Here is a 57,671-nt window from a genome sequence, read left to right on the forward strand (position 1 = left end):
TCAATATCGACATTGACCCCGTGGACGACTTGCAGCCCCCCATAGGATTTCACCAGATCGCGGATCCTGACCTCGGCCATCTTGCCTCCCCAGCAGAAAAATCCCCTCCCGACACCCGGTCAAACCGGGGCGGCCCGTCAAATTCGTACCCCAGCCCAAAGGCGCTGTCCATCATCTAGCACGCTAACATGTTAGAAGCTTGACTTGAGGGCGATGCCAAGGGAAAGTCCCCCCAAGTCCGGCGCGATCCGGACCAAGGATGCGGGAAGCGCCGATCAGAATGCCCAAAAGGGTGCAGGCTTTCCGAGACCCAAACCCGCCCGTCGCGGCGGACCCAAAGCGGAGGAAAGAATGAAAGTCGATCTCTACAACTATGCCGTGCAGGCCGGGCTGACCCGGCGCGGCGTGCTGAAAGGCGCGGCCTCGCTCGGCGCGCTGTCGCTGATGGGCGGCCTGATGGGCGCGCGTCCGGCCCTGGCCGATGACGCCCTGCGCCAGCAGATCCTCGCCATCCCGGGCGTGGGCAAAGGCTCTCCCACCGATGCCGATTGGCAGAAGGTCGGCGAGCTGTGCCTCGGCGCCACCAAGGCCAGCGTCAAGGAAGGCGAATTCGCCGGCGTCGAGCTGACCTTCATGGGGCTGAACAACCAGAACCTGCACAACCTTCTGTTCCGCGGCTTCCTGACCTCGTGGGAGAAATACACCGGCGCCAAGATCAACTGGATCGACCTCGCCCAGGCCGACTACAGCCCGCGCCTGCAACAGGCGATCGCGACCGGCACCGTCGATTTCGACATCATCGAAATGGGCGCCCCGTTTGAAGGCGACACCGCCGGCAAGGGCCTGCTGGACGAGATGCCGGATTGGGTCAAGGCCCAGATCGACATGGACGATTATGTGAACTACCTCAAGGCGCCGGTCGGCACCTGGGATGGCAAGACCTACCGCGTCACGGTGGACGGCGACTGCCACACCTTTGCCTACCGCAAGGACTACTTCGGCGAGGGCTCGATTTCCGGCATGAAGGACGCCCCGACGACCTGGGCGCAGATCGCCGAATATTCCGGCAAGGTGCATGGCCAGAAAGACCCGCTGACCGGTCAGGACGCCGTGGGCTTCCTCGACCCGCTGAAAGGCTGGGGCGGCTTCGGCTTCTACTTCCTGGAAGACCGTGCCACGGCTTATGTGAAATACCCCGGCAACCCGGCCTGGCTGTTCGAGCCGGACACCATGAAGCCGATGGTCAACAACCCGGGCTGGGTGCAGGCGATCCAGGACGTGATGGACAACATCAAGAACCTGCCCGCCGACCAGATCAACGCCGACCCCGGCACCACCGCCTTCCAGCAATTCCTCGCCGGGACCGGCTCGGGCATCTGCTGGTGGGGCGACGTGGGGTCGAACTCCAAGACCTCGGACAGCTCGGTCGTGGGTGATGTCGTGGGCTTCTCGATCAACCCCGGTGCGGACAAGGTCTACAACCCGACCACCGCCGCCTGGGAGACCCCGGCCACGCCGAACTTTGCCCCCAACATGGCTTATCTCGGCTGGGGCATCTATGTGACCAACCGGGTGTCGAAGGACGAGAAGAAGCGCAAGGCCGCCTGGTCCGCCGCAGCCCATCTGGGCGGCAAGGACATCAGCCTGTGGACCGCCGCCTATCCCTCGGGCTTCCAGCCCTACCGCAACAGCCACTTCAACTATGACGAATGGGCTGCGGCCGGTTACGACAAGGCCTTTGTCGAGGATTACCTCGGCTCCAACGCCGACAGCTACAACCACCCGAATGCCGCGATCGAACCGCGGATCCCGGGCATCTTCCAGTACTACTCGGTCGCCGAGGACGAACTGGCCAAGGGCTATGCCGGTCAGTACAAATCGGCACAGGAAACCGCCGATGCGATTGCCGCCGCCTGGGAGAAAATCACCGACCAGATCGGGCGCGAGGGGCAGATCAAGCTCTACAAGGCCTCGCTCGGCATGTGACATTTCGGGAAGATGGGCATATTGCCCATCCTACCGGACACCGGCCACAAGAGGGGCATCCGTGCCCCTCAAACCGTCAGGCCGATCGTCGGAGGGGGCAGCCCCGTCCTGATGTGAGGCCGACCTCAAGCAGGGCAAGCGGCCCCGCGTGACGGAACCGATCGGGGTGCGCCGCAACCGGGGCGCACCCCATTTTCAGCAGGCAGCAGGGGCAAGAGCTTGAGCGAAGGCGATCTTCTTCACGTCGTGGAAACCGACAATATCACCCCGACCCGGCGCGGTCTGGGGCTGGCGCTGATCTGGGGCTCGGCGGGGGTGATGGCCTTGGTGGCCGCGGCCCAGGCGCTGCAGTCCTGGGGCGGGTATGACTTCGGCTTCGTCAACTGGCGGCCCACGCTTTACGCCTATATCCTTTATGCCATCTGCTTGTGCTGGGGCCAGGTGCTGATCAAGGGCGAACAGGGCAAGCGCATCCTTTTCGTGTTGCCGGCGGCGCTGTTCGTGATCTCGATGACGGTGTTTCCGCTCTTGTTCGGCCTGATCATCGCCTTTTCCTCCTGGAACCTCGCCTCGCCCGATGGCCGCCAGTTCAACGGCATGGCGAACCTCGTGCAGATGTGGCACGACCCCTTCTACTGGAACGCCCTGACCAACATGATCTGGTATGTGCTGGCGATCCTGCCCGAATATGTCGTGGCCTTCGGCCTCGCCCTGATGCTGAATGCCGAGATCCGCGGCCGCAAGTTCTTCCGCGTGGCTTTCCTTCTGCCGCTGATGCTGTCCCCCGTGGCGGTGTCCTGGATGATCGGCAAGTCGATGATGGAGACGCGCTTCGGCCCGCTCGCCACGCTGGCCCGCCATCTGGGCTGGGACAACCCGTCGTTCTTCTCCTCGCCCTGGATCGCCAAGGCGACGATCATGCTGATGGATGCCTGGACCTTCATCCCCTTCATGATGATCATGATCCTCGCCGGCCTGCAGGGTATCCCGAAAGAACTGCAGGAGGCCGCCCGCGTCGATGGCGCCACCGGCTGGCGCGCATTCTGGGAGGTGACCTTCCCGCTGATGCTGCCGGTCTCGATCACCTCGGTGCTGATCCGGCTGATCTTCAAGCTGAAGCTGGCCGATATCGTGATCAACGTGACCTCGGGCGGGCCCGGGGGGGCGACCGACACCGTCACCAGCTTCATCTTCCGCGAGTACCGCGACCGGTCCAACGTGGGCTATGGCACGATGCTGGCCATGGTCTACCTGGTGATCATCATCATCGTCATGACCCTTCTGATGAAGGCCGCTGACCGCTACATGAAGGCAAGCACCTGAGATGACGACACAAATTTTCCGCGACAGTGCCGCCGACTCGAGCTTCCGCGCCAAATGGTGGACGGGGCGAGTGGTGATCTACGGCCTGCTGATCTTTTGGGCGATCGTGGCGCTGTTCCCGATCTACTGGACCATCTCGACCTCGTTCAAGATGGCGCCGGATGTGATGAAGGGGGCCTTGCTGCCCTGGTGGGATTACCAGCCGAAATGGCTGGGCTGGAAATCGCTCGGCCTGTCGCCGGAAACCATCGGCCAGCCCTCGACCGTGCGGGGCGAGTTCCTGCGGCGGTTCTGGAATTCCTCGGTCATTTCGGTGTCGTCGTCGGTGCTGGCCGTGGCCTTGGGCAGCCTGGCCGCTTACGGATTATCGCGCTTCAGCTACAAGTTCCTGTGGATGAAGAACGCCGATATCTCGTTCTTCTTCCTGAGCCAGCTGATCCTGCCGCCGGTGGTCCTCGCCCTGCCCTTCCTGGTGCTCTACAAGGAGCTGGCGCTCTTGGACACCCAGATCGGGCTGATCGTCCTCTACACGTTGTCGGTGCTGCCCATCGTGATCTGGATCATGCGCGACCAGTTCGCCGGCATCCCGACCGAGTTGGAAGAGGCCGCAATGGTCGACGGCCAGACCATCTGGGGCGCCTATATCACGATCATCCTGCCCATCGCCTTGCCGGGCATGGTGGCGGCGCTGATCCTGTCACTGGTGCTGACCTGGAACGAGTATTTCTTCGCAGCGCTCCTGACCTCGACCTATGCCAATACGCTGCCGGTGATGGTGGCGAGCCAGACCGGCAGCCAGGGGATTTCCTGGTGGTCGATGGCGGCGCTGAGCTTTGCTGCGATTCTGCCGCTGATCATCATCGGCGTCGGGCTGGAGCGCTTCATCATCAAGGGCATGGCGGCGGGTGCGGTGAAATGAGGCCCGATTTTTCTGCGAAAAATCGCTCTATCCTGCCGCCGTCAGGCGCTGAATTTTCGCAGAAAATTCGTGGGGCAAGCAGATGCTGAAAGGCATCGACCAAAGGCTCAGCGCCGAGATCGTCCATGTCCTGATGCTGATGGGCCATGGCGATGACCTGGTGATCTGCGACGTGAACCACCCCGCCACCACGATTGCCAAAGAGACCACCTATGGCAAGCTTGTCGCCATGCCCGGCTGCGATCTTCTGACCGCGACCGAGGCGATCCTGAGCCTGATGCCGCTCGACACTTTCGTTCCCGCCCCGGTCTCGCGGATGCAGGTGGTGGGGGCGCCGGACACCGAATTGCCGCTCTTCACCCGGATGGCCGAGACCTGCTCCCGGATCGAGGGGCGCGAGATCCGGCTGATCCCGCTGGAGCGTTTCGCCTTCTATGCCGCGGCCAAATCCGCCTTCGCGATCATCCGCACCGCGGATTCCGGGCCCTATGGCTGCTTCATCCTGAAAAAGGGCGTGATCGACCTGCCGCCTTTGTAATCCGGCGTGCGCGCTTGGTGAGCCTCGGAGGGTTTCACACCCTCCCTTGCGCCCTCTCTTCGACCTTCAGGCACATGGCTCATCCGTGGGATATTTGCCTCTGGATGGAGGGGTCAGAGGCCCAGCAGCGTCTTGAGATGTGACAGGATGACGGCGACACCGGCCTCGCCCTGGGCTTGCGTCGCCTTGGGGGCACTCTGGGTGTACCAGGTGGCGTTTTCCTTCATCCGCTCCGGCGCCACCGTTTCGGGAGCGAGCGCCAGCATCAGGGCGGTTTCGCCCTCGCCGGCATGGTCGAAGGGGAAATGCCGGGACACCTCGGGCGGCATCAGGGGGTGGATGGAGATCCAGTTGAAGGGATTGTCGCCCTGGGCATGGCCTTCGTAGTAGCTGTCCATGCTGGCAGAGCCCCACCAGCCCTCGCCCCGCGTCACCTCCAGATGGGCGAAGACCGCCTGGCGCGCGGCGAGGCGGAAGGCGAGGTCGGTGGGCATGCCTTGGGCGAAATTCTCGGTCTGGTGGTGGATCACGCCATGGATGTTGCGAAAGCCCACCTTCAGGAGCGCGGCGAACAGGGCCTGCGCCATGGGCAGGAAAACCGAGGCGTCGATATGGAGCGTGCCGCTGGCGGGCCCGGCCACGGCATGGCTGGCCGCGCCATAGGCAAAGGGCGGCAAAAGGATCAGCCGCTCTGGCGCCTCGGCTTCCAGCCGGTCGAGGCACCGGGTCACGGCCAGAAGGTCAACGCCAAGCGGCAGGTGTTCGCCATGGTACTCCTGCACCCCGATCGCCAGAACCAGCGGCGTGTTGGCGGCGATGGCCGCGCGCAGGTGATGCGGGGTCAGAAGCTCGTATCTCATGTCAGGGCCGCCATGAGGTCCTTCGTCCGCTCGTAAAGTGCGCGGAAGATCGGGTATTGGCGGGTATAGGCGTCGTGGCTTTGCGCGGCCACCACCTCCTCCACCGGGTTCCATGTGGCGATGTCGCCGGGCTGCGCCAGACCCACGGCAAGGGCCGCCAGATAGGCGTCGCCATAGCTTGCCCCCGTGGTTACCCGGCACAGGCTCTGGTCCAGCCCGGTCATGTCCGAGGTCGTCTGCAGCCAGGGCCTATTCTTGGTGCCGCCGCCGACGGCCAGCACGCGCTGCGGCGGGCTGCCAGCCTCGGCATAAGTGTCGGTGATCTGGCGGGTGGCGGCGGCGATGCCTTCCAAAGCGGCGCGGTAGATCTCGCCCCTGCCATGGGTCAGGTTCAGACCGAAGAAAGTGCCCTTGGCCTGCGGGTCGTGCAGGGGGGTGCGCTCGCCCGAGAAATAGGGCAGGCAGATCAGGCCCCTGGCGCCGGGGGGGCAGGCCTCGGCCTCGGCCGTCAGGGTGGCAAAGGCGCTGTCCTTGGGCAGGTCGCGGGCAAAGACATCGCGGAGCCAATGGGTCAGCGTGCCGGAGGTCGCAAGCCCCGCCATGGCGGCATGGCTGCCGGGAGCGAGCCAGGGCGCATGCCAGAGACGGGCATCGGTCGGGCGCGGAATGCCGGTGATCTCGATGATGAAGATGGTCGAGCCATACATCATCATCATGTCGCCCGGGCTGGAGACGCCGACCGAAACCGCCTCTGCTGCCGCATCAATCGTCCCGCAGGTCACCGGGGTGCCCGGGGCCAGACCGGTCTCGCGCGCGGCTTCCGCCGTGACATGGCCCGCAATCTCGCCAGACCACATCATGCGCGGCAGCATCTCGGGCGGGCAGATATCGGCCAGATCAAAGCACCAGTCCTGCCGCTCCATATCGTAGAGCGGAGAGAAATTGGCGGCGGTGTAATGGTCGATCACCGTCTCGCCGGTCAGCTTCAGGGTGAGGTAGCTGGTGGAGGTGACGATGCGCGCCGTCTTTTCCCAAAGGTCGGGGCGCTGGCGGCGCAGCCAGAGGATCTTCGGTCCGACCGATTGCGAGGTCAGCGCATTGCCGCAGCGCGCTAGGATGACATCCGCGCCGATGGCGGTGTTCAATTCCGCGATCTCGGCGCTGGCGCGGGTGTCGACGCCGTAGAGAACCCCGTTCATCAGGGGATTGCCAGCGTGATCCAAGGGCAGCATGCAGGGCCCGATGGCCGAGGTCGCCACGGCCTTTATCTCTTCAGGTCTTACCTGAGATTGCGCCAGCAAGGCCTTGGTGATGAAGACGAAATCGCCCCACCAGTCTTCCTCCGCGCGGTGTTCGGCCCAGCCGGGCTGCGGGACGATCATCTGGTGAGGGCGGGCAGCCTGCGCCACGATGCGGCCGGTCTGGTCAACCAGCACGCCCTTGGATTCGAAGGTGCCGATGTCTACGCCAAGGGTCAGGTTGCGCAAGGGTTCCGCCATCAGTCACGCTCCAGTTTCATCGCCTTGGGGATGCGGGTCAGTGCCGCGTCCAACAGCTGCACCAGCCCGGCCAGATCGCCGAGGTCGCAGCATTCTACCGTCGAATGCGAATGGCGCATCGGGAAACCGACGTCGATCGATGCCACACCGTCGCCCAGGAGTTGGACGTAGCTCAGGTCGGTCAGAACCCCGACCTGGGCCGAGCGTTGCAGGGGCAAGGCCAGAGCCTCGGCACTGTCCTCCATCAGGCGGACCAGCGCAGGATGCGGGATCACCCCATTCAGGGTGCCGCGCCCGTGGAAGGAGTAAAGGCTGATCCCCGGCCCGCCGCCGAGGGTCATCTCGCCCCGGTCGGCCATGTCGGGGGTATCACATGCCAGCATCAGGTCGATCTGCACCGCAATATCGGGGCAGAGGTTTTGCGCCGCCACCACCGCGCCGCGCAGGTTGAACTCCTCCTGCACCGACCAGACCAGATGCAGGGTCGGCCCCGCCTGCCCTGCCCGCGCCCGTGCCAGTTCCAAGAGCGCCGCGCAGCCGGCCCGGTCATCGACCGAGGTGCCGGCAATCCGGTCGCCGGCCAATTCGATCACCCGGCCGGCATAGGTCACTGGCGTGCCGATGCGGATGCCCGCAGCCTCCACCGCCGCTTTCGAGCCGTGGCCGGTGTCGATGCGGATTTCTGGCGTGGTCAGGACCTTGTACTTCTCCTCCGGCGTGGTGGCGTGGTGGGCCTTGTTCATGATGATGCCGGCCACAGGCCCCTTGGCGCCTGACAGCACCACCTCCTGCGCCGCCATCGCGCGCTCAGAGACGCCGCCCATCCGCTCCACCCGGATCAACCCATCCGGCTCGATCTTGCGGACGAAGAATCCCAGCTGATCCATATGGGTGAAGACCATGACCGAGGGCTTTTCGGGGTCGCCCGGGATCGTGGCGATCAGGTTGCCCAGCCGGTCGGTGCGATGGACAAGCCCCAGAGCACCCAGCCTGTCGCGCAGCCAGGCGGCCACCGGCTCTTCATGGCCCGAAAGGCCGGGGATCAGCATCAGCGCCCGCAGATCCTGCCGGAGGCGGGATTTCATGCGCCGACCCTCGCACCCTCACGCGCAGCGCGGGCGGTGGCCATGAAGTCCAGCGCCCGCTCGGGGTCGATCGCATTCCAGGTATGGCCGTCGTATTTCAGGGCCGAGCCCACGACGCAGCCATCCGCCACCCGCAGCACATCGGCGACGGTGGTGTGTTTCACCCCGGTATTGGCCAGAACCGGCGTGTCGGGCAAGACGCGCTTGACCGCCTCCAGATCGGACATCGCCGCGGCCTCTCCGGTGATGGCACCGGAGACCAGCACCGCGTCCGGGATCGAGGAGAACACCGCCGAGCGCGCCCGGTCGGGCAGGCTCCTGCGGTCCAGGCTGTCGGCAAACTCGGCGCTGACGTTGTAGAGCATGGCCAGGTCCTGCCGCCCGAGCCGGTTGCGGTAACGCATCGCGGCGCCGGCATTGGGGGTCCAGGGGCCCATGTCGCTGGCATAGGTGCCGGTGAAGATCTCGCGCACGAAATGCGCGCCGGTGGCGGCGGCCAAGGCCACGGTGGCCATCGGGTCCCAGAGGACATTGACGCCGAATGGCACGGTGATCTCGGACTTCAACGCGCCAATCACCGCCGCCATCGTCGCGGTCGAGGCGGTATCGACCTGAAACTCGTAGGGCCGGTCATTTTCGTTGCCGAACATCACCGCATCGAAGCCCGCCGCCTGCAGCGCCCGCAAATCGGCCTGGGCCGCCGCCAGAAGCCCCATGATCCCGGCCGAGGCATCGTACAAGGGGCTGCCCGGCAGCGCCCCCAGATGCACCATGCCGATCACTGGCCGTGTCGACCCGAACACGGATTTGAAATTGCCCATCTTTCCCCCCTTCGGCCGCACAAAGGGAATGTACGGCCCGCCGATTCATACTAGCATGTTAGCCACGCGAGCGGAGGAGATGCAATTGAAGACAAGGGTCTGGGACCGTCAGGGCAAAGGCGCGCTGACATTTACCGAACTGGGGTTTGGCACGGCGCCGATCGGCGGGCTTTACCGGCCGGTCGCGGCGGATGACGCCCATGCGACGATGACCCGGGCCTGGGATCTGGGCCTGCGCTATTTCGACACCGCACCGCTTTATGGCCTCGGTCAGTCCGAAACCCGGCTGAACCGCGCGCTGGAGGGGCGCAAAGGCCATGTCGTCTCCACCAAGGTCGGGCGCCTCTTGCGGACCTTGCGGCCCGGAGAGGAGCGCGATGGCATCGGCAAGTGGTTCAATGTGCCCAACCGGAAAGAGATCTACGACTATACCTATGACGGGGTGATGCGCTCGGTCGAGTTCAGCCTGGAGCGGAGCGGGCTTGACCGCTTCGACATTCTCTATGCCCATGATCTGGATATCTTCAACCACGGCAGCCAGGCGGCGCTGGATGCGAAACTGGCCGAGTTCATGGCGGGCGGCTACAAGGCGCTTCTCAGTTTGCGCGATCAGGGCGTGGTGCGGGCCTTCGGGGCAGGTGTGAACGAATGGGAACCGGCGGAGTGGATGGCCCGGCGGGGCGATTTCGACATTTTCCTGCTGGCGGGACGCTATACCTTGCTGGAACAGGAGGCGCTCAATTCCTTCCTGCCGCTCTGCCTTGAGCGCGGCATCGGCGTCGTGGTGGGCGGGCCTTATAACTCGGGCGTGCTGGCCACCGGGGCGCGGCCCGGGGCGTTTTACAACTACGACGTGGCCCCGGCCTGGGTTCTGGAAAAGGTCGCAAGGATCGAGGCGGTCTGCGCGCAATATGCGGTGCGGCTGGTCGATGCGGCCTTCCAGTTCCCGCTGCAGCACAAGGCGGTGCTCTCGGTCATCCCCGGCGCGCAGGGCGTGGCCGAGGTCGAGGCGAACGCCCGCGCCGCCTCCGCCGTGATCCCCCCCGTGCTCTGGGCGCATCTGAAGGCCGAAGGCCTGCTGCGCCCCGACGCCCCGACCGAGGGCCAGCCATGATCATCGACAGCCATCAGCACTTCTGGAACCCCGCGCGCGGCGATTATGACTGGATGCCCAAGGGCGATCCGGTGCTTGACCGGGTCTACCGGCCGGGCGATCTGGTGGGGGCCTTGGTGCGCCACCAGATCGACGGCACGGTGCTGGTTCAGGCCGCTGCCACCACCGCCGAGACGGAATACATGCTCGGCCTCGCCGATGCGTCCGATTTCATCAAGGGCGTGGTGGGCTGGGTCGATTTCGAGGATCCCGGCCAGAGGGCGACCCTGGCGCGCCTGAAAGGCCATCCCGCCTTCAAGGGCGTGCGCCCGATGATCCAGGATATTCCCGACGACAACTGGATGCTGCGCGAGGATGTGCAATGGGCTTACGGCGCCTTGCAGGACCTTGACCTCACCTTCGACGCGCTCGGCTTTCCGCGCCATCTGGCCAATTTCCTGACCTTGTTGAAGCGCTATCCGAACCTGCGCACCGTGATCGACCACTGCATGAAACCGCAGATCCGCACCCCGGAGGCCTTTGACTTCTGGGCCGAGGGCATGGCGCGGCTGGCGGGCGAGACCGGGGCTTGCGTCAAATTCTCCGCCCTGATCACCGAGGCCGACCCCGATTGGTCGGTCGAACTCCTCCACCCCTATGTCGACCATATCCTGAAGGTCTTCGGCCCCGAGCGTGTGATGTGGGGCTCGGACTGGCCGGTCTGCCGCCTGCGGGCCGAATATGGCACCTGGCTCCACGCCGCGCGCCACCTGACGCAGGGCCTGCCCCTTCCGGCGCAAAAGCAGATCTACGGCGGCACAGCGGAGAACTTCTACGACCTGTAATTCTGCTTTTCCCTTTGCCCTCTGTCGCAATACTCCGGAGGGGTGCGCAGCAGGTTGCTCCGCAGGAGCGAAGAACCTGCGGAGCGGTGGGAGGCTGGACTCCCCGCCCGTCAACAGGCGACCGGGTGGAGAAAACGCCCCTAGCGGTAAAGCTGCGCTGCCACCGCCCGGAAGGCCGCCGCCGCGTCCTGCATGCTGGTGGCCGCAGCTAGCACCGGGTCGCTGGCCAGCCGCTTGGCCGTGGCGCGCAGACGGTCGGTCATCTCGACATTGGCTGCTGCCTCGGCGGCGGGGTCAAGGCCGGAATGGTCGGGGAACGTGTCGAAATAGATCACGCCGTCATAGCCTTGGCGGTCGAGTTCGACGAACAGCTCCAGCGTCTGCATCGGGTGGACCGATCCCACCATCAGCCCGTCATCGCGCTTGCCGTAGCCATCGTTGAGGTGCACCCCGAGGATGCGCGAATGCCGCCCGGCCAGCTGCGCCGATTGCGCCGGGATCTCGCCCGCAAACAGCACATGGCAGAAGTCGAGCGTGATGCCGGTATTGGCGCGGCCCAGTTCCTTGATCGCCAGAAGGTTGGTCGCGATATCGGGCATCAAGGAAAAGGCGCGCGGCTCGTTCGGCTTGTATTCCAGCGAGATGTCGAGGGCCTTGTTGTGGTCGCAGACCTGGGCGAGAGACTCCAGCGTGTCCTCCCACATCCGGGAATAATTGCCCTGAAAAGCGTAATCCACCCCGTCCTGTCCCATCCAGAGCGTCATCACCTGCCCGCCCATCGCGGCCAGGGCGTCAAGACCGCGCTTTGTGATGTCGATGGCCGCCTGGCGCACGCGCTTGTCGGGGTTGGTGAAGGCGCCAAGGCGAAAGCCCGGGTCGGTGTAATAGCGCATCGCCACGCCGTTCAGCGCGATGCCGTGGTCGGCCATGATCTTGCCGAGGTCGGCCGGGGCGAGGCCCTCGAAATGATCAGGAAAGTTCAGATCGGCGGCGTCGATCCCCGGCACCTTGCCGATGCGCGCCAGAAGCTCCGGCACGGTGGGCTTCGTCATCCCCAGCTTGAACGCGTTCAGACGGGCGGCATAGCGGGGGCGGTTGGGCAGCATGTGATCCTAATCCGGTTCGAAAAGGTCGGGGCGCGACAGGGCCAGAGGCTCCAGAAAGCCGATGAGCTGACCCAGATGCACCTTGGTCGCCTCGCGGGCGGCCTGCGGGTCGCGGGCCTCGATCGCGGCGAGGATGGCCAGATGCTCGACATAGGTCGCCTGCACCCGCCCGGTGGCCGGCAGGATCAGCTGGCGCGCCCGGTTGACATGGACCCAGGCCGTATCGGCCATGGCCGCGACCCGGCGAAAGCCGGTGAAGGACAGGATCAGCTCGTGCATCGCGGAATCGGTCTGGTAGAAGCCGGCGAAATCCTGATCCTCCAGCAGCGCCTGTTGCAGACGCAGGTTGCGGCGCAGCAGGATCAGCTGGTCTTCGGTGACCGACTGGGCCACGCGCTCCACCGCCGCAAGCTCCAGCGCCTCGCGCAGGAAGACACCTTCGCGGATCTCCTCCAGCGAGAAGCGCGCCACATAGGTGCCGGCCTGCGGGACGATGCGGACCAGATGTTCGACCGCAAGCCGCGCCACCGCTTCGGAGACCGGGCTGCGCGAGACGCCAAGCGCCTCGCAGATCTCGGGCTTGCGGATGATGTCGCCGGGGCGCAGCGACATCGACAGGATCGCCTCGCGCAGGCAGGTATAGACCTTCTGCGCCAGCGAACCCTGGAATTCATCCAGAGGCCGCAAAGCCTTGCGCGGCGGCAGCTGCACCTCGATCGCCAAAGGCGGAACGGAGACTTGAACTTGAGGGCTTTCAGCTTGTAGCATACTAACATGTTAGCGGGGACTGTGGCCCTGTCAACCGTTCGCGTGACCCGCCCCGGCTCCCTTCAAGTGAAAGGCCCCTGCCCCATGACGACGCTTGCCCCCCAGCCGGTGATCCGGCTGCATCCTTCCGACAATGTGATCATCGCCTTGCGCGATCTGCCCGCCGGGACCGTGCTGCCCGAGCTTGCCGAACCCTTGGCACAGGCGGTGCCGCGCGGCCACAAGATTGCGGCCCGGCCGATTGCTTCGGGCGCTCAGGTGATCCGCTATGGTCAGATTATCGGCAATGCGACGCGCGCGATTGCAACGGGAGAGCATATCCACACGCAAAACCTCGGCATGGGGGCGCATACGACCGACTACGCCTTTGCCAGCGAAAGCGCGCCGCAGCCGGTGGTCACCGAAAAGCGCACCTTCATGGGCTACCCGCGCCAGGACGGCAAATACGGCACGCGGAACTATCTGGGCATCCTGACCTCGGTCAACTGCTCGGCCTCGGTGGCGAAATTCATCGTCGAGGCGGTGGAGCGCGACGGCTGGCTCAAGGATTTTCCCAATGTGGACGGCGTGGTGGCGATCACCCATGGCACCGGCTGCGGCATGTCGGGCAAGGATGAAGGCTACGAGACCCTGTTCCGCACCCTGCAAGGCTATGCGCGGAACCCGAACTTTGGCGGCATCCTGGTGGCGGGCCTCGGCTGCGAAGTGCTGCAGGTCGCCAATCTGGTCGGCGCAGAGCGGCTGCGCAGCGATGGCAACTTCCGGCACATGACGATCCAGGACATGGGCGGCACCCGCCGCTCGGTCGAACGCGGCGTGGCGGCGCTGAAGGAAATGGCCGTGAAGGCCAATGAACACAGGCGCGAGCCCGCGGGGCTGGAGCATCTGATGGTCGGCATGCAATGCGGCGGCTCGGACGGCTATTCCGGCATCACGGCCAACCCGGCGCTCGGGGCGGCGTCGGATCTTCTGGTGGCGCATGGCGGCACCACGATCCTGTCCGAGACGCCCGAGATCTACGGCGCCGAACACCTTCTGACCCGCCGCGCCGTCAGCCGCGAGGTCGGCGAGAAGATCGTCGAGCGCATCAAGTGGTGGGAGGACTATACCGCGCGCCAGGGTGGTGAGATGGACAACAACCCCTCGCCCGGCAACAAGAAGGGCGGGCTGACGACGATCCTGGAAAAATCGCTGGGCGCCGTGGCCAAGGGCGGCACCGCTCCCCTGACCCAGGTCTACAAATTCGCCGAACCGATCACCGAGCGTGGCTTTGTCTATATGGACAGCCCCGGTTATGACCCGACCTCGGTCACCGGCCAGATCGCGAGCGGCGCCAACCTGATCGCCTTCACCACCGGGCGCGGCTCGGTTTCCGGCTACAAGCCCACGCCCTGCATCAAGCTCGCCACAAATGCCGAGATGTACGAGCGGATGTCGGAAGACATGGATGTCAACTGTGGCGACATCATTACCGAAGGGGTCAGCATCGAAGCCAAGGCGCAGGAAATCTTCGAATTGTTCCTGCGCGTGGCCTCGGGCGAGAAGACCAAGTCGGAGGAACTGGGCTTTGGCGGGGCGGAGTTCGTGCCCTGGGCGATGGGGGCGGTGATGTAGGCGGGACGCGAAGCAACCATCGGGACGCAACGATCCGGGGCGGCGCCGTCCAGTGCGGCGCGGCACCTTTGCCAGCGGCCAGGGTCTTGCCCCCCTCGGCGGGGCGGGGCGATCCTAGCCCGAGCCCGCTGAGGGAACGTCCGGCCTGAAGGTCCGACCGCTTTCGATGCAAAGCCGGCCGAACTGCCCTTTGCCGCCGAAAACATTCTTGCCGGAGCGCCGGGACCGACGCAGACTGGTTCTGTATTTGCCAGCAGCAGATTGGATTCATTCGGATGATCAGGACTTTGACAAAGGCTCTGGCCGGGCCGCTTTTGTCCCCCCAGCCCCCCGCATTGATGCCCGCATTGGTGGTGGCCGACATCACCCTCGGCGATGGCAATGACACGATCAGCTCGACCGCGGATCATGAACAGACCTTTGGCGGCGGCGGCGACGACTGGATCAGCATCAGCGGCTATTTCGCGGCGATCTATGGCGGAACCGGCAACGACCACCTGACCAGCACCAGCACCTATAGCCGCGTCCTCGGCGACGCGGGCAATGATGTGATCCTTGGCAATGCCGCAACCTTTGCCTATGGCGGGGACGGCAACGATGCGATTTCCCTTTTGGGCACCGTCACCACAAGCTCCGGCCTCTCCTACACCAATGCGGCCTATGGCGGCGCGGGCGACGACAGCCTGACCGGCTCTTTCGCCACCGACCCGAAACTGACCAATGTCAAATTCTACGGCGGCAGCGGCAATGACCTGTTCACCAACACCGCGCTTGCCTATGGCGATGAGGGCAATGACACCTTCCTGATGGGCAACATGGCCGAGGGCGGTGCGGGCAATGACAGCATCTATGGTGCGCACTCCGGATATGGCGGCGACGGCGCGGACGTTATGATCGGCCCGAGCGTCAATCTGGAGAACGGCAACTACTACGGCGGCGCCGGAAACGACCTGCTGGCGGGGGATATCTATCTTGACGGGGGCATCGGCGATGACACGCTGGATGGCACTCACTTCCTCCGCGGACGCTCCATTGTCGGCGGCGCCGGCAATGACCTGATCACCGGCAATCGCTTTGCCAGCATTTATGCCGGGGATGGCAATGACACGATCAGCGTGCTGGACGCGCCCGGGGGCACGTCAAACCACGGGATCTACGGCGGCGACGGCCACGATGTGATCACGGTGGGCGATACCGACGCGCAGGTCTGGGGCGGCGCCGGGCATGACCTGATCCAGCTGGGCTCGGGCGCCGATGCGGTCCTTGGCGAGGTGGGTCAGGATTCGATCCATGCCGGCGGCGGCACCGACACGGTGTGGGGCGGCGATGGCAATGACCAGCTTTGGGGCGATGTCGGAGACGACCTGCTGCAGGGCGACAACGGAGCCGACCAGCTTTATGGCGGGCTCAGCCACGACACGCTGGTGGGCGGAGCCGGAAACGACCTGCTGGACGGCGGCGGCGGTGCCGATCTTCTGAGCGGCGATCTGCCGGCGGGCTCGCTGGGCGTGCTGCATGGCGATGATACGATCCGGGGTGGCAACGGCGACGACACGGCCTTTGGCGGTTTGGGTTCCGACTGGCTGCAAGGCAACGCGGGCGACGACTATCTCTTTCTGGAAGGCGGGAACGACAAAGGCTATGGCGGCACGGGTCTGGACACGCTCTATGGCGGCGCCGGCGAGGATCGCCTCTATGGCGGGGCGGACGACGATCTTCTGAGGGGCGATCAAAACAACGACACGATCGCGGGCGACGCGGGCAATGACCGGCTGTTCGGCGGGCCAGGCGATGACAAGCTTTTTGGCGGCGCGGGGGATGACACGCTGTATGGCGGCACGGGGGCGGATGTCTTTGTCTTCACCACGGCGGCCGAAATCGGCTCGGGCCTCGATCAGATCAGCGATTTCCTGTCGGGAAGCGACCGGATCGACCTGCGCGGTCTCGGCGCGGGGCTGGAGTTTGCCGCCCTGGGCCTGACCGGCGCCGCCGGCGAGGTCGCCTATTCGGCGGACCAGCATCTGTTGCTGATCGACCTCGATGGCGGCGGGGCGGATTTGGAGATCACGCTCTTTGCCGACAGCTTTGGCGCGGGCGATCTGATCCTGGCCTGAGGGCTCTGGGCCAAAAAGCCCCAATGCGAAAGGCCCCCGTCAGGCGGGGGCCTCTTGCGACCTTACATCAATGTCGACACGTAAGTATCAGATATCCAACGTGTTCTCGTTTTCCCAGACCGAGAAGTGCGACGCGTAGCTGTTCCATTCCTGCGTCTTGAGCTTGATGAAGGCGGTGGAGAAGTCTTCGCCCATCATCGACTTCAGCGTCTTGTCCTTGTCGTATTCGCGCAGCGCGTCGAGCAGGTTCAGCGGCAGTTTCGGGGCGCCCTTCACCGTGTGGCCCATCTGGTACATATCGATGTCATGGCGCTTGCCGGGGTCGGCGTTGGTGCGCAACCCGTCAAGGCCGGCGGCGATGATCACGGCTTGCAACAGGTAGGGGTTCGCGGCGCCATCGGGCAGGCGCAGTTCGAACCGGCCAGGCCCGGGGACACGGACCATATGGGTGCGGTTGTTGCCGGTCCAGGTCACGGTGTTCGGCGCCCAGGTCGCACCCGAGGAGGTACGCGGCGCGTTGATGCGCTTGTAGCTGTTCACCGTCGGGTTGCAGATCGCGGCCAAGGCGGAGGCGTGCTTCATGATGCCGCCGAGGAAGGCGCGGCCCTTGTCGGAGAGGGACAGTTCCTTGGACGGGTCGGAGAAGGCGTTGGATTTGCCATCCGGGGTCCAGACCGAGATATGGGCGTGGCAGCCCGAGCCGGTCAGGCCCTCGAAGGGCTTCGGCATGAAGGTGGCGCGCAGCCCGTGCTTTTCGGCGACCGACTTCATCATGAACTTGAAGAAGGAATGCTTGTCGGCGGTCTGCATTGCGTCGTCATATTTCCAGTTCATCTCGAACTGGCCGACCGCGTCTTCGTGGTCGTTCTGGTAGGCCTCCCAGCCGAGTTCCAGCATGTAATCGCAGACCTCGGCGATCACGTCATAGCGGCGCATCACCGCCTGCTGGTCGTAGCAGGGCTTTTCGGCGGTGTCATAGGGGTCGGAGATCTGGGAGCCATCGGCGGTGAGCAGGAAGAACTCCGGCTCGACCCCGGTCTTAACGCGCAGGCCGTCCTTGGCCGCCTCGCCCACCAGACGTTCCAGCACGTTGCGCGGGGCCTGATCGACGAGCTTGCCTTCCATCGTGGCGCGGGCGGCGACCCAGGCCACCTCTTTCTTCCAGGGAAGCTGGATGACCGAGGAGGGATCGGGCACCGCCATCAGATCGGGGTGGGCGGGCGTCAGGTCCAGCCAGGTGGCGAAACCGGCAAATCCGGCCCCATCCACCGACATCTCGGCAATCGCCTGGGTCGGCACCAGCTTGGCGCGCTGGCTGCCGAACAGGTCGGTGTAGGAGATCATGAAGTATTTGACGCCCTTGTCTTTTGCCCATTTGGCAAGGTCAGTGACCATGGAAAGCTCCCTGTCTGGTCGGTGCTTATGCGGGTTCGCAGCGCACCTCGGTTTTTACGGAATTGGCGATGTAGCATTCCGCATGGGCGGCATGATGCAACGCAAGAAGATCGTCGGGGACGGCACCGCCCCAGGTGACATGCGGGCGCAGCGTGACTTGGGAAAGCCAGACGCGCCCGTCGGTTTTTGTGAGGGTTCCTTCGGCCTTGTCCTCGTAAGCGTCCACCACCAGACCCCTTTTGGCCGCAAGGTAGAGGAAGGTCATCATGTGGCAGGATGACAGGGCCGCAATCATGGCCTCTTCGGGATCAATCCCCGAAGGATCGGACTGGCGCGGCAGCACGAGGGGGGAGGAGGAGGCGGGCACGGTCAGCCCGCCGTCAAAGGACCAGACATGGGCGCGCGAGAAGCGGTTGTCGGTGAAGGGCTCGCCCTCCCGCCGTTGCCACCGCACCTCTGCCCCATGCAGCGCCATTTTACCGCCCCGGAACCCAGTTGGTGCCGGCCAAAGGCACGCCGGACATGGCGGACGCCTCCAGGGTCAGGGCGCAAAGATCCTCCGGCTCCAGATTGTGGAGCGAGCTCTTGCCGCAGGCGCGGGCGATGGTTTGCGCCTCCAGCGTCAGAACCTTCAGATAGTTCTTCAGGCGGCGGCCGCCGAGGACCGGGTCGAAGCGGCCCGACAAGGCCGGGTCCTGCGTGGTGATGCCCGCCGGGTCGCGGCCCTCGTGCCAGTCGTCATAGGCGCCAGCGGTGGTGCCAAGCTTGTTGTATTCGGCCTCCAAGGCCGGGTCGTTGTCGCCCAGGGCGATCAGCGCCGCGGTGCCGATGGCCACCGCATCCGCACCCAAGGCCATGGCCTTGGCCACATCGGCGCCGGTCCGGATGCCGCCCGAGACGATCAACTGGACCTTGCGGTGCATGCCAAGGTCTTGCAGCGCCTTCACGGCCTGCGGGATGCAGGCGAGGATCGGCATGCCGACGTTTTCGATGAAGACATCCTGCGTCGCAGCCGTGCCGCCCTGCATGCCGTCCAGCACAACCACATCCGCGCCCGCTTTCACGGCCAAGGCGGTGTCGTAATAGGGACGCGCGCCGCCGACCTTCACATAGATCGGCTTTTCCCAATCGGTGATCTCGCGGATCTCCAAGAGCTTGATCTCAAGATCATCCGGGCCGGTCCAGTCCGGGTGACGGCAGGCCGAGCGTTGGTCGATCCCCTTGGGCAGGTTACGCATCGCGGCCACCCGGTCGGAGATTTTCTGGCCCAGAAGCATGCCGCCGCCACCGGGCTTGGCGCCCTGCCCCACGACAACCTCGATCGCATCGGCGCGGCGCAGATCGTCGGGGTTCATGCCGTAGCGGGAGGGAAGATATTGATAAACCAGCGTTTTGGAATGGCCACGCTCTTCCTGCGTCATGCCGCCGTCGCCCGTGGTGGTCGAGGTGCCAGCAGCCGAGGCGCCACGGCCCAAAGCCTCCTTGGCCGGACCCGACAGCGCACCAAAGGACATGCCGGCGATGGTCACAGGAATATCCAGATGGATCGGCTTCTTGGCATAGCGGGTGCCGAGCCAGACATCGGTCGAGCATTTCTCGCGGTAGCCTTCCAGGGGGTAGCGGCTGATCGAGGCGCCCAGGAACAGCAGGTCGTCGAAATGCGGCAGGCGCCGCTTCGATCCGCCGCCGCGGATGTCATAAATCCCGGTCGCCGCAGCCCGGCGGATCTCGGCATTGACGTCGTTGGAGAAGGTCCAGGAATGCTTCGGCGGGGTGTGGGGAAAATCGGTCATGCTACCTCAGTACGCCTCGGCGTTGTCGACATTGAAGTTATAGAGCTTGCGGGCCGAACCGTAGCGCTTGAACTCTTCCGGCTTGGCCTTCCCCTCCGCCTCGCCGCGCTTCAGCAGATCGGCGAGGAGGGCCAGATGTTCCGGCCGCATTTCCTTCTCAATGCAGTCAGCGCCGAGCGACTTGACCGAACCGCGCACGAAAAGCCGCGCCTCGTACAGGCTGTCGCCCAAAGCCTCACCCGCGTCGCCCAGCACCACCATATTGCCCGACTGCGCCATGAAGCAGGACATGTGGCCGATGTTGCCGTGCACCACGATGTCGATGCCCTTCATCGAAATCCCGCAGCGCGACGAGGCATTGCCCTTGATGATCAACAAGCCGCCATTGCCGGTCGCCCCGGCATATTGGCTGGCATCGCCGTCGATGATGACGGTGCCCGACATCATGTTTTCCGCAACCCCCGGCCCGGCCGAGCCCTTGATGCGGATCGTCGCCTGCTTGTTCATGCCGGCGCAGTAATAGCCCGTGGACCCACGCACCGTGATCTCGACCGGGGCATCGACGCCGGCGGCGATCGCATGGGCGCCCTTGGGATTGATCACCTCCCAATCGGTCATGTTGGTGGCGGTCGCGTCAGTTTGGCCCTTGAGGGCGTGAAGCGAGGAGTTGAGGCCGCGCAGGCCGTCTTTCTCCAGATCGTAGGTCTGCATTCTCTCAACGCTCCCAGAAGTAAACAGTGGCGGGCTCCGGCTCCCAGACGCGGGCGGTCTCGATGCCCGGCAGGCTGACGAGGGCGCGGTATTCGCTGCCGAAAGCCACGTATTGATCGGTCTCCGCCATGACGGCGGGCTTGCAGGCGATGGGGTCACGCACCACGCCGAAGCCGTTCTTGGTGCCGACGACGAAGGTGAAGAAACCGTCGAGATCGGTCAAGGTCGCTTCCAGGGCATTGCCCAGCGTCTCGCCGGTCTGGATCTTGTGGCTGATGAAGGCGGCGCCAACCTCGGTGTCGTTCTCGGTCTCAAAGGTCATGCCCAGACGCTTCAACTCGCGCCGCACGCCATTGTGGTTGGAGAGCGAGCCGTTGTGCACCAGGCACTGGTCCGACCCGGTCGAGAACGGGTGCGCGCCCATCGTGGTCACGGCACTTTCGGTGGCCATGCGGGTGTGCCCGATGCCATGCGTGCCGCCCATTTTCGAGACGCCAAACCGCGCCGCGACATCCTTGGGCAGGCCCACTTCCTTAAAGATTTCAATGCTTTCGCCCGCGCTCATCACCTTGAGGGCGGGGCGCAGATGCGCCAGAGCCGAACGCGCCGCTTCCAGCTGGGCCAAGGGCACTTCCAGCACGGCATGGGTGTCCTTGACCAGCATCAGGACCGGCTGGCCGATGGCATCCTTCAGCTCTTCGTCAAGGCCGGCGAAGGCCTTCCACGGCTCGGAGGATTGCACGGTGATCTTCGCCCGCCCCTCGCCCGCGCCGGAATAAATCGCGATCCCGGCCGAATCCGGGCCGCGGTCGGTCATGGTGATCAGCATATCCGTCAGCATGGCGCCCAATTTCGGCTCCAGGCTCTTGTCCTTCAGGAACAGCCCAACGATGCCACACATGGTGAGTCTCCTTACACGTTTCCTGACAGCTAGCAGCCTTCGGAAACGGAATCAACTGACAGGAAACTTTTTTGCCCCGAGTGCAAGCCAAGCCTCAATTCATGCCTATTTTGCAGGCAGGCCAGAGATTTCTTGACAGAATGTCGCAGGCGGCGTTTCCTCAAGGAAAACAAAATTGCCGGTAAGAGAAAAGGGCACGCAGGCCAGCCCGATCGGCACAAGGCCATAGGGAGGAATAATGTCAGACCTTGATCGAAGGATCGGGGCGATGCATCGCAGCGACACGCGTGTCGCTTGGGCGTTTGTCATCGGCCTGTGGTTCGCCATCATCTTCGTGGCCATCGCCACCTGGGATCTCGCGCCGAACGGCACGGCGCGGGTCATGCTGCTGTGCGCCGGCGCGGTCATTCTGGTGTTCAACACCGCGGCCATCATGGCGATGCTGCGCCACTACCGCGAGGACCGCGATTTCATGTACGGGCTCGACATCAAGTTCCTTGATGCGGCCAAAGCGGCGCGGAGGGGATGATGGCGCGTTATATCCCCCCCAAGCAAAGCAAGCTCAGCCAGCTGTTCGACGTGGTCGTGCTGATGGCCATGACCTTCGGCGCACTCTACATCCCCTTGTTCATGGGCCTCGCCGGCGGCTCCAAATCGGTGCCCGAAGGCGCAGGCAAGACCTGGGAGGCGATGGGCCAGAACCCGACCCAGATCGCGCAGTACAACGCCCTGGGCTACACCGACCCCGCCGCCGTCTCGGACATCATCAACGCCCGCTACGACTACAGCTTCTCCATCCTGGCCCTTCTGGTCATGGTCGTCATCATCATCGCCTATTACGCCCTGATGCTGAAATTCTCTGAAACCGAATACCGCGAAGTCATCGCGGAAAAGTTCGACAGGTGAGGGCGCAATGAGCTTCTGGATTTACGCGGAATATGCGGCCTGGGCGCTGTCGGCGGTCTTCGGGCTTTACATGGTGGTGGACTGGCTGAAGACCGATTCCTCCTATTCGGAAGAGGTCCTGACCTCCTCCCGCGAGGGGGAGCTGGAGGCCATGACCGAAGCCCAAGGCATGCAACACGGGGGTGGCCATCATGGCTGATTTCGACATCACCTCCAAAACCATCGACGGCATGGGGCCGCATGGCACCAATGTCGGCCTGCTGCGCGTCCTTGGCCCGGCCCATGTCTGGGCGCTTGGCGTCGGCATCGTTCTGGTCGGCGAATACATGGGCTGGAACTTCGCCGTCGGCAAAGGCGGCGCCTATGCGGCGCTGATCGCCTGCTGGTTCGCGGGCATCCTTTACACCTGCGTGGCCATGATCGACTCCGAGGTCACCTCGACGGTCGCGGCCGCCGGGGGGCAATATACCCAGGCCAAGCATATCGTGGGCCCGCTGATGGCCTTCAATGTTGGCCTCTACCTCGTCTTCGCCTATACGATGCTGGAGGCCGCCAATGCGATCACCGCAGGCTACCTGATCTCCGAGGTGGCACGGCTGACCGGTTATGCCGACACGCTGGACCAGCGGCCCTTCATCATCCTGGCCATCATGTTCCTGGCCTGGCTGAACTATCGCGGCGTGCTGGCGACGCTGACCTTCAACCTCGTCATCACCGCCATCGCCTTCGTGGCCATCCTGATCCTGTTCGTCTCGACCACCGGCCTCGTCGGCCCGTCGCTGATGCACCATGCGGAGCTGATGTCCGGCCCCGCCGCCCTGCCCTATGGCTGGATCGGGGTTCTGGCCGCCATGCACTTCGGCCTGTGGTACTATCTCGGGATCGAAGGCACGACCCAGGCCGCCGAAGAGGTCCGCTCCCCCGCCCGCGCCCTGCCCTTCGGCACGCTGGCCGGGATCATGACCCTGCTGATCGCGGCGACGCTGACCTGGTATATCTGCGTCGGCCTGATCCCGTGGGAGTTTCTCGGCGACGGGGTGAACGGCTCGGTGGCGCCCCTCTTCGACGCGGCCCGCCTGACCCAGTCGCAGCCGCTGATCTGGCTTCTTGGGGTCGGCACGCTCTTTGCAACGCTCGCTTCCGCCAATGGCTGCATCAACGACGCCTCGCGGGCCTGGTTCGCCTTGGGCCGCGACAAATACCTGCCCGGCTGGTTCGGCGCGGTCCACCCGAAATTCCGCACCCCCTACCGCTCGATCATCTTCCTGGTGCCGATCGCTTTGGCCTTCGCGCTGAAAGCGCCGCTGGATCAGGTCGTCACCTTCTCGATCCTGTCGGGCCTCCTGGAATATACCTTCATGCCGCTCAACATGATCCTGTTCCGCAAGAAATGGCCGATGGGCTCGATCAAGCGCGGCTACGAACATCCGTTCCACCCGCTGCCCTCGGTCGTGCTCCTCAGCCTCTGCGCCGTGACCTTCTTCGCCGTCTTCCTCGGCTATGGCACGCAGCTGGTGGCGATGATCGCCTTCTACATCGTGGCCTCGCTCTGGTTCCACTTCTGGCGCTACCGTTTCGTCAGCCGCGCGGCCCAGTTCACCATGCCCTGGCCGCGCCCGAAGGGCTATTGAGACACTCCCCGGCCCGCCCGATCCGGCGGGCCGGGGCATTGAAAGGCCAAAGATGTCCCGGTTGATCCTGATCCTTCTCGCCCTCGGCCTCGCCCTCTGGGCCGTCCTGACGCTCAAGGCGCTGCTGCGCGCGATCCCGGCCCGCAAGGCCGCGCGGGCGGGCTATTTCGCCGCCAGCGCCGGGTTGATGACGGCGATCCGGCAGCAGGTGCAGCCGACCTGCTTTGCCCGCGTCGCAGGCCGCTACCGGGGCCTCAGCTTCGATCTTCAGGCCCTGCCCGACACGCTGAGCTTCCGCAAGCTTCCCGCCCTTTGGGTCATGGTCACCGTCACCGAACCGCAACCCCTGCAGGGCGAGACCCATGTCATGGCACGACCCAGCGGGATGGAGAGCTTCTCGACCCATGCCCAGATGCCCTGCGAAGTGACCCTGCCCCCCGGCTTTCCGCCCCATGCCACCCTGCGCTGCACCGACCCCGAGAACCTGCCCGACGCCGACCTCTTCGCCCGCATCGCCCCGCTCTTTGCAGAGCCAAGGCTGAAAGAGGTCGTCCTCTCCCCCAAGGGTCTCCGTCTCGTCTTTCTCGCCGAAGAGGCCGAGCGCAGCCGCTATCTGATCTTCCGCGACGCCGAACTGGGCCGCAGCCCGCTGCCCGCCCGGCACCTGCAGAACCTGCTCGACGCGCTCTGCGAGCTCCATTTCGCGCAAAACCCGCTGAGGGCCATCGCATGAACCGCCCGCCCCATCCCTGGCTCGTCCTCGCCACCAGCCTGCTTCTGCCCGGCTGCGGCCAGGTCCTGAACCGCCAGCCGACGCGCGGCCTGATGTTCCTGTTCTTCATGCTGCTGCTGGGCACGCTGACCGCGCTGACCGCCCCGCCGCAGGCCTCGGTCATAGGCCACATCGCCGGCGGAGTTTTCGTCTACGCCCTCTCCATCCCCGACGCCTACCGCAGAGCCCGCCTGCGCTGGACCCTGTGGCACCGCCCCCAGACCGGCGCCGCCTGACCCTTCATCGGTCCTCAAATATCCCACGGGTGAGCCATGTGCCCGCAGGGCGAAGACATGGCGCAAGGGAGGGTGTGAAACCCTCCGGGGCCGGCACCAGACACGCCCTGTCCCGCGCCTCAGAGCGCGGGGTGGGCGGGTGGGAGCGCTCTGAGGCGCGCTTCACCCCTGCGGATAGGCAATCACCGACAGATAGCGCGCGGGAAGTTTGGTCAGCGTCTCCGGCCCATGCCGCGCATCGGCGTCAAAGAACAGGCTGTCGCCGGGTTTCAGGTCAAACAGCTTGTCGCCATGCCGATAGGTCACCTCGCCCTCCAGCATGTACAAAAGCTCCAGCCCCTCATGCTGAAAGGTCGGAAACACATCCGCCTCGGTCGACAGCGTGATGAGGTAAGGCTCCACCACCACGCCGGAATTGTTCGAGCCGATATGGCCGAGCAGATTATATTGATGCCCCGCCCGCGTGCCGCGCCGCTCGACCTCGATATGGTCGCCGGCCTGCACATGCTGCACCTCGCGGCGCTCCTCATAGGATTTGAAGAAGGCGGTCACCGGCACCGAAAAGGCATGGCTCAGCACCTGCAAGGTGGTCAGCGAGGGCGAGGTGATACCATTCTCGATCTTCGACAGCATCCCGATCGACAGGCCGGTGATCTGCGCCAGATCCGCCACCGTCAGCCCCTGCTGGCGGCGAAAGGCGCGCACTTCGCGTCCGATCGCCGCCTCGAGATTGCGTTCGGAAATATCGCGGACCTTGTGCGGGTCCTGACTGAGGGTGGGCTTGCCACGCGGCACAAAGCTGTTGTCTTCGGTCATGCTTTTCGCTGAATGAGGGCGGTTTTTTTCACTATAGGAAAGAAAACCGCCACGCGACAAGCTAAACCCTCATAAAACCGACCGCGCCGCCGTGATCAGCGCATGATGCAGGCTTTCCGCCGAAGATCGCGGCCCATAAAGCGTCAGCAAGACCGCCGAGCGCTTGATGACATAGCAGCCCAGATGTTCGATCACGCTGCGGCTCGCGGTCCCCTCGGGCGCCGGGACGAGGTCAAGGTTCGACAACCGCTCCATCACCCGGGTCAGACCCTCTCCCGCCAGATCAAAGCGCACCCAGGCGTCGGTCTGTTCGGTGATCGAGGCGGCATCGCCAAAGATCGCCAAAAGCCCCGCGCGAATATCCGCGTGCGAGGCGAAAGGCGCCTCGACCATCCACATCTCCGGCGTGATCCAGAAGGCGCCAAGGATGGTGCCCTGCTGCGCCCTCCCGACCCCGGGCAGCGGCAGGCCCGCCGCTTCGGCCTTGGCCTGCACCTCGGTTTCGCGCCCGCGGCGCGGCGCGAGCGAGGCCAGCGCCACATCGGCGCGCTCGGTCAGGGTCCAGGGGCCGATGGTCTCCACCACGGGCGCGTCATGGCCGAGGGCGGTCAGAGGTTTCAGGATGAAATCAGGCACGAAGACGCTCCCCTTCCGGGTCGATGAAATGCGGGCTGACGATCTCGACTTCGGTGTCAGTCCCGGCCAACAGGTTGACGACACGCAGCTTTTCGCCCAGCCGCGCCGTGCCGTTCTTAAGGTACCCCAGCGCGATATGATGCCCAAGATGCGGCGAATAGACCAGCGAGGTCAGCCAGCCGTCGTCATGCTCCGCCGTGGCCGCGGCCCCGGTCTTCAGGAAATGGCTGCCCGCCTTCAGGGCATCGGCCGGGTTGACCGGCTTGACGCCGACCAGCCTGAGGCCATCCTCGCGCACCATCCCCTCGCGCTGCGAAAGTTTCACCCCGATCGCATCCTTCTTGCGGCTGACCATCTTGCCGAGCCCCATGTTCAGCGCCGTGGAAGTGCCGTTGAGCTCATTGCCCGCGACATGGCCCTTTTCGACCCGCATCACGCCCAAAGCCTCGGTGCCGTAAACCACGGCATCGAACTCCGCCCCCGCCTCCATCAGCTTGCGGATCATCGCATCGCCGTACCGCGTCGGCACCGCGATCTCGTAAGCCAGTTCGCCCGAAAAGCTGATCCGGAACAGCCGGGCACGCAACCCGCCCACGGTGATCTCGCCCGCGCCCATATAGGGGAAGGCCGCGTCGGAGATGTCCTGATCCACCACTTTCTGCAGCAGTTTCCGCGCATTGGGCCCGGCGACCGAGAACTGCGCCCAGGCTTCAGTGGTGGAGATCAGCTGCACATCCATGTCGGGCCACAAGACCTGGCGGCAGAACTCCAGATGGCGGAAGACGGTGACGGCATTGGCGGTTGTCGTCGTCATCACATATTCATTTTGGCCCATCCGCGCCGTGGTGCCATCGTCAAACACCATGCCATCCTCGCGCAGCATCAGCCCGTAGCGGCATTTGCCGACCGCGAGGGTCGAGAAGGTATTGGCATAGACCCGGTCGAGGAAAGCCCCGGCATCGGTGCCCTGAATGTCGATCTTGCCAAGCGTCGTCACATCGCAGATGCCGACCGATTTGCGCGTCGCCAGAACCTCGCGGTCGACCGACTGCCGCCACTCCGTCTCGCCGGCTTTCGGCACCCATTGCGTGCGCAGCCAATAGCCGACCTCGACAAAGGTCGCGCCCTGCTCCGTCGCCCATTTGTGCGAAGGCGTCAGGCGGAAGGGTTTGAAATCCTTGCCCCGCGCCCGGCCGCCCAAAGCGCCCATCGCAACGGGCGTATAGGGCGGGCGGTAGATCGTGGTCCCGGTCTGGGGGATCGTCTTGCCGGTCAGTTCGGCCATGACGGCCAGACCCAGCACGTTGCCGGTCTTGCCCTGATCGGTCGCCATGCCGAGCGTGGTATAGCGTTTCAGATGCTCGACGGCGGTGAAATTCTCCTGATGCGCCAGCTTGATGTCCTTGACGGTCACATCGTTCTGCTGGTCGATCCAGGCCCGGCTTGCGCCCTTGACGAACCACAGGGGTTTGATCGTCACCGGCGCATCCTCGGCCCTGGGCAGGTTCGTGGCAGGGGCGGCCCGCCCAAGGACTTCCAGCACCTGCCGCGCCACGGCATCGCCCGTGACAAGCGCGCTATGGGTGGACATGGCACCCGCAGCGGCCCCGGCCACCGACAGGTTCACCGGCCCGCCCTCGCCCGGCACGAAAGCCGCGATATCCTCGCGCCAGACGGGTTTGGAGCGGTGGTGCGAGGTGATGTTCACATTCGGGTTCCAGCCGCCCGAGACGCCAAGCGCATTGGCCTTGATCACCTCGGTCTTGCCATTGGCAAGCTTGACCGTGATGGCGGAAAGACCAAGCCGCCCGTCGCTGTCCACCACTTGCGCCCCGCGCAGGTGGCGGATGCCGGGGAGGAGCTCACCACCCTCGCGGCTGTCGATCACGGCCACCACGTCGACGCCCTTGGCCTGCAGATCAAGCGCACTGCGCAAGCCATCGTCATTGTTGGTGAAAACCGCCGTGCGGTCACCGACCGAAACGCCCCAGCGGTTGGCATAGGCGCGCAGTGACCCCGCCAGCATGATGCCGGGGCGGTCGTTGTTCTCGAACGCGATCGGACGTTCGGTGGCCCCGGCGGCGAGGATCGCGCGTTGGGAATAGATCCGCCAGAAGGTCTGGCGCGGCTTGTGGGCCATGGGCACGGCGAGGTGATCGGAAACCCGTTCCACCGCGCCATAAATGCCGTGGTCGAAGGCACCGACCACGGTGGTGCGCGGCATCAGGCGGACGTTCGGCAGGGTGGCAAGTTCGGCCACCGCAGCGACCGCCCAGTCTGCGCCGTTCTGGTCACCCAAAGCGAAGGTCTCGGCATTCAGCCGCCCGCCCATCCGGAAATCCTCATCGGCGAGGATGACCCGTGCGCCAGAGCGGCCAGCGGTCAGCGCCGCCGACAGGCCGGCGGGACCCGCACCGATGATCAGGATATCGCAGTGCAGGAAGCCCTTGTCGTATTGGTCGGGGTCCTCGACGCGGTTCAGCGTGCCAAGCCCTGCTGCGCGACGGATGATCGGTTCATAGACCTTCTCCCAGAAGGATGCGGGCCACATGAAGGTCTTGTAGTAGAACCCGGCGGTGAAGAAGCTGTTGAAACGGTCATTGATCGCCAACGCATCGAACTTCAGCGAGGGCCAGCGGTTCTGGCTTTGCGCGACGAGGCCGTCAAACAGCTCGGCCACCGTGGCGCGGGTGTTCGGTTCCTGCCGCGCGCCGGTGCGCAGTTCGACGAGGGCGTTCGGCTCCTCAGATCCGGCGGAAATCACCCCGCGCGGGCGGTGGTATTTGAAGCTGCGCCCCATCAGGCGGACGCCGTTGGCCAGAAGCGCCGAGGCGAGGGTGTCGCCGGGGTGGCCGGTGAAGGACTTGCCATCGAACTGGAAGTTCAGGGTGGTCTTGCGGTCGATCTGACCGCCTGCAATGCGGTTGGATTGGGTCATTTCGAACGCCCCTCTGCCCTTGCCACATCGCGGGCGAGTTCGGCCGAGACGATCTCATGCGTCAGCGTGTTGCGGGTGACGACCAGCCAGGAGCGGTCGCCCTGCTCGTGATACCAAAGCTCGCGGTGCAGGCCGGCGGGATTGTCGCGCAGATAGGCGTAGTCGTGCATCTCCTCCAAGGAGGCGGTCATGCCGTCCGGGCGGCGGATCAGGCTGGCGTCGCCCAAGTAGACGAACTCCTGCGCGTCACGCGGGCCGAGGATGGGATGGGGGATGATCATGACAGGGCTCGCGTTTGGGAGGCGTTGAACGCTCCGCGGGGAGTATTTGGGCAGAGGGCAAATTGGCGCATCAGTGCAGGTTCGGCGTGGCGCCCTGGCCCTTTTCGTCGATCATCAAGCCTTTGAGGAAGCGATCGAAACGGTAGGCCGTGGCGGTTTTGTGGGGTTGGTCAGTGGCCAGAAGGTGGGCGAAGCACCAGCCGGAGGCGGGGGTGGCCTTGAAGCCGCCATAGCACCAGCCGCCGTTGAAATAGAGGCCCTCGACATGGGTCTTGTCGATGATGGGCGAGCCGTCCATCGACATGTCCATGACGCCGCCCCAGGCGCGCAAGAGGCGGGCGCGGCCGAGCATCGGCATCAGGGCCATGCCGCCCTCGACCACATCCTCGATCACCGGAAGGTTGCCGCGTTGGGCGTAGGAGTTGTAGCCGTCGATGTCGCCGCCGAAGACAAGGCCGCCCTTGTCGCTTTGGCTGACGTAGAAGTGCCCGGCGCCGAAGGTCATCACGCCGTCGATCAGGGGTTTAAGGCCCTCCGAGACGAAGGCCTGCAGCACATGGCTTTCCATCGGCAGGCGCATGCCGGCATGGCTCATGACGCGAGAGGAAGAGCCTGCCACCGCCACGCCAACCTTTTTCGCGCCGATGAAACCCTTGGTGGTCTCGACCCCGAGAATGCGACCATTCTCGATCCGCATGCCGGTGACTTCGCAGTTCTGGATCAGATCGACGCCCCGGCTGTCGGCGCCGCGGGCATAGCCCCAGGCCACGGCGTCATGGCGGACGGTGCCGCCACGGCGCTGCATGAGCGCCCCCTTGATCGGGAAGCGGGCGTCGTCGAAATTGAGGAAGGGATACATGGCCCGGACCTGATCGCGGTTCAGAAGCTCCGCATCCGCGCCGTTCAGGATCATCGCATTGCCGCGCCGTGTGGCGGCATCGCGGGCGGCGTCGGTGTGGATCAGGTTGATGATGCCGCGCTGCGAAACCATGGCGTTGTAGTTGAAGTCCTGCTCCAGCCCCTCCCAGAGCTTCAGACTGAACTCGTAGAACGGCTCGTTGCCGTCCAGAAGGTAGTTCGAGCGGATGATCGTGGTGTTGCGGCCCACGTTGCCGCCGCCGAGATAGCCCTTTTCGACCACGGCGATCCGGGCCTGCTTGAACTCCTTGGCGAGGTAATAGGCGGTCGCAAGGCCATGCCCGCCGCCGCCGACGATGACATAGTCATAAGCGGCCTGCGGGGCCGGGTCGCGCCAGGCGGGCGTCCAGCCCTTATGGCCGGTCAGGGCCTCTTTCAGGATCCGAAAGCCGGAATAGCGCATCATATTCTCCACTTCGCTGGCTGGAGCCTAGCGCGCATCGGCGCGGTCCACAGCACGATTTCCGCCAAGAGGCGTCTTGTTTCAGCCATGGCGGTTCACCAGCATCCGGGCGGCGCGGCGAAAGGTGGCCATGATCTCGGTTCGCATCGGCTCTGCGACCGGGATATTGGTCAGGGCTTCGGCCATCGCCTCCAGCCAGGCCTCGGCCTCTTGCGGGCGGATCGGCAGATGGGCGTGGATCTCGCGCAGGTTCATCGCGCCGCGCGCCTCGGCATAGTAGCGGCGGCCACCGAAAAACCCGCAGAGAAAGTCGAACTGGGCGGCGCGGGCGTGGTCGAGGCCATGACCCTGCTGGTGCAGTTTCAGGATCGCCGCCGCCTCGGGTCGGGTCTCTATCAGGTCATAGAAGCGGGCGACGAGGGCGCGCACCGCCGCCTCGCCACCGATCCGGTCGATCATCGTCTCCATCAGCTTTGCGGCCGGGTCTTCTTCGGGTCATAGGCCGAAAGCGGAGTGATCAGCGCCGGAAGCCGCTTTTGCTGCCCGTCGAGCTTGCCGACCTCCAGCGCCGTGCCGACCTCGGCATGGGCGACATCGACGCGGGCCAGGGCGATCTGCTTGCCCAGAAGCGGCGAGCGCATGGCCGAGCAAATGACACCGACCTTGGCCCTTCCGAGGTGCAGCGTGTCGCCATGGCCGACATCGGTGGCGGCGTCGATCTCAAGGCCCACGAACTTGCGCGAGGGATGGTCCTTGCGGCGGATCAGGGCGTCACGGCCGATGAAATCATCGGGCTTGGATTTGAGCGGCACGGTGAAGCCGATCCCGGCCTCGAACGGGTCGGTCTCGTCGCTGAAATCGTAGCCGGCGAAGATCAGGCCGGCTTCGATCCGCACCATGTCGAGCGCCTGAAGGCCCATCGGCCGAATGCCAAGATCGGCCCCGGCTGCCATCACCGCATCATAGACCGCCACCGCATCCTTCGGGTGGCAGAAGATTTCATAGCCAAGCTCCCCGGTATAGCCGGTGCGCGAAACGACCAGCGGCGCGCCGGTCGGGGTCTGCAAGCGGGCGATGGTATGGCGGAACCAGCCCAGCTCCGCCAACGTCGGCTGATGCGGTGCGGTCCAGACGATCCGCTTCAGGATCTCACGGGAGTTCGGGCCCTGCACAGCCAGATTGTGCAGCTGGTCGGTGGAGGAGCGCACCATCACCTTCAGCCCGAGCTTTTCCGCCTGCTGGCGCAGCCAGACCCCGCCGAAATCGTCGCCGCCGATCCAGCGGAAATTGTCGCGGCCAAGGCGGAACAGCGTGCCGTCGTCGATCATCCCGCCGTGCTCGTAGCACATGGCGGAGTAGACCACCTGCCCCACCGCCAGCTTCTTCACATCGCGGGTCAGGGTGTACTGCATCAAGGCCTCGGCATCGGGCCCCGTCACCTCGAACTTGCGCAGGGGGGAGAGGTCGATGGCCACGGCGGCCTGACGGCAGGCCCAGTATTCCTCGATCGTGCCTGCGGCGGCATAGGCATTGGGCAGCCAATAGCCGCGATATTCCACCATGTTGCGGGTCAGGGCCGAAGTCGCGGGGTGGAAGGCGGTCTCTTTGGTCATCTGCGGCTCCGCATCGGGCATGGGGCGCCAGGCGGTGGCGCGCTGGAAGGGTTCGGCACCCGAATAGGTGCGGATGTGGATATCCGACAGATACCAGCCATTGGCGGGCGAAGTGTCATCCGGGCAGGAGGAGTTCACGCAGACCAGATCGGTCAGCGCGCGGAACAGGACAAAATCGCCCGGGCGGCTCCAGGGTTCATCGGCGATCAGCACGCCATGGGCGTCGATGGCCGTGTTGAAGAAGAGGTTGACGGCCATCCAGCCGGGCCTTGCGCTCACGCCATGCGGGGCCAGGGCCGCGTTGAAATTGTCCGAGCAGTTGACATGGCCGGGATAGCCGATCTCGTCGTAATATTTCGCAGCGCAGGCCATGGCAAAAGCGTCGTGGCGGCCCACGGTGTCCTGGATGACCTCGACCAAGGGCTCCCAGTCCTGATCGTAGTATTTGGCGTGGAGGCCTGGCATCGAATAGGCATGACCCATCAGGGTGCGCGAGGTGGTGACATCAAGGGGATGCTCGATCCCCCGCTCCAGCTTGCGCGCCGAAAAGCATTGGAAATCGGTGCATTGGCGGCCATCGACGTCGACGATCTGGATATAGTCCCCCGCCTTGACGTGATAAGCGCGGGCGGTGGCGGATTTGACCCGCAGGTCGAGCGTCGGTTCGGCCAGCGGCTCGGGCAGATCGTGCAGCGCCGCCCAACCCGGATTGGCGCGGTCGATGGTCAGGATCAGAGGGGTCAGCGTCGCCTGGGCTTCGGGCGCCATGGGCAATCCCGGCGCGGCCAGGATCAGGCTGCCCGCCCGGTCGGCGGTGAACGTCGCTTGCGTTCCGGCGGGCGAAGCCTCGCCAAACAGCCCAAGCGCCTTGGCGCGGCCAAGGTCGATGCCGCGCCGCGCGAGGCCCGCGCGCAGCCGCGCCATCCCAGGGCCGCCCGCGGTGATCAGGGCTTTGAGCCCCTCACCCGTGCAATCGGCCGCGACGCCTAGGATCGTCGGATCAATCCCCCCGTTCTGGTCAGCCGCCAGAACCTCGGCGCGCTGGCCGCCCTCGACATTGGTCACGGTGATCCGGTCGCCCTGATCCAGCGCCACCAGAAGCGCGCCGCCGCCTGGCACCTCGTAGCGCTCATGCCCTGAACGGCGCTGCGCGGCTTGCGGCGTCAGGATCTGGCTGGGCTTGGGCGGGCCGGGCCGCACCGAGGGGTATGGGCTGTCAAGCATGGACATTCTCCGCGCCAGTTTTAACTGATGTAAAACTTGTTCATCCTCAAGAATAACACGTCGCAAGGACCGCACAAGTCGGGCCAAGGGCGCAACACGATTTTTCGTCGAAAAATCGGGCTCAACGGTCGGGCGGCTGCGCCCCGGACAGGCCGCGCAGACCCGCCAGCGCCTTGCGTTCGTTCTGCGGGCTGACGCCGAAAGCCTCGGCATAGTGCCGCGCCATCGGGCCCGAGCGCGGATAGCCGACCGAGGCCGCGATCTCGGTCAGGGAATCGTCGGAATAGAGCACCCGCTGGCGCGCCTTGGCCAGCCGGATCAGGCGGTAATAGCGCAAGGGGCTCTGGCCGGTCTCGCGCTTGAACAGGCGTTCGAAGTTGCGTTCGGACATCTCCACCGCATCGGCCACGTCCGGGATGCGCAAAGGGTCCTCGATATGGGCGTCAAAGAGCTGGATCGCGGCGCGGATCGGCTGCGGCAAAGCATCCGCCGTGCCCGCGCCGCGCTGCACCGGGACCTTCTGGCGCGCATCCTCATCACGCACGAAGGGGTGCTGGAACCAGCAGGCGACCTCGGTCATCGCGGCCCGCCCCAGCCGTTCCTCGATCAGGCGCAGCATCAGGTCGAAGACCGCCCCCGCCCCCGAAGCCGTGATGCGCCGCCGGTCGCGGACAATCACCGTCTCCTCGGCTTCGATCTGCGCGAATTCGGCCTTGAAGGCGCTTTCATAGCACCAATGCACCGAACAGCGGTGCCCCTCCATCACGCCAGCCCGCACCAGGGGGAAAATCCCGCCCGAAAAGGCCCCGATCACCACCCCGGCCCGGTCCATCCGCCGCAACACGGCGGGCGAGCGGCGGGCATCGGCGAAGCTGCCGGTCGGCGGTGACAGAAGGTAGATCTGATCCAGCCCCTGCGCCTCGTCCAGCCGCAGATCTGGCGTGAAGCGCACCTCGGCCGAGGCGCGCACCGGCTCCGCCGTCTCGCCCAGCAGCACCCAGGAAAAAGCCCGCGTCCCGGTGATCTCGTTGGCGGCCCGCAAAGGCTCGATCGCCGAGGTCAGGCAGGCCATCGGAAAGCCGGGGAACATCAGGAACCCCAGCTTCAAAGGCTTGTCCATCACGGGTCCGGCCACCAGCCCGGCGAGGTCGGCGCCCCGTCATCGTATTTGGAAAGCCATTCCACCATCATCTTGCGGTTGCGCTCGAAGCCCTTGTAGGTCGAAAGCTCGACCGGCAGATCGCGCATCACCCGGTGCAGGCGGCGGCCCCATTTCGGCACGGTCACCAGCTCCTCGAACTTGCCAAGGTAGGCGCGGATCGAAAAGGCGATGGCGTTGGAGCGCGGCAGCCGGAACAGCGCCTGCAATTCGACGCGCAGGTGCTGGCGGTGGCCGAAGGTTTCGGGCGTGATCGTGGTCTTGGTCGGGCCCCATTTCGGGTAATGCTCGGGGCTGGTGTCCAGAAGCGGATCCACCGTCATCGTCCAGTTGAAGCGGCGGACCGGCGCGCCCTGCTGCAGTTTCAGAAGGAATTTCAGCGCCCGGTCGAACACCTGCATCTCATGCGCCAGGGGCACCGGCGCGTGCCATTCCATGAAGTTCATGCCGACGTCGAAATCGAGGGACCAGTCGGCCTGGGTCGTCACCATCCCGGCATCCATCCAGAGATTGCCATCCCGTTCATCCTGCAAGGAAAAATCGCCCTGCATCTGGCGGGTGATATATTCCATCGGCCCATAAGGCAGCGTGCTTTCGTCCAGAAAGGTGAACTTCTGGTCGATCCCCAGGGGCCTATTGATCCAATGCCACTGGTCGCCATTCTTGTGGAGCGCAAACCACTGTGGGTAATCCCGCGCGTTGCTTTCCATGATCAGCTCCAGCAGGTCCCATCCCGCCAAAGTCATATGCGGCAGACTCTGGCAGCGCAGAGGGTCTTCGGCCAGAACCTTGGCGCGGTCGATCATTTCCGAGACATAGTGCTCGTCGACGTCAAAGGTTTTCTCGAAGACCGAACCCACCCGCCCCGGCACATGCGGTTCGATATTGACCGAATACATGTATTCGTCGCGGTCGAAGGGAAAGGGAAAGCGGCGGACGGCGGCGGGGGAGTTCTTGTAGGTGAAGTCCTCGCGGAAGGTCTCGTTCCTGAAGAAATCGTCGAAGGCGGGTTTGAAATCGAGGCTCATCTGCCCCTCCTATCGGTCAAGGACGAGGGTCTTGCCCTCGAAACGCGAAACGCAAGGCATGATCTTGGCCCCCTCGGCCTGCTCTTCCGGCGAAAGCCAGTGGTCGCGGTGCAGGATCCTGCCGTCGCAGGCGAGCACCTTGGTCTCGCATTGCCCGCAGGCGCCGCCGCGACAGAGGTAGGGCGCATCGACCCCCGCCGCCTCGATCGCCTCGAGCAAGCTCTGGTGGGTGCCCACGGTGACCTTCTTGCCCGAAGCGGCAAGTTCGGCGGTAAAGACGGCACCGGTTCCGGGAGCGAGGAATTCCTCGAAATGCACGGCCTGCGCGGGCCAGCCCAGGGCCTCGGCCCGGGCGCGCACCCAAGCAATCATCCCCTTGGGACCGCAGACATACAGATGCGTCCCGATCGGTTGGCGCGCCAGAAGATCATCCAGCGCAATCGCCAGGCCGTCGTCGTCATAGTACAGATGCACCCGCGGCCCATGCCCCGCCTGCAGATCGGCACCATAGGCGCAAAGCCCCGCATTGCGCGCGGCATAATGCAGTTCGAACTTGCCGCCGAAATGGGTCAACTGCTTGATCTGGGCGAGGAAAGGCGTGATGCCGATGCCGCCCGCAATCATCAGGTGCTTGCGCGCCCGGCTGTCGAGCGGGAAGAAGTTCAAGGGGTGGCTGATCCCGATTTCCATCCCCGGCACGACGTGGTTGTGCATGAAAAGCGAGCCGCCGCGCCCGGCATCATCGCGCCTGACACTGATCTCGTAGCCCGAACGATCCTCCGGGTCCGACATCAGCGAATAGGGGTTCAGCCGACGTGTCCCCTGATCGTCCATCTCGACCACGACATGGGCGCCGCCGGAGAAGGCCGGCAAGGGCGCGCCATCTCGGCTGACAAACCGAAAGCGCTTGATCAGGTCGTTGACCTCGACCACCTCGGCCACCTTGACGGAAAGCTTTGCCCCACCGCTCATTTGAACCGCTCCACCGATGCGGGCACCAACCCTGGGTCTTCGGCGTCGATGTTCACGCCTTGAAAGGCCGCGATCCGGCGCGAGTAATGGTCGCGCACGAAAAGATGCAAGCCGCAATGGCTGCAAACGAAGGGATCGGTCGCCACGTTCTCGGTGATCCCCTTGCAATGCACGCATTGCACCCGGCGCAGTGTCGATCCGCGATGCTCTTTCTGAATGGCCGCAAAGGGAAAGCCCGTCGCCATGATCTCGCGCTCGGCCTGGCCGATCAGACCTTCGGTCCCGGCGAGGTAGAATTGCGTGCCCATATGCGCCTCGCCCACTACTTTCTGCAGGCGCGGCATCAGTGAAGGGATGGTCGGCGCGCGGTAGGCCAGCGCCGCGCCAAGCGCCTGCAGGCTGGCCCATTGGTCGGTACCATTCGGCCCCGGCACGTAAAGAATATGCATCGCTGCCAGCATGGCCGCCGCATCGGGGGCGTGTGCCAGCATCTCTATCACCGCCTCCGCCCCCTCGCCGTCAGCGATGACCAGATGGGCGCGCCCCGGCCGGGCCTCAAGCGCCGCATAAACCGGCCTGCTCTTGATCGAAGGGGGGAAGCTGGTCTTGCTCATCGTCCTGCCTGAACCTGGTCTTTCATACTTGCCCAAATATCCCCGCCGGAGGCCCCGGTCTCCCCGAGGCGCCCCGGCGGGTCATCTCACCCCTGAACCGTCCGCCGCTTCTTGTCGATGTCGTAGAAGGGCAGGCTGTGGGTCTTGGCCTTGATGGCCCCATGCGTCCCGCAGTTCACGACGACTTCGGTGCCGTTGTTGGCGCAATCGACCGGCAGGCGGGCGATGGCCACGGTGTGGTTGTTCAGGCTGGAATGCATGGCCTGCGTGACGACGCCGACCTGTTTGCCGCCCTGCATGACGGGCGCCCCATTGCCCGGCGCATTCACGCCCTCCAGCTTCAGCCCCCAGATCTTGAAGCGTTCGCGGCCTTTCAGGCGGTAATGCTCCTCCGCGCCGCGGAAGCCGACCTTGCCGGGCGAAACGGTGAAATCGAGGCCAAGCTCCCACAAGGTGTCGCCCGGGCCTTCGTTTTCAAAGGGATACATCTCGGAATTGTCGAAGGGGAAGAACAGAAGGTAGCTTTCCGTCCGCAGCAGGTCGAGCGTGGTGAAGCGGCAGGGGATGATCCCCATCGCAGCGCCCTCTTCCAGTATCCGGTCCCAGATCAGCCCGGCATCCTGGCCCCGGCAGAAGATCTCATAGCCGCGCTCGCCGGTATAGCCGGTCCGGCTCAGCGTAATCGGCTTGCCGAACAGTGAGGTGCCCATGTGGCTGAAATAGCCCAGCTGCCGCACGCCGGGGATATGCTTTTCCAGATAGTCCACCGCCAGCGGCCCTTGCAGCGACAGGTCGTGCAGATTGTCGTCGAAACGGATCGAGACATCGCGCCCGGTTGCCGCCATGGTCAGCTGCTCATGACCCTGACCCGAGCCATGGACCACGGTGAAGGTGTTCGGCCCGAAGCGGTAGATCACGCAGTCATCGACGAACTTGCCCGCGTCATTCAGCATGCAGGCATAGACCGCCCGGCCCGGCATCAGCTTTTCCATGTTCCGCGTCGTGGCGCGCTCGATCACATGGCTGGCCGCGGGGCCCGAGATATGGACCTTCTTCAGACCCGAGACATCCATCAACCCGGCCTTGGTCCGGATCGCCAGATACTCCTTCTCGGGGTCGGCGTCATAGGACCAGGCGGTGCCCATGCCCGACCAGTCCTCAAGGTTGGAGCCCAAGGCCCGGTGCCGGTCGCCCAAGGTCGAGAATCGCCAGGAATTCGTCATTGATACCCCCCGTTTTCGGTGATTTGGACGAAGTTTGCGAGGGCACCTGCGAAAAAGCAATACTCAAGTGCAACATATTTTCTTCTGAGAAAACAAACGCCGAGATCGGATGAAAAAAGGGGCGCCCGCAAGGCGCCCCTTTTCGACTGTCAGAACGTCGCTCAGGCCGGCAGGACGAAGAACCAGTTGGCCCAAAGCACCACCGCCGCGCCCAGAAGCAGCGCGAGATAAGGCAGCATCCCCGCCTTGCGCTCGCCCATGTCGCCGTCCTTCAGGCCCAGTTCGGCCATGGCTTCGGCCGGAAAACGCCCGCCGTCCTGCACATAGTGGCGATAGGCGAAAACCGGGATGATCAGCGCCGCAAAGATCACGCCGGCCCAGAGCGCGTTGGAATAGCCCCAGACCTTGGCCCCGGCGCCGAGGAACAGCGCGTTGACGAAGGCCAGCACGGTGTTGATCCCGATCAGAACCGCCGGTGCCTTCCACGGCCGCGCGATATGGCCCGAGTCGATGCGGTGGATCCAGCCGGCGTTCAGGTTGAGGAAGTTGAACACGATGTAGCCCACGTTCGAGATCGCCAGAACGTAGAAGTACCCGCCCGCATCCGAGGCCAGCGCCAGAAGGAACAGGTTGAAGCAGAAGTCGGTCCACATAGCACCCGTAGGCGCGCCATGGTCGTTCACATGGCTCAGATACTTCGGCAGCCAGCCGTCCTTCGACCCCTGATAAAGCGTGCGCGACGACCCGGCCATCGCGGTCATGATCGCGAGGAACAGGCCGAGGATCATCAGGATGACGAAGATCTGCGTCACGATGCGGTGGCCGCCCGCCATGTTGCCAAGCGCCTCGGCCACACCGGTGCCATCAACGATGCCGGGCGCCAGCATGCCGGCCTGCCCCAGCACGCCCTGGAAGGTGTAGGGGATGATGAAGAAGAAGACGCAGCACAAAAGGCCCGAGAAGAAGATCGCTTTGAAGGTGTCGCGCTGCGGGTTCTTCAGTTCCGACGTATAGCAGACCGCCGTCTCGAACCCGTAGGTCGACCAGGCCGCGATATACATGGCGCCGAGGAACAGCGTCCAGCCGCCGAGGTTCCAGAGCCCGTCCACCCCGGAATAGGACGCCGTCGGCGGCACGATCCCGGTGACATTGGCGGATTGAATCGCGCCGGTGAAGATCGGGTAAAGCCCGACCAGCAGCAAGGGCACCAGCACGATGATCGCCAGCACGCGCTGCGCCGAGGCGGTCGAGGCGATGCCGCGGTGCTGGATCGCAAACATGATCAGCATCAGCACCGCGCCCACCACGAAGGTGGAGTTGAAGTGCAAGGCGCCGAGGCCCGGAATGTTGAAGGTCAGCGCCTCCCAGGTCCGGATCGCCGGCGTCAGCGCCGCTACCGCATCGGCCGAGGCCACAGCGGTGATCGCATCGGCGGGCGCGGTCCCGGCATGGGCGGTCAGGTAATCCATCACCGCCTGGGTCGAGGCGGTGTAATCCGCCGCATGGGCTGAAACCCAGGCCAGCACCGCCGCCGAATCCGCCGCCGGAATCGGGAACAGCGCGTTCAGGATATAGCCGGCCGCAATGACCGAGCCGAGCGAGAGCACCGGGCTCCAGGCGAACCAGTTGCACCAGACCGACAGGGGCGCGATCAGCTTGGAATAGCGCAGCCAGGCCGTCGCCCCGTAAATCGAGGTGCCGCCCGACTTGTTGCCGAACATCCCCGCCATCTCGGCATAGGTGAAGCTCTGCAGAAAGCCCATGATCATCGAGATGATCCAGACGAGGAAGGCCGCCTTGCCCGCCACCCCGGCAATCCCGCCGATCGAGAACAACACCAGGGGCGGCACCCCCGCCGCAACCCAGAACGCACCCTTCCAGTCCAGCGCCCGCACCAGCTGACCCGCACTCGAGGCGGTGCCAGTGCTGGTCGCACTTGTCTCCATCGTCATCTTCTACCCTCTCCCGCTGTGTTTTTGCGCGCGCATCGCCAGAGGTTGGCCCGCGCATTCGCACCGGGTCCCGCCCGGATGAGGCCACAAAAACATGACCGAGAAATTAACGCTACAAAATTTTAATCGTCGGAATATTTGTTTACCCGCACCCCGGAGGCGCCGATAAATTTGCCGCAAAACGCAGCAAAAAGCCCGGCACAGAACGGTGCCGGGCTTTGCGAGGACGAAAGGCTCAGTTCTTGAGATAGCTTTCCATCGAATCCTCCAGCGCGTCCTTCCAGGGCGTGTGGTGGACCGGCGCCATCGACCCGGTGATCACCGACTTGTAGGCATGGTCACGGAAGGTCATGATGCCGGCGGCCTTGTGGTCCTTCCATTCAAAGAAGGCCTCGCAGGCGCCATCCACGTCGAAAGAGGGGTAGTCGGTCTCGGCGATCAGCTCCTTGACGTAATCGCCCTGATAATGGATCGCGTGATGGGCGTCCTTGCCGGCATCCTCGCCCGCCACGCGGTCGGTGACATCTTTGAGCAGAACCGCCTTGTCGGCGGGAATGGCGATCCGCCCCAGGATCACGTCGCGCACCCACCAGGCCTGGGCGTCGAACATGTTGAAGGTGAACCACTGGTCCTGCATCCCGATGTAGAAGAGCTTCGGATTGTGGACCCAAGCGACCCCCTTATACAGGTCCGCCGTCGCCAGCCGGTTCGCGGTCTTCAGGCGCAGATCGTCGGGCAAATACGGGAAATGGTGCTTGTAGCCGGTGCAGAGGATGATCGCATCGACCTTCTTGGAAGAGCCGTCCTTGAAATAGGCCGTCGTCTCGTCGACATGGTCAAGTGCCGGACATTCCTTGAAATTCTCCGGCCAATTAAAGCCCATCGGCGCATGGCGATAGGCCACGGTCACCGATTTCGCGCCATATTTCCAGCATTGCGAACCTATATCCTCGGCCGAATAGGACGACCCGAGCAGCAGGATATCCTTGCCGTTGAACTCCATCGCGTCGCGGAAGTCATGGGCGTGCAGGACCCTGCCGCCGAATTTCGCAAAGCCGGGGTATTCCGGCACATTCGGGGTCGAGAAGTGGCCGGAGGCGACGATCACATTGTCGAACTCCTCCTCATAGATCGAGTCCTTGACCAGATCATGCGCGGTCACGGTGAAATTGCCCTTGGCCTCGTTGTATTTCACGAAGCGCACCGGATGGCGGAAGCGGATCCAGGGGCGCACGCCGGCTTTCTTCACCCGACCTTCGATATAGTCGAACAAGACGGCGCGCGGCGGGTAGGAGGCGATCTGCTTGCCGAAATGCTCTTCAAAGGAATAGTCCGCGAATTCAAGACCTTCCTTCGGACCGTTCGACCAGAGATAGCGATACATCGAGCAATGGACCGGCTCGCCATATTCATCCAGGCCGGTGCGCCAGGTGTAGTTCCACAGGCCGCCCCAATTGCCCTGCTTTTCAAAGCACACGATCTCGGGGATCTCTTCCCCCTTGGCGCGGGCCGATTGGAAGGCGCGCAACTGTGCGAGGCCCGACGGGCCTGCCCCGATGACCGCTACTCGTTTCTTCATGGCATTCTCCCTGACGCGGGCCCTGCGATGGCGTGATGGTGTCTTGTTGATTCTGGCCCTTTGGAGGAAGCCTAGACAGACCCTATGCTGAGTGTCAATTTTTCTTCCTGCTGTGAAACGTCGCAGGGGGCCAGCCGCCCGATTTGCCGGCAGAAAAGCGGCCGTGGCACAGGGCCGGGGGTTCTAGCCCCGGGCGCCCTGACCCCGGGCATAGACATCCTCGTACCGGATGATATCATCCTCGCCGAGATAGGCGCCGGTCTGAACTTCGATCATGATGATGTTGACCTTGCCGGGATTTTCCAGCCGGTGCACCGCGCCCAGGGGCACATAGACCGACTGGTTTTCGCTGATCAGCTGCACCGTGTCATCCACCGTGACCTTGGCCGTGCCCTGCACGACGATCCAGTGTTCGGCGCGGTGATGATGGCTTTGCAGGGACAAGGCGGCGCCGGGGTGCACCACGATCCGCTTGACCTGGAACCGGTTGCCCGAAGCGATGGATTCGTAATAGCCCCAGGGCCGGAAATCGCGCGGGAAAGACTCGGCCTGGGGCGCGCCCTCGGCCTTCATCAGGGCCACGGCCTGACGCACCTCTTGCGCGCGCGACTTGTCGGCGATCAGCACGGCATCGGGGGTGGCCACCGCGATGATGTTGTTCAGGCCGATCCCCACCAGTCGGACGCTGTCGGATTCCGCGCGCAGCAGCGTGTCATGGCAATCAATCGCGGTGACCGGGCCGCTTTGCGCCAACCCCGCCGCATCCGGCTCCGAGGCGCGCCACATCGCCTCCCACCCGCCGAGGTCGGACCAGGCGCCGGCATAGGGCATGACCGAGAGGTTCTGGGCCTTCTCCATCACCGCGTAGTCGATTGAAATATCAGGCAGGCTCTTCCAGGCGGCGGAGTCGAGCCGCAGAAAGCCGAGATCGTGGCGCGCGCCGTCCAGCGCCGCCTGCACCGGGGCGATCATCTCAGGGGCATGGGCGCGGAAGGCGTCGAGGATGGTCGTCGTGGTGAACAGGAAGATCCCGGCGTTCCACAGGCAGCGGCCCGAGGCGAGCATCGCTTCGGCCTTGGCGAGCGGCGGCTTTTCGACAAAGCGCAGCAGGGGTTGAGGGCCGGCGATCCCGGCCTCGGCCAGCTCCAGCCAGCCATAGCCGGTTTCCGGGCGGTCGGGGGCGATGCCGAAACTGACGATCCTGCCCTGCAGGGCGGCCACGCTGGCGGCGCTGACCGCGGCGTGAAAGGCCTCGGCGTCGGGCATCACATGGTCCGAGGGCGCCACCAGCATCAGGGCACCGGGGCTTTCCGCCTCCAGTGCCAGGGCCGCGGCCAGCACCGCGGGCGCGGTGTTGCGGGCGCTGGGTTCGATCAGCACCGAGGCAGCGGGACGCGCGATCGCCTCCATCTGCTGGGTGACGACAAAGCGGTAATCGTCGCCGGTCACGATGATCGGCGCCGCATAGCCCGCCAGCGAGACCCGGCGCACCGTGGCCTGAAACAGGCTTTCGGTCCCAAAAAGCGGCACGAACTGCTTGGGCTGGCTTTTGCGCGACAAGGGCCAGAGCCGGGTGCCAGAACCGCCGCACAAAAGCACCGGGTGAATGAGCGGTGTCATGAACTTCTCCTTCTGGCGGCGCGGCTTGGCGCTGAGCTGGCCAATTTCTGGCCAAAGGCGAGAATTGGGCTTCCCACCCGGAAAGGCAAGTCCTCGCGTCTGGCCAGGGGGGCTTTGGGCCTTTTCACGGGGCCGCGCAAGGTCTGCACAAGGTCCGCGCAAGGCTGGCGGGCCAAAAGCCGCGCGCGCCCCGCAAGGCAGGGCACGCGCTGTGAGAGGGTCGTATATCTCGCCCTTGTCAGAGGAACAGGGCCGAGATCTGGTCGTTGGTCATCACCGCCGTCTGGGCCGAGGTGAAGGCCGAGGTCTGGCTGTTGGACAGGGCCGCGATATCGGCCGTCTCCAGTGCGGTGATCTGCGTCGTGGTCAGGGCGGCGATCTGCGCCGTGCTCCACCCTGCCATCTGGGCCGTCGTGAAGGCGGTGATCGCGTCGGTCGACAGCGCCGCCACCTGATCGGTGCCCAGCGCGCCGATCTGCGTGGTGGTGAGGGCAGTGACCTGATCGGTGGTCAGCGCCGCCATCTGGTCCGAGGTCAGGGCATGCAGCTGGTTGGCCGTCAGCCCCTTGATCGCCGCCGTGCTCAGGGCCGCGAAATCGACCACCTCCATCTGGGTCAGCACCGCTGTGCCCAGTGCCGCCACCTGACCGGAGCTGAGCGCCCCGGCCTGGGCGGTGGTCAGGGCCACGACATCATCGCTCGACAGGCCCGCCATGCTGGACAGGCTCAGCGCGCCGATCTGGCTGGTGGTCAGGGCACTGAACTGATCGGTGGTCAACGCCGCAACCTGGGCCGAGACCAGGACCGCGATCTGCGCCGAGGTCAGGGCCACGACCTGATCGGTCGACAGCGCGCCGATATCGCCGGTGGTGAGCTTGGTCACCTGCGCCGTGGTCAGCGCGCCGACCTGATCGGTGGTGAGCGAAGCCACCTGCCCGGTGGTCAGCGCCGCGATCTGCCCGGTGGTCAGGCCGCGGATCGCGCTGGTGGACAGGGCCGCGACATCCTCCCCCTCCATCTGGCTCAGGATGGCGGTGGACAGGACCGCGACCTGGGCTGACGTCAGGGCCGCCGCCTGGCCCGTGGTCAGGGCCACGACATCATCTGAGGTCAGGCCTGCGATGCTGGCCGTGGTCAGCGCCGCGACCTGGCCCGTGGTCAGCGCTGCCACCTGATCGGGCATCAGCGCGCGGATCTGGGCCGAAGTCAGCACCGCCACCGCCGCCGTGGCGAGGGCAGCCACCTGATCCGCCGTCATCGCCGACAGATCCGCCGTGGTCAGCCGCGCCACCTGCGCCGTGGTCAGAACGCCGACCTGATCGGTGGTCAGCGCCGCGACCTGATCGCTGCCGAGGGCAGAGACCTGCGCCGTGGTCAGCGCCCGGATCGCCGCCGTGGACAGGGCGGCGAGATCCTCCGCCTCCAGTGCCGCGATCTGCGCGGTGCTCAGCGCCACGATCTGGGCCGAGGTCAGCGCCCCCGCCTGATCGACGCTCAGCGCCACCACGTCATCGGTGCCAAGCCCCGACAGCGCCGCGGTGCCAAGCACCCCGATCTGGTCCGAGGTCAGCACCCCGATCTGATCGGTCGACAGCGCCGCGATCTGGGCCGAGGTCAGCACGGCCGCCAGCGCGGTGCTCAATGCCGTCAGCTGATCGGCCGAAAGGGCGGCCATGTCAGCCGTCGAGAAGCGGGTGATCTGCGCCGTGGTCAGGGCGCCGACCTGGGTGGCGCTCAGCGCCGCGATCTGGTCGGTCGACAGGGCTGCGATCTGCGCCGTGGTCAGCTTGGCCACCTGCGCCGTGGTCAGCCCGACCACCTGATCCGAGCCGAGCGCCGCGATCTGCCCGGTCGACAGCGCCACAATCTGCGCCGTGGTCAGGGCAGCCGCCTGATCGACGGTCAAGGCCGCCACATCCGCCGTCGATAGCGCCGGAAGTTGCGTCACCGTCAGCGCCGCGATCTGCGACGGGTCCAGGGCCGCGATCTGCGCCGTGGTCAGCGCCCCGACCTGCGCCGTGGTCAGCGCCGCCACCTGCCCCGCGCCCAGCGCCGCAATCGGCTCCGTCCCGATCGCGGCCACCTGCGCCGTGGTCAGGCCCGCCAGCTGCGCCGTGGTCAGACCGGTGATCTGGCCCGCGGAAAGCGCTGCGATATCGGTGGTGGTGAATTGCGACAGCTGCGCCGTCGACAGCGCCGCAAGCTGCCCCGCCGTCATCGCCGCCACCTGGTCCGAGCTCAAGACCGCCAATTGCGCCGTCGTCAGCCCCTTGACCGCAGCCGAGGAGAGGGCGGCGAAATCGCCGACCTCAAGCGCCGCGATCCCCGCCGTATCCAGCGCCGCCACCTGGGCCGAGGTCAGGACTGCGGCCTGCTCCGCGCTCAGCGCCACGACGTCCGCCGTGGTCATGCCAGCCAGCGCCGCCGTGCTCAGCGCCGTGATCTGCGCCGTGGTCAGGCTCGTGATCGCATCGGTGCTGAGCGCCGCGATCTGCGCCGAGCCGAGCGCCGCCACCTGCGCCGTGGTCATCGCCGCGACCTGCGCCATCGACAGGGCTGCGATATCGGCGGTGCTGAACTTGGCAAACTGCGCCGCCGTCAGGGCCGCGATCTGCGTCTCGCTCAACGCGGCGACCTGGGCCGTCGACAGGGCGGCGAACTGCGCCGTGGTCAGCTTGGCCACCTGCGCCGTGGTCATCGCCGCGATCTGGTCGCTGCCGATCGCCGCGACCTGCGCCGTGGTCAGGGCCGCCACCTGCGCCGTGGTCAGGCCTGCGACCTGATCCGCGCTCAGCGCCGCGACATCGGCGGTGCTGAACTTCGACACCTGCGCCGTGGTCAGGGCGACCAGTTGCGTCGTGGTCAGACCCGCCATCTGATCGGAGGTCAGGGCCGTGATCTGCGCCGTGGTCAGGCCGCGAATGGCTCCGGTGGTCAGGGCGGCCAGATCCTCGGTCTCCATCGCCGCGATGGCGGTGGAAGAGATCACCGCGATCTGCGCTCCGGTCAGGACATGGGCCTGGGCCGTGGTCAGGGCCACCAGATCATCCGAGCTTAGCCCCTTCAACGCCGCCGTCCCGAGCGCCGCGATCTGCGCCGTGGTCAGGGCCGCCGTCTCCTCCGTGGTCAGGGCGGCGATCTGCGTCGAGGTCAGAACCGCGACCTGGCCCGTGGTCAAGGCGGCGATCTGCGTCGCCGAAAGCGCCGCGATATCCGCCGTCGTGATCTTGGCGACCTGGGCCGTGGTCAAGGCCGCGACCTGCGCCGTGGTCAGCGCCGCCGCCTGATCCGAGGTCAGGGCCACGATCTGCCCGGTGGTCAGGCGCAGGATCTGCGCCGTGGTCAGGGCCGCTACCGCATCCGAGCCGAGGGCTGCGACCTGCCCCGTGGTCAGCGCCACGATCTGGCCCGATGTCAGGGCCGCGACCTGGGCGGTCGAAAGCGCCTCGATATCGGCGGTCGACAGCTTGGCGATCTGGCCGGTGGACAAGGCCACGACCTGAGCCGTGGTCAGCGCCCCGATCTGATCGGTGCTGAGCGCCGCGACCTGCGCGGTGCTCAGCGCCAGGACCTGCGCCGTGGTCAGCGCCGCCACCTGATCGGTGCCCAGCGCCACGACCTGCCCGGTCGAAAGTGCTGCGATCTGGGTGCTGGTCAGCACCGCGACCTGGGCCAGCGTCAGGGCCGCCACATCATCGGTCGACAGCGAGGCAAGCTGGGTCGAGGTCAGGACCTGCACCTGCGCCGTGGTCAGGCCGGCGATCTGCGCCGTGCCAAGCACGCCCAACTGCGCCGTGCTCAGCTTGGCAATCTGGGTCGTGGTCAGGGCGGCGAGCTGCGTCCCGGTCAGGGCGCCGAACTGGCCAAGGCTCAGCGCGCCAAACTGCGCCGTGGTCAGGGCCGCCACTTGGGCGGTGGTCAGGGCCGCGACATCAGCCGTACTCAGGGCGCCGATCTGCACCGTGGTCAGGGCTGCGGCCTGCGCCGTGGTCAGAGCCGCCACCTGCGCCGTGGTCAGGGCGGCAATCTGCGCCGTGGTCAGGGCAACCTCTTGCGCGGTGGTCAGCTTGGCCACCTGCGCCGTGGTCAGGCTTGCGACCTGCGCCGTGCCAAAGGCCGCGATCTGCGCCGTGGACAGGGCTGCAACCTGCGCCGTCGACAGCGCCTGCACCGCCGCCGTGCCAAGATTGCCGACCTGCGCCGTCCCAAGGCCCACCAGCTGCGCCGTGGTCAGGGCTGCCGCCTGCGCCGCACTCATCGCCGCGGCCTCTGCCGTGGAAAGCCCGCGCAACGCCGTGGTCGACAGGACGGCAATATCCGCCGAACCCAGCGCACCGAAGGCCAGAGGGTCCAGCGCGCCGATCTGGGTCGAGGTCAGAACCGCGGCCTGCGCCGTGGTCAAGGCCGCAGCCCCCGCCGTACTCAACCCCGCAATCGCCTGCGTGCGCAGGGCCAGGATCTGGCCCGTCGACAGCTTGGCAACCTGGGCGCCCGTCATCGCCCCGACCTGATCCGAGCCGAGGGCCGCGACCTGCGCCGTGGTCAGGGCCACGACCTGCGCCGTCGACAGGGCCGCCACACCCGCGGTCGCAATCGCCGCCACCTGGCCCGTGCGCAGCGCCGCCACCTGCGCCGTGGTCAGGGCCGCGATCTGGGCGGTGCCCAAGGCGGCAATCTCGGCCGTATCCAGCGTCCGCAGGGCCGCGGTGCGCAGGGCGGCGAGGTCTGCCGCCTCGAAGGCGCCGATCTGGTCCGCGCTCAAGGCGTCCACCTCCGCCGCCGAAAGGGCTGCGGCCTGGGCCGTGGTCAGGGCCACGATGTCATCGGTCGTCAGCCCGGCCAAAGCGTCGGTCGAGAGCGCCGCCACCTGCGCCGTGGTCATCGCCGCGATCTGGGCCGTCGTCATGGCACCGATCTGCTCCGAGGTCAGAACCGCCGCCTGGGTCGAGGTCAGCGCCGCAACCTGCGTCGTGGTCAGGGCGGCAATGCCATCGCTCGAGATCGCGGCCACCTGCGCCGTGCTCAGCACCGCCATCTGGGCGCTGGTCAGGCCTGCGACCTGATCGGTGCCCAGGCTCGCGATCTGATCGGTGCTGAGCCCGGCGATCGCCGTGGTGGTCAGGGCGGCCAGATCGGCCACCTCCATCGCGGCCAGAACCGTCGGATCAATCACCGCGATCTGGGCCGAGGAGAGAACCGCCGCCTGCGCCGTGGTCAGCGCCACCAGATCGGCCGAGCCCAGGCCGGGCAAGGCATCGGTGGTCAGGGCCGCGATCTGGTCGGTGGTCATGTTGGCCACCTGCGCCGTGGTCAGGGCGCCCAGCTGGTCATAGGTCAGCGCCGCGGCCTGCACCGCGGTCAGCGCCGCAACCTGGCCCGTCGACATCGCCGCCACCGCGTCGCTCGACAGGGCCGCGACCTGCGCCGTACCGAGGACCGATACCTGGCCCGTGGTCAGCCCCGCCACCTGATCCGATCCGAGGCTCGCCACCTGATCGGTGGTCAGCCCGGCCAGCGCCGTGGTGGTGACCTTAGCCAGATCCGCCACCTCCATCGCCGAGATCACAGTGGCGGCAATCGCGCCGAGCTGGGCCGAGGACAGCGCCGCCGCCTGCGCGGTGGTCAGGGCCACCAGATCGTCGCTGCCCAAGCCGGTCAGCGCCGCCGTGCTCAGGGCCGCGACCTGGCCCGTGCTCAGGCCCGCCATCTGGGCCGTCGTCACCGCCGCCAGCTGATCCGCCGTCAGCGCCGCCACCTGCCCCGTGGTCAGGGCCGCCGTTTGGTCGGTCGTCAGGGCCGCAATCCCCGCCGTCGCAATCGCGGCAACTTGCGCCGTGGCGAGCGAGGCCACCTGCGCCACGGTGAGCGCGGCGACCTGATCGGTCGAAAGGCTCGCCACGCCATCCGTGGTCATCCCGCGCAGCGCGGTGGTGGTCAGCGCGGCCAGATCCGCCGTCTCCATCTCGGCCAAGACCGAGGGCGCCAGCGCGCCAAGCTCGGCCGAGGTCAGGGCCGCCGCCTGCGCCGTGGTCAGGGCCACCAGCGCGTCGCTGCCCAGCCCCGCCAGCGCCGCCGTGCCAAAGGCGGCGATCTGCGCCGTGGTCAGGGCCGCAATCTCAGCCGTGGTCAAGGCCGCGACCTGGGCCGAGGACAGCGCCGCCACCTGCGCCGTGGTCAGCGCCGCTGCCTGTGTCGTGGTCAGCGCCGCCACATCCGCCGTGGTCAGCCCGCCGATCGCCGCGGTCGACAGGGCGGCAATCTGCCCCGCCGTCATCGCCACGACCTGATCCGAAGAAAGCGCCGCGACCTGCGCCGACCCAAGGCCGCGCACTGCCCCGGTGGTCAGCGCCGCCAGATCCGCCGTCTCGATATTGGCCAGGATCGCATCGTCGATCGCGGCAATCTGCGCCGAGCCCAGCGCCGAGGCCTGGGTCGTGGTCAAGGCCACCAGCGCGGCAGAGGTCAACCCCGCCAGGCCCGCGGTCGACAGGGCCGCAACCTGGGTCGAGGTCATGCCCGCCACCTGTGCCGTGCTCAACCCCGCCACCTGGGCCGACGTCAGCGAGGCCACCTGCGCCGTGGTAAAGGCCGCCACCTGGGTCGTCGTCATGGCCCCGATCTGGTCGGTCGACAGATGCGAGACCGCCGCCGTCGACAGGGCCGCCACCTGGCCATTGGTCAGGGCGGCGATCTGGGCGGTGGTCAGGGCCACAGCCTCCGCCGTGGTCAGCCCGCGCAGGGCAGCCGTGGTGATGGCGGCCAGATCCTGCGTCTCCATCTGGGCGATGATGCCGGCGTTCAGTCCGGCCACCTGGGCCGAGCCCAACGCCGCGGCCTGCGCCGTGGTCATCGCGACCAGATCGGCGCTGGTCAGCCCGGCAAGGCTCGCCGAGGTCAGCGCCCCCACCTGGCCCGGCGAGAAGGCCGCCATCTGCGCCGTGGTCAGGGCGGCAACCTGAGACGAGCTCAGCGCCGCCATCTGGCTGTTGCTGAAGGCCGCGACCTGGGCCGTCGACATCGCGGCCAGCGCCGCCGTCGCGATCAACCCGACCGAGGCGGTGGGCAGGGCCGCGACCTGCGCCGTGGTCAGGGCCGCCATCTGCGCCGAGCCGAGGGCGCCGATCTGGGTCGTGGTCAGGCCCTTGATCGCGGCCACGGTCAGCGCGGCAAGATCCGCCGTCTCCAGCGCTGCGATCGAGGCGGTGGCGAGGTTGGCGATCTGGGCGGAGGACAGCGCCGCCGCCTGCCGCGTGGTCAGGGCGACGGTGTCGGCCGTGCTCAAGCCCTGCAGGCCCGCCGTGGTCAGGGCGGCGATCTGCTGGGTCGTCATGTTGGCGATCTGCGCCGTGGTCAGGCTTGCGACCTGTGCCGAACCAAGGGCCGCGACCTGCTGGGTCGTCAGCGCCGCGATCTGGGCCGTGGTCAGGGCGGCCAGATCGGCGGTGGTCAAGTGCTGCATCTGGCTGGCTGTCAGCGCCGCCACTTGCGGATTGGTCAGGGCCGCGACCTGTCCGGTGGTCAGGGCGGCGATCTGGCCCGTGGTCAGGCCCTTGATCGTGGCGGCGCTCAGCACCGCCAGATCGGCGGTTTCCAGCGCCGCGATGGTCGCAGTGCCCAGCGCCGCGATCTGGGTCGAGGTCAGCGCCGCGGCCTGGCCCGTGGTCAGGGCCACACCGTCCGCCGTGCCAAGGCCCGCCAGCGCCGCGGTGCCCAGTGCCGCGATCTCTGCCGTGGTCAGGGCTGCGGTCTGCGCCGTGGTCAGCGCCGCGACCTGGGTTGAGGACAGCGCCGCCACCTGTGCCGTCGAAAGAGCGGCGATCTGCGCCGTGGTCAGGGCTGCGAAACTTGCGGTTGGCAGGGCCAGAAGCTGCGCCGTGGTCAGGGCCGCCGTCTGAGTCGTGGTCAGCGCCGCGACATCCGCCGTAGGCAAGGCCGCCAGCGCCGCCGTGGTCAGCGCCCCGATCTGGCGCGTCGTCAGTTGCGCCACCTGGCCCGTGGTCAGCGCCGCCGCCTGATCGGTGCGCAGGCCGGCAATCTGCGCCACCGTCAGCGCCGCGATCTGCCCGGTGGTCAGCCCGGCCACCGCCTCCGTCCCCAGGGCGCCAATCTGGCCCGTGCTCAGCGCAGCGATCTGCAGCGTGGTCAGCCCCGCCACCTGGGCCGAGGTCAGTGCGGCGATCTGGTCGGTGCCAAGCCCGTGCAGCGCCGTGGTGTTCAGCGCCGCAAGATCGGCCACTTCCATCACAGAAAGATCCGCCGTCGTCAACGCCGCCACCTGGGTCGAGGACAGGACCGCCGCCTGAACCGTGGTCAAGGCCACCGCCTCCGCCGTAGTCAAGGCGGCAAGGCTGCCCGTGGTCAGCGCCGCGATCTGCCCGGTGGTCAGCGCCGCGATCTGACCCGTCGTCAGCGCCGCCATCTGCCCCGTGGTCAGCACCGCGATCTGCGCGGTGCCCAGCGCGGCCAGCCGCGCCGTGCTGATGGCCGCGATCCCCGCCGTGCCCAGCACCACGAACTGACCGGTGCTCAAGGCCGCCAGTTGCCCGCTGCCCAGCGCCGCGATCTGATCGGAGCCGAGGGCCGCCGCCTGTGCCATGGTCAGACCGCGCAGCGTGGCGGTGGCCAGCGCCGCGATCTCATCGGTCTGCAGCGCGGCCACCGCCGCACTCGACAGGACCGCAATCTGGGCCGAGGTCAGCGAAGCCGCCTCCGCCGTGGTCAGGGCCGCCGCCTCTGCCGTGGTCAGGCCGGCCAGCGCCCCGGTGGTCAAGGCCGCGAACTGGGCAGAGGTCAGACCCGCGACCTCGTCACTGCCAAGCGCCGCCAGCTGGGCCGAGGTCAGGACGCGGATCTGCGCCGTGGTCAGCGCCGCGGTCTGATCGGTCGTCAGGGCCGCGATGTCATCGGTGGCGAGGGCGGCGATCTGCGCCGTGGTCATGCCCGCCACCTGCGCCGTGGTCAGGGCCGCGATCTGGCCGGTCTGCAGGGCCGCAAGCTGCGCGCCGCTCAGGCTCGCGAGTTGGGCCGTCGACAGGGCGACGACCTGCGCCGTAGTCAGGGCCGCCATCTGGCTCGTGGTGAATTTCGCCACCTGCGTCGTGCTCAGCGCCGCGATATCGCCGGTACTGAGGGCCGCGATCTGCCCGGTGGTCAGCGCCGCAATCTGCGCCGTGGTCAGGCCCCGGACCGCCGCCGTGCTCAGCGCGGCAAGGTCGGCCGTCTCCATCTTGTCCAGAACCGTGGTCGCAAGCGAGGCGATCTGGGCCGAGGTCAGGGCCGCCGCCTGCGCCGTGGTCAGGGCCACCAGATCGGCCGAGCTCAGACCCTTCAGCGTCGTCGTGCCCAGGGCCGCGACCTGCGCCACCGTCAGGTTGGAAAACTGCGCCGTGGTCATCGCGGCCAGCTGGGTCGAGGTGAGGGCCGCCACTTGGCCCGTGGTCAGCGCCGCCACCTGCGCCGTGCTCAGCGCCGCAAGATCCGCGGCCGGCAGCTTGGCCACCTGGGTCGCCGTCAGCGCTGCGATCTGCGCCGTCGAAAGCGCCGCCGCCTGACCCGTGCTCATCACGCCGACCTGCGCCGTGGTCAGCCCCTTGACGGCTGAGGTGCTCAAAGCCGCGATATCCGCCGTGCCAAGCGCCGCGAAAGCCGCCGTGCTCAGCGCCGCCACCTGAAGCGAGCTCAGCACCGCGACCTGGGTCGAAGAGAGGGCCGCAACCTCCGCCGTGGTCAGGCCCAGCATCCCTACCGTCGAAAGCGCCGCGACCTGGCCCGTGGTCAGGCCAGCCACCTGCGCCGTGGTCATCGCCCTGATCTGGGCGGAGCCGAGCCCCGCCACCTGCGCCGTGGTCAAGGCCACGACCTGCGCCGTCGACAGGGCGGCCACCGCGGCGGTGCTCAGCTTGGCCACGCTGGCGGCGGACAGGTTCGCGACCTGAGCCGTGCTCAGCGCCGCCACCTGCCCGGTGGTCAGCACCGTGGCCTGAGTCGAGGTCAGGCCCTTGATCGCCACCGTGCTCAGCGCCGCGACATCCGCCGTGCTCAAGTGCGAAATCGCCGCCGTGCTGAAAGCGCCCAGTTGCGAGGAGGTCAGCGCGCTGGCCTGGGCGGTCGTCAAAGCCTCGATATCGGCGGAACCCATCCCGCTCAACGCCGCGGTCGTCAATGCCGCGATCTGGCCCGTGGTCAGCGCGCGGACCTGCGCCGTGGTCAGAACCCCGATCTGGCCCGAGGTCAGCGTGGCGATCTGGCCCGAGGTCAGCGCCACGATCTGCGCCGTCGACAGGGCGCCCATCGCCGCCGTGCTGATCCCGGCCACCGAAGCCGTCGACAGCGCCGCGATCTGCCCTGTGCTCAAAGCCGCAACCTGACCGGAGGTCATCGCCGCAACCTGGATTGAACTGAGACCCTTGACCGCCACCGTGGTCAGCGCAGCCAGATCCGCCGTTTCAAGATGCGAGACCGCTGCCGTCGACAGCGCCGCGACCTGGGCCGAGGACAGGACCGCCGCCTGCGCCGTGGTCAGGGCCACCGCATCCGCCGAACCGAGCCCCTTGAGACCCGCCGTCGACAGGGCCGCCACCTGTGTCGTGGTCAGCGCCGCCGTCTGTGCCGTGGTCAGCCCGGCCAGCTGGGTCGAGCTCAGCACAGCGATCTGCGCCGTCGACAGGGCCGCGATCTGCGCCGTCGACAGGCCCGCGATATCGCCCGAGGCGAGCTTGCCCACATCCGCCACCGGCAGGGCCGCGATCTGCGCCGTGGTCAGGGCCGCGATCTGGCCGGCATCCAGCGCGATGATCTGGGCCGAGGTCAGCCCCTTGATCGCCGCCGTGGTCAGGGCTGCGATATCCGCCGTCTCCATATGCGACAGGGCCGCCGTACCGATCGCGGCCAGCTGCGCCGAGGTCAGGACCGCCACCTGCGCCGTGCTCATCGCGACCAGATCGGCCGAGGTCAGCCCGGCGAGGGCGACCGGCGTGATCGCCGCCACCTGCGTCGTCGTCAGGGCCGCCGTCTGCGCCGTGGTCAGCACCGCCACCTGCGTCGATTTGAACGCCGCGAACTGCACCGCGCTCATCACCGCAAGCTGGCTGGTCGTCAGCGCTGGCACCTGCGCCGCGGTCAGCGACTGGATATCCGCCGTCGTCAGCGCAGCGATGGCGGCGGTGGACAGCGCGGCAATCTGGGCAGTGGTCAGCGTTGAAATCGTCGTCATGGGGGCTCCGTCTGACAAGATGCGATGCGGAGCAGGTGATTCCTGCCCCCGGACACGCCCCGTTCCGAAGCGCATTGATGAGGCAAAGGCTGGCAGGCGAGGCTTATAAAACGGTGAACAGGACATGAAACGCCCGCCCTTTGCCGCGGTCCGGCGCCAGAAAGAACCGCGAATTTTAAGCGAATTTGCCTGAGGAGCCGGATTTGTCCGGCATTTGTTCACCACCCGTTCACCAATCTCGCGGCACTCTGCCGAAAACCGAGATGGAGGTTCCCGATGTCGATGCCGCTCCTGATGCCCTTCCCGCTGCCCGGTGACGAAGACAGCCTGCGCCGGGCGATGGCCCGCCCCGGCGGTCTGTCCGCCGTCCCGCTAAGCGAGCTGGCCTATCTCGGCCGTGCGGTGGCGGGGCTTGACCTTCTGGGCCTGGTCAAGCTCGCCGAAACCGCGGCCGAGGCCGACAGCACGGCGCTGTACGAATTCTGGCTCGGCGCGCATGGCGCGGAAATGCCCGCCTGTGCCGCCTGGTTTAACCTGGGCGTGGCGCGGATGAAGGCGGGCAATCCGGCCGCCGCGGTCGAGGCTTATCGCGCTGCCCTCCGCCTGAAACCTGAGATGACCGAAGCCGCGATCAATCTCGGCTCGGCGCTGGAGGCCGCGGGCCAGACCGAGGCGGCGCTGGGGGCCTGGCGCTCGGCCCTGCCCCCCGCGCCGCTGCGCCAGCTTCTGCACAACCAGCTCGGCCGCGTGATGGAGATGCAGGGCAGCCTCGGCGCCGCCGCCGAGGAATTGCACGCCTCGCTGCTGATCGCGCCGCATCAGGCCGATGTGCAGCAACATCTGGTCCATATCCGCCAGCGCACCACCGCATGGCCGGTGACCCGGCTGGAAGTGCCCGGCCTGACCGAGGCCGAGGCTGCCTTCAACTGCGGTCCGCTCGCGGCTTTGGCGATGTTCGACGACCCCCGCCTGCAGGCCGCCAGCGCCTCTGACTGGATCGCCCGCAAGGTGCCCCCTGCCGCCCTCCACCTCGCCCCGCCGCAGGGCTATGCGCATGACAAGCTGCGGATCGGCTATCTTTCCACCGATTTCTGCCGCCACGCGATGAGCTTTCTGATCGCCGAACTGCTGGAACGCCACGACCGCAGCGCTTTCGAGGTCTATGGCTACGATGCCTCACCCGAGGATGGCAGCGAGATCCGGGCCCGCGTCCTTGCCGCCTTTGACCACCATATCCCGATCCACGCCCTGCCCGACGAAGGCGCCGCCCGCGCCATTGCAGCGGATGAGATCGACATCCTGATCGACCTCAACGGCCTGACCAAGGGCGCCAGGCTCGGCATCCTGCGCTGGAAACCCGCGCCGGTGATTGCGACCTATCTTGGTTACATCGGCCCGGTTCCGCTGCCGGAACTGGACTATCTCCTCTGCGATGCCGTCACGATCCCCGAACAGCTGGAGACCGCCTATGCCCCGCGCCCCCTGCGGATCGAGGGCTGCTATCAGGCCAATGACAGCCGCGCCCCGCATCTGCCCCCGGTCAGCCGCGCGGCCGAGGGCCTGCCGGAGGATGCCTTCGTCTACACCTGCGTCTCGCATCACTACAAACTGACCGAAGCGATGTGGGACAGCTGGTGCCGCATCCTGCAAGCCACCGAGAATTCGGTCCTCTGGCTGATCGACGACAATCCCGAAAGTCGCGCCGCCCTGACCGCGCGCTGGCAGGCGAAGGGGCTTGTGCCCGAACGGCTGATCTTCGCCCCCCGCACCGACCCCGACCGCTACCGCGCGAGGCTGGCGCTGGCGGATCTGTTCCTCGACACCCACCCCTACAATGCCGGCACCATCGCCTCGGATGCCTTGCGGATGGGGCTGCCGATCGTGACCCTGCAGGGCAAGGCCTTTGCGGCACGGATGGCCTCCAGCCTGCTGACGGCGGTTGGGCTGGAAGGCGGGATCACCCATTCCCCCGCCGAATACGAGGCGCGCGCCATCACCCTCTGCCGCGACCGGGCGGCGCATCACTGGATGAAGGCGCATCTGTCGGGCGACACCTGGGCCCGCACGCTGGGCGATGCGGCAGGTTTCACCCGAAGGTTCGAGGCCGCGCTGCAAAAAGTGCGGCTGCGACCCTAGCGCGGGTTGCGGCTCCAACGCCAAACCAGGAAGGCCGGGATAGTTTTCTCGGCCTTCCTGGTTTGCAGCGCACCCCGGTCGTCACCGCGGGCGCAAACCGGGCCGGGCACCCTGCCCGGCCCCGCAAAGACCGCCCGTCAGACCGCCAGCGCCTTGACCCCCGAGGCCCAGAGCGCGAAATGCCCGTCGCGCTGCACCCGGACGTTCTGGAACCCCGCAGCCTCCAGATGCCGCGCCAAAGTGGTGGCGACAAAGCCGGTCCGATGCCCCATGAAATGGTTACCCGCGGCGATCGAGGCGCGGTGCCCGTACAGCATGTCCAGCGCCGCAATCGGCCCCATGGCCGAGATATAGGCCGGATCCTCCAGCTTGCCCTCGGCCACCAGCGCCGCCACCTGCTGCAGATCGGGCATGGTCACCAGGGCAAAACC

Annotated in this window: 44 protein-coding genes (2 of these 44 only partly in view); 15 read left to right on the forward strand and 29 right to left on the reverse strand. The window is 66.1% G+C overall.

The window, feature by feature from the left end; translation table 11 throughout:
* On the reverse strand, window positions 1–80 hold the beginning of the coding sequence (locus tag AC1DVR_RS05290) for an ABC transporter ATP-binding protein (protein WP_477999490.1). The gene continues 973 nt to the left of window position 1, outside the view; 80 of the gene's 1,053 nt are visible here — the first part of the coding sequence; the start codon lies at window positions 78–80; its stop codon lies beyond the left edge, outside the window.
* A gap of 271 nt (window positions 81–351) precedes the next feature.
* Here AC1DVR_RS05290 and AC1DVR_RS05295 point away from each other — a divergent pair, with 271 nt between their 5' ends.
* From AC1DVR_RS05295 to AC1DVR_RS05310, 4 genes are all read left to right on the forward strand, one after another.
* A complete protein-coding gene (locus tag AC1DVR_RS05295) occupies window positions 352–1,986 on the forward strand; it encodes an extracellular solute-binding protein (RefSeq protein ID WP_477999491.1) in 1,635 nt (544 codons plus the stop codon).
* A gap of 219 nt (window positions 1,987–2,205) precedes the next feature.
* Window positions 2,206–3,309: a carbohydrate ABC transporter permease gene (locus AC1DVR_RS05300; protein ID WP_477999492.1), complete on the forward strand. Its 1,104-nt coding sequence runs from the start codon at window positions 2,206–2,208 to the stop codon at window positions 3,307–3,309.
* Between the two features lies 1 nt (window position 3,310).
* Complete coding sequence (locus tag AC1DVR_RS05305) at window positions 3,311–4,228, forward strand: carbohydrate ABC transporter permease (protein ID WP_477999493.1); 918 nt, start codon at window positions 3,311–3,313, stop codon at window positions 4,226–4,228.
* 82 nt (window positions 4,229–4,310) lie between these two features.
* Window positions 4,311–4,766 carry an RbsD/FucU family protein gene (locus AC1DVR_RS05310; protein ID WP_477999494.1) on the forward strand — a complete coding sequence of 152 codons (456 nt, stop codon included), beginning with the start codon at window positions 4,311–4,313 and terminating at the stop codon, window positions 4,764–4,766.
* Window positions 4,767–4,879: 113 nt separating this feature from the next.
* On the opposite strand, the gene AC1DVR_RS05315 is transcribed toward AC1DVR_RS05310, so the two are convergent.
* Genes AC1DVR_RS05315 through AC1DVR_RS05330 form a run of 4 tightly spaced genes read right to left on the reverse strand, consistent with a single transcriptional unit; the run spans window position 4,880 to window position 9,031 of the window.
* Window positions 4,880–5,626, reverse strand: a complete 747-nt coding sequence (locus tag AC1DVR_RS05315; RefSeq protein ID WP_477999495.1) for a creatininase family protein — start codon at window positions 5,624–5,626, stop codon at window positions 4,880–4,882.
* Window positions 5,623–7,125 (reverse strand): FGGY-family carbohydrate kinase, encoded by a 1,503-nt coding sequence (locus AC1DVR_RS05320; RefSeq protein ID WP_477999496.1) that lies wholly within the window; start codon window positions 7,123–7,125, stop codon window positions 5,623–5,625. Before AC1DVR_RS05320 ends, AC1DVR_RS05315 begins: the two co-directional genes overlap by 4 nt.
* Complete coding sequence (locus AC1DVR_RS05325) at window positions 7,125–8,210, reverse strand: M42 family metallopeptidase (protein ID WP_477999497.1); 1,086 nt, start codon at window positions 8,208–8,210, stop codon at window positions 7,125–7,127. Before AC1DVR_RS05325 ends, AC1DVR_RS05320 begins: the two co-directional genes overlap by 1 nt.
* Entirely contained in the window at window positions 8,207–9,031 is an 825-nt protein-coding gene (locus AC1DVR_RS05330) for a BtpA/SgcQ family protein (RefSeq protein ID WP_477999498.1), read from the reverse strand. The genes AC1DVR_RS05325 and AC1DVR_RS05330 overlap by 4 nt, the downstream gene beginning before the upstream one ends.
* 79 nt (window positions 9,032–9,110) lie before the next feature.
* Between AC1DVR_RS05330 and AC1DVR_RS05335 the strand changes: the two genes are divergently transcribed.
* Together AC1DVR_RS05335 and AC1DVR_RS05340 are read left to right on the forward strand one after the other, a co-directional pair.
* Complete coding sequence (locus AC1DVR_RS05335) at window positions 9,111–10,145, forward strand: aldo/keto reductase (RefSeq protein WP_477999499.1); 1,035 nt, start codon at window positions 9,111–9,113, stop codon at window positions 10,143–10,145.
* Window positions 10,142–10,969, forward strand: a complete 828-nt coding sequence (locus AC1DVR_RS05340) for an amidohydrolase family protein (protein WP_477999500.1) — start codon at window positions 10,142–10,144, stop codon at window positions 10,967–10,969. Before AC1DVR_RS05335 ends, AC1DVR_RS05340 begins: the two co-directional genes overlap by 4 nt.
* A 140-nt stretch (window positions 10,970–11,109) precedes the next feature.
* On the opposite strand, the gene AC1DVR_RS05345 is transcribed toward AC1DVR_RS05340, so the two are convergent.
* Window positions 11,110–12,075: a sugar phosphate isomerase/epimerase family protein gene (locus AC1DVR_RS05345; RefSeq protein WP_477999501.1), complete on the reverse strand. Its 966-nt coding sequence runs from the start codon at window positions 12,073–12,075 to the stop codon at window positions 11,110–11,112.
* 6 nt (window positions 12,076–12,081) lie between these two features.
* Entirely contained in the window at window positions 12,082–12,843 is a 762-nt protein-coding gene (locus AC1DVR_RS05350) for a GntR family transcriptional regulator (protein WP_477999502.1), read from the reverse strand.
* An 84-nt stretch (window positions 12,844–12,927) separates the two neighbouring features.
* Here AC1DVR_RS05350 and AC1DVR_RS05355 point away from each other — a divergent pair, with 84 nt between their 5' ends.
* Both AC1DVR_RS05355 and AC1DVR_RS05360 read left to right on the forward strand, forming a co-directional pair.
* Window positions 12,928–14,457 carry a UxaA family hydrolase gene (locus AC1DVR_RS05355; RefSeq protein ID WP_477999503.1) on the forward strand — a complete coding sequence of 510 codons (1,530 nt, stop codon included), beginning with the start codon at window positions 12,928–12,930 and terminating at the stop codon, window positions 14,455–14,457.
* Between the two features lie 275 nt (window positions 14,458–14,732).
* On the forward strand, window positions 14,733–16,571 hold the full coding sequence (locus AC1DVR_RS05360; RefSeq protein ID WP_477999504.1) for a calcium-binding protein: 1,839 nt from the start codon (window positions 14,733–14,735) through the stop codon (window positions 16,569–16,571).
* 87 nt (window positions 16,572–16,658) lie between these two features.
* Here the strand turns inward: AC1DVR_RS05360 and glnT are convergent, their stop codons facing one another.
* Genes glnT through AC1DVR_RS05385 form a run of 5 tightly spaced genes read right to left on the reverse strand, consistent with a single transcriptional unit; the run spans window position 16,659 to window position 21,371 of the window.
* Window positions 16,659–17,966 carry a type III glutamate--ammonia ligase gene (glnT, locus tag AC1DVR_RS05365; RefSeq protein WP_477999505.1) on the reverse strand — a complete coding sequence of 436 codons (1,308 nt, stop codon included), beginning with the start codon at window positions 17,964–17,966 and terminating at the stop codon, window positions 16,659–16,661.
* A 25-nt stretch (window positions 17,967–17,991) separates the two neighbouring features.
* Window positions 17,992–18,441, reverse strand: coding sequence for an OsmC family protein (locus tag AC1DVR_RS05370; RefSeq protein WP_477999506.1), 450 nt, complete (start codon window positions 18,439–18,441; stop codon window positions 17,992–17,994).
* A gap of 1 nt (window position 18,442) precedes the next feature.
* A complete protein-coding gene (locus AC1DVR_RS05375) occupies window positions 18,443–19,759 on the reverse strand; it encodes an FMN-binding glutamate synthase family protein (RefSeq protein WP_477999507.1) in 1,317 nt (438 codons plus the stop codon).
* A gap of 6 nt (window positions 19,760–19,765) precedes the next feature.
* Entirely contained in the window at window positions 19,766–20,470 is a 705-nt protein-coding gene (locus AC1DVR_RS05380) for a protein GlxC (RefSeq protein WP_477999508.1), read from the reverse strand.
* A gap of 4 nt (window positions 20,471–20,474) precedes the next feature.
* The gene (locus tag AC1DVR_RS05385; RefSeq protein ID WP_477999509.1) at window positions 20,475–21,371 is read right to left on the reverse strand and encodes a class II glutamine amidotransferase; all 897 of its coding nucleotides are present in this window, start codon (window positions 21,369–21,371) and stop codon (window positions 20,475–20,477) included.
* A 238-nt stretch (window positions 21,372–21,609) separates the two neighbouring features.
* Between AC1DVR_RS05385 and AC1DVR_RS05390 the strand changes: the two genes are divergently transcribed.
* Genes AC1DVR_RS05390 through AC1DVR_RS05415 form a run of 6 tightly spaced genes read left to right on the forward strand, consistent with a single transcriptional unit; the run spans window position 21,610 to window position 24,916 of the window.
* Entirely contained in the window at window positions 21,610–21,900 is a 291-nt protein-coding gene (locus AC1DVR_RS05390) for a hypothetical protein (protein ID WP_477999510.1), read from the forward strand.
* A complete protein-coding gene (locus AC1DVR_RS05395) occupies window positions 21,900–22,277 on the forward strand; it encodes a hypothetical protein (protein WP_477999511.1) in 378 nt (125 codons plus the stop codon). Before AC1DVR_RS05390 ends, AC1DVR_RS05395 begins: the two co-directional genes overlap by 1 nt.
* A gap of 7 nt (window positions 22,278–22,284) precedes the next feature.
* Complete coding sequence (locus tag AC1DVR_RS05400; protein ID WP_477999512.1) at window positions 22,285–22,476, forward strand: hypothetical protein; 192 nt, start codon at window positions 22,285–22,287, stop codon at window positions 22,474–22,476.
* Entirely contained in the window at window positions 22,469–23,908 is a 1,440-nt protein-coding gene (locus tag AC1DVR_RS05405; RefSeq protein WP_477999513.1) for an APC family permease, read from the forward strand. Before AC1DVR_RS05400 ends, AC1DVR_RS05405 begins: the two co-directional genes overlap by 8 nt.
* Before the next feature lie 52 nt (window positions 23,909–23,960).
* Window positions 23,961–24,641 (forward strand): hypothetical protein, encoded by a 681-nt coding sequence (locus tag AC1DVR_RS05410; RefSeq protein WP_477999514.1) that lies wholly within the window; start codon window positions 23,961–23,963, stop codon window positions 24,639–24,641.
* Window positions 24,638–24,916 carry a hypothetical protein gene (locus tag AC1DVR_RS05415; protein WP_477999515.1) on the forward strand — a complete coding sequence of 93 codons (279 nt, stop codon included), beginning with the start codon at window positions 24,638–24,640 and terminating at the stop codon, window positions 24,914–24,916. Before AC1DVR_RS05410 ends, AC1DVR_RS05415 begins: the two co-directional genes overlap by 4 nt.
* Before the next feature lie 162 nt (window positions 24,917–25,078).
* On the opposite strand, the gene AC1DVR_RS05420 is transcribed toward AC1DVR_RS05415, so the two are convergent.
* The 16 genes from AC1DVR_RS05420 to AC1DVR_RS05495 all read right to left on the reverse strand — a co-directional run bounded on the left by AC1DVR_RS05420 (window position 25,079) and on the right by AC1DVR_RS05495 (window position 55,104).
* Window positions 25,079–25,732, reverse strand: a complete 654-nt coding sequence (locus tag AC1DVR_RS05420) for a helix-turn-helix domain-containing protein (RefSeq protein ID WP_477999516.1) — start codon at window positions 25,730–25,732, stop codon at window positions 25,079–25,081.
* 69 nt (window positions 25,733–25,801) lie between these two features.
* Window positions 25,802–26,368: a sarcosine oxidase subunit gamma gene (locus AC1DVR_RS05425; RefSeq protein WP_477999517.1), complete on the reverse strand. Its 567-nt coding sequence runs from the start codon at window positions 26,366–26,368 to the stop codon at window positions 25,802–25,804.
* Window positions 26,361–29,306: a sarcosine oxidase subunit alpha family protein gene (locus tag AC1DVR_RS05430; protein WP_477999518.1), complete on the reverse strand. Its 2,946-nt coding sequence runs from the start codon at window positions 29,304–29,306 to the stop codon at window positions 26,361–26,363. The genes AC1DVR_RS05425 and AC1DVR_RS05430 overlap by 8 nt, the downstream gene beginning before the upstream one ends.
* Window positions 29,303–29,587, reverse strand: a complete 285-nt coding sequence (locus AC1DVR_RS05435) for a sarcosine oxidase subunit delta (RefSeq protein ID WP_477999519.1) — start codon at window positions 29,585–29,587, stop codon at window positions 29,303–29,305. The genes AC1DVR_RS05430 and AC1DVR_RS05435 overlap by 4 nt, the downstream gene beginning before the upstream one ends.
* Window positions 29,588–29,657: 70 nt before the next feature.
* Window positions 29,658–30,908, reverse strand: coding sequence for a sarcosine oxidase subunit beta family protein (locus tag AC1DVR_RS05440; protein ID WP_477999520.1), 1,251 nt, complete (start codon window positions 30,906–30,908; stop codon window positions 29,658–29,660).
* Between the two features lie 81 nt (window positions 30,909–30,989).
* Window positions 30,990–31,376, reverse strand: a complete 387-nt coding sequence (locus tag AC1DVR_RS05445; RefSeq protein ID WP_477999521.1) for a group II truncated hemoglobin — start codon at window positions 31,374–31,376, stop codon at window positions 30,990–30,992.
* Window positions 31,376–33,745, reverse strand: a complete 2,370-nt coding sequence (locus AC1DVR_RS05450; RefSeq protein ID WP_477999522.1) for a DUF1989 domain-containing protein — start codon at window positions 33,743–33,745, stop codon at window positions 31,376–31,378. The genes AC1DVR_RS05445 and AC1DVR_RS05450 overlap by 1 nt, the downstream gene beginning before the upstream one ends.
* A 121-nt stretch (window positions 33,746–33,866) precedes the next feature.
* Window positions 33,867–34,865, reverse strand: a complete 999-nt coding sequence (locus tag AC1DVR_RS05455; protein ID WP_477999523.1) for a GlxA family transcriptional regulator — start codon at window positions 34,863–34,865, stop codon at window positions 33,867–33,869.
* On the reverse strand, window positions 34,865–35,932 hold the full coding sequence (locus tag AC1DVR_RS05460; RefSeq protein WP_477999524.1) for a heme-dependent oxidative N-demethylase family protein: 1,068 nt from the start codon (window positions 35,930–35,932) through the stop codon (window positions 34,865–34,867). Before AC1DVR_RS05460 ends, AC1DVR_RS05455 begins: the two co-directional genes overlap by 1 nt.
* A 9-nt stretch (window positions 35,933–35,941) precedes the next feature.
* A complete protein-coding gene (locus AC1DVR_RS05465) occupies window positions 35,942–36,904 on the reverse strand; it encodes a PDR/VanB family oxidoreductase (protein WP_477999525.1) in 963 nt (320 codons plus the stop codon).
* Window positions 36,901–37,518 (reverse strand): dimethylamine monooxygenase subunit DmmA family protein, encoded by a 618-nt coding sequence (locus tag AC1DVR_RS05470; RefSeq protein WP_477999526.1) that lies wholly within the window; start codon window positions 37,516–37,518, stop codon window positions 36,901–36,903. The genes AC1DVR_RS05465 and AC1DVR_RS05470 overlap by 4 nt, the downstream gene beginning before the upstream one ends.
* An 86-nt stretch (window positions 37,519–37,604) precedes the next feature.
* Window positions 37,605–38,741, reverse strand: coding sequence for an aminomethyl transferase family protein (locus AC1DVR_RS05475; protein WP_477999527.1), 1,137 nt, complete (start codon window positions 38,739–38,741; stop codon window positions 37,605–37,607).
* A gap of 161 nt (window positions 38,742–38,902) precedes the next feature.
* On the reverse strand, window positions 38,903–40,693 hold the full coding sequence (locus AC1DVR_RS05480) for an APC family permease (RefSeq protein ID WP_477999528.1): 1,791 nt from the start codon (window positions 40,691–40,693) through the stop codon (window positions 38,903–38,905).
* A gap of 235 nt (window positions 40,694–40,928) precedes the next feature.
* Window positions 40,929–42,272 carry an NAD(P)-binding domain-containing protein gene (locus tag AC1DVR_RS05485; protein ID WP_477999529.1) on the reverse strand — a complete coding sequence of 448 codons (1,344 nt, stop codon included), beginning with the start codon at window positions 42,270–42,272 and terminating at the stop codon, window positions 40,929–40,931.
* Window positions 42,273–42,455: 183 nt separating this feature from the next.
* Window positions 42,456–43,892 (reverse strand): mannose-1-phosphate guanylyltransferase/mannose-6-phosphate isomerase, encoded by a 1,437-nt coding sequence (locus tag AC1DVR_RS05490; protein ID WP_477999530.1) that lies wholly within the window; start codon window positions 43,890–43,892, stop codon window positions 42,456–42,458.
* Between the two features lie 238 nt (window positions 43,893–44,130).
* Window positions 44,131–55,104: a beta strand repeat-containing protein gene (locus tag AC1DVR_RS05495; RefSeq protein WP_477999531.1), complete on the reverse strand. Its 10,974-nt coding sequence runs from the start codon at window positions 55,102–55,104 to the stop codon at window positions 44,131–44,133.
* Between the two features lie 276 nt (window positions 55,105–55,380).
* On the opposite strand from AC1DVR_RS05495, the gene AC1DVR_RS05500 reads away from it, so the two are divergent.
* Window positions 55,381–57,240, forward strand: a complete 1,860-nt coding sequence (locus AC1DVR_RS05500; protein WP_477999532.1) for an O-linked N-acetylglucosamine transferase, SPINDLY family protein — start codon at window positions 55,381–55,383, stop codon at window positions 57,238–57,240.
* A 137-nt stretch (window positions 57,241–57,377) separates the two neighbouring features.
* Here AC1DVR_RS05500 and AC1DVR_RS05505 read toward each other — a convergent pair whose 3' ends face one another.
* Window positions 57,378–57,671 carry the 3' portion of a class I SAM-dependent methyltransferase gene (locus tag AC1DVR_RS05505; protein ID WP_477999533.1) on the reverse strand. It continues 318 nt past the right edge of the window, so the window shows 294 of its 612 coding nt (coding positions 319–612); its start codon lies off the right edge, out of view; the stop codon is at window positions 57,378–57,380.

The sequence above is a fragment of the Rhodobacter sp. P2_H5 genome (assembly GCF_056403335.1).

Excerpts from the sequence above, each read along its gene's own strand:
- AC1DVR_RS05475 (WP_477999527.1), bottom strand. The coding sequence starts at position 38,741 with ATGACGAATTCCTGGCGATTCTCGACCTTGGGCGACCGGCACCGGGCC.
- AC1DVR_RS05335 (WP_477999499.1), top strand. The coding sequence starts at position 9,111 with ATGCAATTGAAGACAAGGGTCTGGGACCGTCAGGGCAAAGGCGCGCTG.
- AC1DVR_RS05385 (WP_477999509.1), bottom strand. The coding sequence starts at position 21,371 with ATGTGTGGCATCGTTGGGCTGTTCCTGAAGGACAAGAGCCTGGAGCCG.
- AC1DVR_RS05410 (WP_477999514.1), top strand. The coding sequence starts at position 23,961 with ATGTCCCGGTTGATCCTGATCCTTCTCGCCCTCGGCCTCGCCCTCTGG.
- AC1DVR_RS05490 (WP_477999530.1), bottom strand. The coding sequence starts at position 43,892 with ATGACACCGCTCATTCACCCGGTGCTTTTGTGCGGCGGTTCTGGCACC.
- AC1DVR_RS05470 (WP_477999526.1), bottom strand. The coding sequence starts at position 37,518 with ATGAGCAAGACCAGCTTCCCCCCTTCGATCAAGAGCAGGCCGGTTTAT.
- AC1DVR_RS05375 (WP_477999507.1), bottom strand. The coding sequence starts at position 19,759 with ATGACCGATTTTCCCCACACCCCGCCGAAGCATTCCTGGACCTTCTCC.
- AC1DVR_RS05500 (WP_477999532.1), top strand. The coding sequence starts at position 55,381 with ATGTCGATGCCGCTCCTGATGCCCTTCCCGCTGCCCGGTGACGAAGAC.
- AC1DVR_RS05305 (WP_477999493.1), top strand. The coding sequence starts at position 3,311 with ATGACGACACAAATTTTCCGCGACAGTGCCGCCGACTCGAGCTTCCGC.
- AC1DVR_RS05480 (WP_477999528.1), bottom strand. The coding sequence starts at position 40,693 with ATGACGATGGAGACAAGTGCGACCAGCACTGGCACCGCCTCGAGTGCG.
- AC1DVR_RS05315 (WP_477999495.1), bottom strand. The coding sequence starts at position 5,626 with ATGAGATACGAGCTTCTGACCCCGCATCACCTGCGCGCGGCCATCGCC.
- AC1DVR_RS05455 (WP_477999523.1), bottom strand. The coding sequence starts at position 34,865 with ATGGACAAGCCTTTGAAGCTGGGGTTCCTGATGTTCCCCGGCTTTCCG.
- AC1DVR_RS05390 (WP_477999510.1), top strand. The coding sequence starts at position 21,610 with ATGTCAGACCTTGATCGAAGGATCGGGGCGATGCATCGCAGCGACACG.
- AC1DVR_RS05460 (WP_477999524.1), bottom strand. The coding sequence starts at position 35,932 with ATGAGCCTCGATTTCAAACCCGCCTTCGACGATTTCTTCAGGAACGAG.
- AC1DVR_RS05430 (WP_477999518.1), bottom strand. The coding sequence starts at position 29,306 with ATGACCCAATCCAACCGCATTGCAGGCGGTCAGATCGACCGCAAGACC.
- AC1DVR_RS05420 (WP_477999516.1), bottom strand. The coding sequence starts at position 25,732 with ATGACCGAAGACAACAGCTTTGTGCCGCGTGGCAAGCCCACCCTCAGT.
- AC1DVR_RS05360 (WP_477999504.1), top strand. The coding sequence starts at position 14,733 with ATGATCAGGACTTTGACAAAGGCTCTGGCCGGGCCGCTTTTGTCCCCC.
- AC1DVR_RS05445 (WP_477999521.1), bottom strand. The coding sequence starts at position 31,376 with ATGGAGACGATGATCGACCGGATCGGTGGCGAGGCGGCGGTGCGCGCC.
- AC1DVR_RS05465 (WP_477999525.1), bottom strand. The coding sequence starts at position 36,904 with ATGAGCGGTGGGGCAAAGCTTTCCGTCAAGGTGGCCGAGGTGGTCGAG.
- AC1DVR_RS05330 (WP_477999498.1), bottom strand. The coding sequence starts at position 9,031 with ATGGGCAATTTCAAATCCGTGTTCGGGTCGACACGGCCAGTGATCGGC.
- AC1DVR_RS05485 (WP_477999529.1), bottom strand. The coding sequence starts at position 42,272 with ATGAAGAAACGAGTAGCGGTCATCGGGGCAGGCCCGTCGGGCCTCGCA.
- AC1DVR_RS05400 (WP_477999512.1), top strand. The coding sequence starts at position 22,285 with ATGAGCTTCTGGATTTACGCGGAATATGCGGCCTGGGCGCTGTCGGCG.
- AC1DVR_RS05350 (WP_477999502.1), bottom strand. The coding sequence starts at position 12,843 with ATGCTACAAGCTGAAAGCCCTCAAGTTCAAGTCTCCGTTCCGCCTTTG.
- AC1DVR_RS05380 (WP_477999508.1), bottom strand. The coding sequence starts at position 20,470 with ATGCAGACCTACGATCTGGAGAAAGACGGCCTGCGCGGCCTCAACTCC.
- AC1DVR_RS05440 (WP_477999520.1), bottom strand. The coding sequence starts at position 30,908 with ATGCGCTATTCCGGCTTTCGGATCCTGAAAGAGGCCCTGACCGGCCAT.
- AC1DVR_RS05370 (WP_477999506.1), bottom strand. The coding sequence starts at position 18,441 with ATGGCGCTGCATGGGGCAGAGGTGCGGTGGCAACGGCGGGAGGGCGAG.
- AC1DVR_RS05415 (WP_477999515.1), top strand. The coding sequence starts at position 24,638 with ATGAACCGCCCGCCCCATCCCTGGCTCGTCCTCGCCACCAGCCTGCTT.
- AC1DVR_RS05345 (WP_477999501.1), bottom strand. The coding sequence starts at position 12,075 with ATGCTGCCCAACCGCCCCCGCTATGCCGCCCGTCTGAACGCGTTCAAG.
- AC1DVR_RS05320 (WP_477999496.1), bottom strand. The coding sequence starts at position 7,125 with ATGGCGGAACCCTTGCGCAACCTGACCCTTGGCGTAGACATCGGCACC.
- AC1DVR_RS05340 (WP_477999500.1), top strand. The coding sequence starts at position 10,142 with ATGATCATCGACAGCCATCAGCACTTCTGGAACCCCGCGCGCGGCGAT.
- AC1DVR_RS05405 (WP_477999513.1), top strand. The coding sequence starts at position 22,469 with ATGGCTGATTTCGACATCACCTCCAAAACCATCGACGGCATGGGGCCG.
- AC1DVR_RS05435 (WP_477999519.1), bottom strand. The coding sequence starts at position 29,587 with ATGATCATCCCCCATCCCATCCTCGGCCCGCGTGACGCGCAGGAGTTC.
- AC1DVR_RS05450 (WP_477999522.1), bottom strand. The coding sequence starts at position 33,745 with ATGCTTGACAGCCCATACCCCTCGGTGCGGCCCGGCCCGCCCAAGCCC.
- AC1DVR_RS05310 (WP_477999494.1), top strand. The coding sequence starts at position 4,311 with ATGCTGAAAGGCATCGACCAAAGGCTCAGCGCCGAGATCGTCCATGTC.
- AC1DVR_RS05325 (WP_477999497.1), bottom strand. The coding sequence starts at position 8,210 with ATGAAATCCCGCCTCCGGCAGGATCTGCGGGCGCTGATGCTGATCCCC.
- AC1DVR_RS05295 (WP_477999491.1), top strand. The coding sequence starts at position 352 with ATGAAAGTCGATCTCTACAACTATGCCGTGCAGGCCGGGCTGACCCGG.
- AC1DVR_RS05495 (WP_477999531.1), bottom strand. The coding sequence starts at position 55,104 with ATGACGACGATTTCAACGCTGACCACTGCCCAGATTGCCGCGCTGTCC.
- AC1DVR_RS05395 (WP_477999511.1), top strand. The coding sequence starts at position 21,900 with ATGGCGCGTTATATCCCCCCCAAGCAAAGCAAGCTCAGCCAGCTGTTC.
- glnT (WP_477999505.1), bottom strand. The coding sequence starts at position 17,966 with ATGGTCACTGACCTTGCCAAATGGGCAAAAGACAAGGGCGTCAAATAC.
- AC1DVR_RS05355 (WP_477999503.1), top strand. The coding sequence starts at position 12,928 with ATGACGACGCTTGCCCCCCAGCCGGTGATCCGGCTGCATCCTTCCGAC.